Raw genomic sequence first — 57671 nt, forward strand, 5'->3', positions numbered from 1 at the left:
GGTGAGGGACCATTACTTCAGTATCCCAGCAGCCCCTGACACCCACCCAGCCGGACCCTGCTATGTGGATAGGTCCGGGCTCCGGCCCGCACAATTCTGACCGCGCAAGTCCCTTCCGGTGTCGGGGCCGCACCGTAAGATAAGTCCCGTGACTACGGATCAGACAAAGACCTTTGACCTCTCGGCTTCCTTCAAGGCCTACGACGTGCGCGGGATTGTGGGCAGCACGATCACCGCGGAGATCGTCGAAGCCGTCGGTGCGGCCTTCGTCGACGTGATGGAACTGGCCGGACAGACCGTCCTGGTTGGCGGCGACATGCGCCCCTCCTCGCCGGAGTTCGCCAAGGCCTTCGCCAACGGCGCCGCAACCCGGGGCGCCAATGTCCAGCTGCTGGATCTGATCTCCACCGACGAGCTGTACTACGCATCTGGCGCCCTGGACGCGGCCGGCGCGGTGTTCACCGCCAGCCACAACCCGGCCGAATACAACGGCATCAAGATGGCCAAGGCCGGCGCCGTCCCAATCTCCTCAGAGACCGGGCTCCTGGACATCCAGGCCCGTGCCGAGGAGTACTTGAATACCGGGTCCATCCCCGCCGCCGGAACCCGTGGCCTCATCGGCGTGCAGGACGTCCTCAAGGGCTACGCAAAGTATCTGCGCAGCCTCGTGGATCTCCGTGGTTCGCGGCCGCTGAAAGTAGTTGTTGATGCCGGCAACGGCATGTCCGGCCTCACTACGCCCGCGGTGCTCGGCGATGCCATACTCCCCAAGTTGCCGCTCGACATTGTTCCGCTGTACTTCGAGCTTGACGGCTCCTTCCCGAACCACCCGGCCAACCCGCTGGAGCCGGAGAACCTGCGCGACCTGCAGGCCGCCGTCGTCGAACACGGGGCGGACATCGGCCTGGCGTTTGACGGCGACGCGGACCGTTGCTTCGTCATCGACGAACACGGCGATCCGGTCTCCCCATCGGCCATCACCGCCATGGTGGCGCGGCGCGAAATCACCCGCGCCCGGGCCCTCGGCGAGGAAACCCCCACGATCATCCACAACCTGCTGACTTCACGGGCCGTCCCCGAACTGATCGAGCGTGACGGCGGCCGTGCCGTCCGCACCCGGGTGGGCCACTCGTTCATCAAGGCCCAGATGGCAGAAGAGGGGGCCGTCTTCGGCGGCGAGCACTCCGCCCACTTCTACTTCCGTGACTTCTGGAACGCGGATACCGGCATGCTGGCCGCCATGCATGTCCTGGCCGCGCTCGGCGAGCAGGACGGTCCGCTGTCCGAGTTGGGCCGCGAGTACGAGCCCTACCGGTCTTCCGGCGAGATCAACTCCGAAATCGAAGACAAGGCCGCTGCCGTGGACCGGGTCCGGGCCGACTTCGACGGTGAGGACGTGCACGTGGACCATCTCGACGGCAGCACCTTCACCGCAGCGGACGGAAGCTACTGGTTCAACTTGCGCCCCTCCAACACGGAGCCGTTCCTCCGCCTCAACGTGGAGGCCACCGACGCCACCACGATGGAGCGCGTCCGCGACCGTGTCCTCGCGCTGGTCCGGGGCTAGCGCCGTGGAGGACACCGCCGAACAGCAGGACTCGTGGCGCGCATCCGTGCCGGACGCGAGTGCTACTGATCTGGAGAACCTGCTCGGCACCGGCGTCGGAGCCGCGCAGGAGCAACTGGAACGCAACGGCGGGTTTCTGCCGTTCGCGCTGGTTGTAGAAAACGACGGCGAAGTCCGGCTGGTTGCCGTGACGCCCGCCGATGCGGCAGACGGCACGGAAGGTGACTTCGATGCCGACGCCATGATCAGCGACCTCAACGAGCTGCTCCGGCAGCACCGGGACGAGTTCCGGGCCGCCGCCGTCGTGTGCGACATCACGCTGTTGGAAGAGGACTCGGACGCCATTCATGTGGCCGCCGAGCACCAGGACGGGACACTCTTTGCCGCCGTCCTTCCGTATGCACCCAGTACCGCCACGCGGGTGCTGGAATTCGGCCAGCTCGCCGCCGATACCAACGAGGCCACTGTCTGGGTGGACTAGACCGGCTTAAGCTGAAGTTATGAAGATCAATGCCTTCGCGGACGTCAGCCTGCGCGCCATGATGGTGCTCGCGGCGGCGCCCGCTGGCGGACTTCTGACCACCAGTGCCATCGCCGACGCGATTCGCACGCCGTACAACCACGTCAGCAAGGCCATGGCCAAACTGCGTGAGCTGGGCATGATCGACGTCGAGCGCGGCCGCAACGGCGGTGCCAGGCTGAGCAATGCCGGCAGGTCTGCCACCGTCGGCCAACTCCTGCGGCAACTGGATCCGCGGCAGGATCTGGCCGACTGCGTCGCCGCCGACGGCCCCTGCCCGCTCATCAATGAATGCCAACTGCGGGCCGCACTGTCCCGGGCCCGCGAAGCCTTCTACCGCGAGCTGGATGGCATCGTCGTCGCCTCGCTGCCCACCACCGGGCAAATGACCCCTGTCTTTGCGGCAATCGGGCTGCGCCCCGGGCTTTGATCCCGCCCGGTCCCCGCCTGGATGCCACCATCCGGCGCGCCCGGGAATCCCCCCGATTTGTGGCTGCTTTCTACGCCCTGTAGAACTGAAGTATAAATACTTGCATTTCATATACATGTATTTTCGCCACGGCCCGGCTGAAGACGCCGGACCACTACTTCAGGAGTCAGCATGCTCTCGGACAAGTCCTTCCCCGTCATCGAGGCCACCCTCCCGCTGGTCGGTTCCCGGATTGGTGAGATCACCCCCAAGTTCTACGCCCGGCTCTTCGACGCCCACCCGGAACTGATGGATGGACTGTTCAGCCGCTCGAACCAGCGCTCCGGCAACCAGCAACAGGCCTTGGCAGGAAGCATCGCCGCCTTCGCCAGCCACCTGGTGAGCAACCCCGGCACCCTGCCGGAGACCGTATTGTCCCGCATCGCACACCGACACGCCTCCCTGGGCATCACCGAACCGCAGTACAAGGTGGTCTACGAACACCTCTTCGCTGCGATCGCCGACGACTTGGCAGGCGTCATCACCCCGGAAATCGCCGAGGCCTGGACCGAGGTCTACTGGCTCATGGCGGACGCCCTGATCAAGCTCGAGAAAGGGCTGTATGCCGCGCAGGCAAACGGCAGGATGTGGGCTCCGTGGAGGATCGCCGCCGCGGCCCCAGCGGGTACCGGCTCCATGACCTTTACCCTGGAACCGGCGGATGACACTCCCGTCACGCCCGCCCTCCCCGGCCAGTACGTCAGCGTCAAAGTCCAGGTCCCGGACGGCCTGCACCAGGTCCGGCAGTACTCACTGTCCGGCACCGCGGGCATCCAACGCAGCTTCACAACCAAGCTCGACGACGGCGGCGAAGTCTCCCCGGTACTGCACAACAGCGTTGAGGTCGGCGACGTCATCGAAATTTCGAACCCCTACGGCGAGATCACGCTCAAGGACGGTGACGGACCTGTCGTCCTGGCCTCGGCAGGCATTGGCTGCACCCCCACGGCGTCCATCCTTCGCTCCCTCGCCGAGGCCGGCTCGGACCGCCAGGTCCTGGTTCTGCACGCCGAAGGCAGCCTGGACAGCTGGGCGCTGCGCGGGCAGATGACGGACGACGTCGAACGCCTTCCGGGTGCCGGTCTCCAGCTCTGGCTTGAGCAGCCGGAGGCCGGCGCGAAGGAAGGCTTCATGTCCCTGCGCGAGGTTGACCTGCCGGCGAATGCCTCCCTGTACCTCTGCGGTCCGTTGCCGTTTATGAAGAACATCCGCAACGAAGCCATCAACGCCGGCATCCCGGCCACGAAGATCCACTACGAGGTCTTCGGCCCGGACATCTGGCTCGCCAGCTAGTCTCCCCACCCCGGCAACGGGCAGATCAGGGCGGGTGCGCGGTCTCTATTCGCCCTGATCTGCCCGCTGGGCGCCCCACCCGGGCGACAGCGCATACGACGGCGGCCCCGCACCTTGAGATAAGGTGCGGGGCCGCCGTCGTACTAAAGGGGCCTCCGCCGCAGGGAGTTCCCTGGCTGAGCGGACCGAAGCGAGGGAGGCCGTGAGACCTAGCCGAGGCGCGCCTTCAGGCCTTCGAGCTCGGAGCGCAGGGCATCCGGCAGCGAATCGCCAAAGCGGGCGTACCATTCCTCGATGGAAGCGAGTTCCGTAGCCCACTCGGCGGGGTCGACATGGACAGCTGCCTCCACATCGGCCGGGGTCAGGTCCAGGCCGCTCAGATCCATCGAATCGCCGGTCGGCACGTAGCCGATCGGGGTATCGATGGCGGCGGCCTTGCCTTCGAGGCGCTCGATGGCCCATTTGAGGACGCGTGCATTGTCGCCGAAGCCGGGCCAGGCGAAGCCGCCGTCTGCCGTGCGGCGGAACCAGTTGACCAGGAAGATCTTGGGCAGGCGCGCCGGGTTGGCCTTGGCGGACAGGTTTACCCAGTGGTTCAGGTAGTCACCGGCGTCGTAGCCGATGAACGGCAGCATCGCCATGGGGTCGCGCCGGACCACACCCACCTGGCCTGCAGCCGCCGCCGTCGTTTCGGAGGACAGCGTGGAGCCCATGAAGATGCCGTTGGACCAGCTGCGGGACTCGGTCACCAGCGGGATGGTCGTCTTGCGGCGGCCGCCGAACAGGATCGCGGAGACCTCGACACCGTCGGGGTTGAAGTATTCCTCGGCGAGCATATCGATCTGGGAGATCGGGGTGCAGAAGCGGGAGTTCGGGTGCGCGGCCGGCTTATCCGATTCAGGGGTCCAGGAGTTTCCCTGCCAGTCGGTCAGGTGCGCGGGAATCTCATCGGTCATGCCTTCCCACCACACACCGCCGTCGTCGGTCAGTGCCACGTTAGTGAAGATGCTGTGGCCCTTTTCGATGGCGCGCATCGCGTTGGGGTTGGTGCTCCAGCCGGTCCCGGGAGCGACGCCGAACAGGCCCGCCTCGGGGTTGGTGGCACGGATTTCGCCCTCCTTGCCGATCCGCATCCAGGTGATGTCATCGCCGAGGGTTTCGACTTTCCACCCCTCGATGGTCGGGTCGAGCAGAGCGAGGTTGGTCTTGCCGCAGGCCGAGGGGAAGGCTGCGGCGATGTAGTAGTTCTTCTGTTCCGGGGAGGTCAGCTTGAGGATGAGCATGTGCTCGGCGAGCCAGCCCTCGTCGCGGGCCATCACGGAGGCGATCCGCAGCGCGTAGCACTTCTTGCCCAGGAGGGCGTTGCCGCCATAACCGGAGCCGAAGGACCAAATGGAGCGCTCTTCGGGGAAGTGCACAATCCATTTGTCCGGGTTGCACGGCCAGGCGACGTCGGCCTGGCCGGGGGTCAGCGGGGCACCCAGGGAGTGCAGGGCCGGGACATAGAAGGCGTCCGTGGCGGTAATGCGGTCCAGCACTTCGGTACCGATCGTGGCCATGATGCGCATCGACGCGACAACGTAGGCGCTGTCGGTGATCTCGACGCCGAACTTGGGATCCTCGGCGTCGAGGTGGCCCATCACGAACGGGATGACGTACATGGTGCGGCCGCGCATCGAGCCGGCAAAGAGACCGCGCAGCTTTTCTTTCATGGCCGCCGGGTCCATCCAGTTGTTCGTGAAGCCCGCGTCGCGTTCCTTCTCGGAGCATATAAAGGTTTGCTCCTCGACCCGGGCCACATCCGCGGGATCCGAGAACGCCGCGAATGATCCGGGGAAGGTGTCCTCGTTGAGCCGGGTCAGCGTTCCCGCCTCTACGAGCTCGTCCGTAAGCCTGGTGTTCTCTTCTTGGGAGCCGTCCACCCAGTAGATCCGGTCCGGCTGGGTCAGTTCGGCGACCTCTGTAACCCAGGCCAGCAGACCGGTATGGGTGGTGGGTGCAGTCTCAAGCAGCGGCGGTCGTGTCAGATCTCCCATTACGCTTCCCTTCGTCGGGTTAGGTGGTGTGAGCTAAATGCTAGGTGTCGCAGATGAGCCGGTTTCGGGCCCGGACGTGGGTCTATTCGGTTTCCGAGCGACAAAAACCCCGTCTTTACAAGGAATCGGGCGCCCCGCATAAAGCACATCTGTGACTAAGGTCACGTAGACCGGTCTAGTCACCTACATTACACCTGTTTCGATTTGTAACTCAGGCGGTCCTCGCGTAAAGTAATTCGAGGTTCGGGGAACGAGAAGTTCCCCTAGAGCCGAGAATGCGCCCATAGCTCAGCTGGATAGAGCGTCTGTCTACGGAACAGAAGGTCAGGGGTTCGAATCCCTTTGGGCGCACAGAAAAGAAATCCGCACCGGATGCCCGGTGCGGATTTTTTGTTTTAAGCGAACCTCCCCTCCGCACACTCTGTCCCAGAATCCGGAATTGCCGCTGGACCCCGGGAGTACTGTAAATGCCATGACGGAAACACTTGAACGCGAATTTGATGTCATTGTGATCGGTGCAGGCGCCGTCGGCGAGAACGTGGCGGACCGCGCAGTCCAGGGCGGGCTGACGGCAGTACTGATTGAGGCGGAACTAGTCGGCGGCGAATGCTCCTACTGGGCCTGCATGCCGTCCAAGGCGCTGCTGCGGCCGGGCACCGCCCTGCACGGCGCCCAATCCGTGCCGGGGGCCGAACAAGCCGTCACCCGCACCCTGGATGTCGCGGCCGTCCTGAAGCGCCGGGACTCCTTCACCTCGAACTGGCAGGACGACGGCCAGGTCAAGTGGGTGGAGAACACCGGGATCGAGCTGATTCGCGGCCACGGCTGGATCACGGCCCCGCGCCAGGTGGAGGTTGCCGGTCTCGACGGCAACAGTTACCGGCTGTCCGCGCGGCACGCCGTCGTCATCGCCACCGGGTCCAGCCCCACTATCCCGCCGATCGACGGGCTCGCGGACGTGGACTATTGGACCACCCGGGAAGCAACATCCACCCAGGAGATCCCGGCCCGGCTTGCCGTGCTCGGCGCCGGCGTCGCCGGCGTCGAACTCGCGCAGGCGCATGCTCGGCTCGGTGCCAACGTCACCCTCGTGGCCCGCGGCGGCATCCTGGGGGCCTTCCCAACGGAGGCATCTGACCTCGTGGCGGCCGGACTGCGCGCCGACGGCGTCGAACTGCTCCTGCACACGGCCACCAAGAGCGTGCACCAGAACGACGACGGGTCCATCACCCTGACGATGGACGGCGGCACCTCCGTCACGGCAGACAAGCTCCTGGTGTCCACGGGCCGGCATCCGGCCCTGGAAGGGCTCGGTCTGGAGAGCGTGGGGATTACCGCGGACGACGGCGGGCGGCTCAAGCTCACCACGGATTCCACCGGCCTCGTCAGGGGTGCGGACGGCAACGACGCAGCCGGGGCCACGGCGGACGGCAACGGCGGCGCGGACGGCACCAGCGCAGCCGGGGCCACCGCGGACGGCGGCGCATGGCTGTACGCCACCGGCGACGCGGCCGGACGCGCCATGCTGACCCACCAGGGCAAGTACCAGGCCCGGATCACCGGCGATGTCATTGCCGCCCGGGCCAAGGGTGAAGCCAACGGCACTGCGGCGCCGTGGAGCCGGTTTGCCCAGACGGCCGATGAACACGCTGTTCCCAGCGTCGTGTTCAGCGATCCGGAGCTGACCAGCGTCGGCCGGACCGTGGCAAGGGCCAAGGAGGACGGCTACACCGTTTCCTCGGTCGAGCTGCCCATCCAGGTCGCCGGGTCCGCCCTGCATGCCGACAACTACGAAGGCTGGGCCCAGCTGGTCATCGACGAAGACCGGAAGGTCATCCTCGGCGCCACCTTCGCCGGTCCGGATGTTGCCGAGCTGCTGCACGCGGCCACCATTGCCATTGTTGGGGAGGTCCCGCTGGACCGGCTCTGGCACGCGGTACCCTCCTACCCGACCATCAGCGAGGTGTGGCTGCGGCTCCTGGAGAAGTACGGACTGTAATTTCCGCGGGTTCATGGGCCCCGGACCGGCAGGCTGCCGGTCCGGGGCCCGTCCGTTTACTCACACTCCCTCCACTTTATTTGAACTGACCGGTCAGTCTAGTTAGCATGGATGCAGACATTGTTTCTGTGAAAGGCGCATCGTGCTCTCCGTGCAACAGCTCTCCGTCAAAGGCCGGCGGGAAGCCCTGCTTCCGCCCACGTCCCTCACCGTCTCCCGCGGCGAGCTGCTGCTCGTTACCGGCTCACGCCAGGACCAGCGAACCACCATGGCCCTGGCCTTGAGTGGACGGATGCAGGCCTCCGCCGGCACCATATCGTGGGACGCCAAGGCGGGAATCAAACGGCTGCGCAAAGCCAGTGCGATCGTCGACGCCCCGGGCATTAACGACCCCGAACAGCACCTGAGCGTCCGCGACGCCGTTACGGAAGACCTCGCCCTGGTCCCCCGCCGCTACCGCGGCGCACTACTGAGCGGCCCGTGGCTCAAGGTCAACCGCTTCGAAGACATAGCCGGTCTCTGGATGGAGCAACTGCAGCCCGACCGGCGGCTGGAGCTGCTCACGGCCCTCGCGCTCGCGCATCCTGGCACGGACCTTCTGGTGGTCGACTCACCCGACCGGCACAGCGGCGATTGGGCGGACTGGCTGCCCATGCTCGACGCCCTGGCGCACGACGCCGGCCGGCCACTGGCCGTTGTCGCCACCGTGACCAGCCTCCCGCCGGGCTGGACGGGCCCGGCCGCCGTCATCGGAAACGCCACTACCAAAGCCGACGCCGACGCGGCCGCCGAAACCGACGCCGGGCTGCCGGCCGTCAGCGGGGCCGTCCAGTGAGCGCGTTGCGCCTGGCCGGGTCCGAACTCAAACGCATGACCGGCGGGCTGATGCCCAAACTCACCATCCTCGCCCTGGCCATGGTTCCGCTGCTGTACGGGGCCGTCTACCTCTACGCGAACTGGGATCCGTACGGCAACCTGGACCAGATCGACGCGGCCCTCGTGGTGGAGGACACCGGCGCCGTGTCCGCGGACGGCACCAGGCTGGACGCGGGGCACAAAGTTGCCAACAACCTCGTGGACAGCCACTCGTTCAACTGGAAATACGTCGCCGGCACCGCCGAGGCGGACCAGGGCGTCAGCAACGGCACTTACGCCTTCGCCCTGAAGATTCCCAGCGATTTCTCCGCCAATCTGGTCTCGCCCGGCAGTTTCGACGCCGCCAACCAGGCCATGCTGAACGTCACCACCAATGACGCCAATAACTACCTCCTCGGCACCATCGTCGACCGGCTCACGACCGCCGTGCACGCCACCGTGGCCAAGGAAGTAGGCGCCGAAACGGCCAACGCACTGCTGACCGGTTTTGGCACTATTCACTCACAAATTGTTAAAGCCTCGGACGGCGCGGGCAAGCTCGCCGACGGCGTCGCTGGTCTCCACGACGGCGCAGTGACGCTGCACCACGGAACCGGCGAACTCCGCAACGGCACCGCCGAAATCTACAGCGGCCAGGTAAAACTCCGCGACGGCGCGACTTCGCTCGAGGCCGGCGCAGGCCAGCTCACGGACGGCCTCAGCCGGCTCCACGAGAAGACGGCCACCCTCCCGGCGGACAGCCAGCGGCTGGCCGAGGGCGCCACGGAAGTGGCCGCAGGGACTGCAGCCCTGAATTCGGCGGTGCAGGGCATCCCGGGACAGCTTGCCGCCGCGGCCCACGGCCAGCGGACCAGGCTTGTGGCCTCCAACACCCGGCTCGTGCAGGACGGTGTCATCAGCCAGGCGCAGGCGGACGAGGTCCTGGCAGGCTTCGACGCGGTTCCCGCACCGCAGGGCGCCGCAGACGCCGCCGCACGGTTTGAAGCCGACGCGGACCGGGTCCAGCACCTGGCCGCCGGCGCTGCGGCCGTCAGCGGCGGGGCCACCAAACTGGCGGCGGCGGCACCCGCACTCACCGACGCCGTCGCGCAGGCTTCGACCGGCGCGGCCCAGCTCAAGGCCGGCGCCGCCGCGATTGCCGCCGGCGAGCAGGAAGCCGTCGCCGGTGCCGGAAGACTGTCGGAGGGCGCGCAGAAACTCGACGACGGCGCGGCCCGGCTGCAGGACGGATCAGCGACGGCGGCCGAGGGTGCCGGCACCCTGGCCGGCGAACTCAACACCGGCGCGGGCGAGATCCCCAACCCGGACGATACCCAGAAGGACAGCCTGTCCCGGGTGATGGCCGATCCGGTGGCGGTCAACAACGTCTCCCAGGCCAAAGCCGGTTCCTACGGCGCCGGCCTGGCACCGTTCTTCCTCACCCTGGCCCTGTGGATCGGCATTTTTATGCTCGTCCAGGCGATGCGTCCGTTCACCCTCCGGGCCCTGGCGTCCAACGCCCCGGCGTGGAAGATCGCCGTCGGAGGCTGGCTCCCGTTCCTTGCTGTCGCGGCCGTCCAGGCAAGCCTGCTCACCCTCGTTGTGAACATCGGGCTGGGGCTGGATCCCGTCCACCCCATATTGATGTGGATCCTGATGCTGGCCGCGGCTATGGCTTTCAGCGCGCTCATCCAGGGCGTGGTGGCACTGTTGGGCTCCCCCGGCAAACTCGTGGTGCTCATCCTTCTAGTGCTGCAGCTGGTCTCCTCCGGCGGAACGTTCCCGTGGCAGACCACCCCCGAGCCCCTGCATGTGGTCCACCAGCTCCTGCCCATGGGGCATGTGGTGAGCGGGATGCGGCACCTGATTTACGGTGCCGAACTGTCCACGATCGCCCCCATCCTGACGGGCCTTGTTGGTTACACTGTGCTGGGGCTGGCCATGGCCACCGTTGCCGCCCACAGGAGCAAGTCCTGGACCCCCAAGTCGCTGAAACCGGAGATCGCCATATGACCACCAGCAACAGCGCAAACCTTCCCGCCGCAGCCGATGCCGACGGAACTCCCGGCAAGAAGCTCCGTCCTGGACGCACCAATGCCACGCGGCAGAAGCTCTTTGACGCGTCCATGGAGCTGATCGGCGAACGCGGTGCAGCGGGCGTGACCGTGGACGAGATTGCCGCCGCGGCCGGAGTGTCAAAAGGCACCGTGTACTACAACTTCGGCAGCAAGTCGGATCTGATCGCACAACTGCTGCGCCACGGCGTGGACATTCTCGAGGCACGGCTGCTGAGCGCCCGGAATGATGACCAGGACCCGCTTACCACCATGGAAGAGATGATCGGCCGGGCCATGGACTTCATGGACGAATACCCGTCCTTCGCGCGGCTGTGGGTCAGCGAAAACTGGCGCACGCCAAGCGAATGGCAAGAGACTTTCACCGAACTCCGCGGCCGGCTGCTCGCGGTGGTCGGTGCCACCATCGACGCCGTGGCCGTGGTGTACCCGGTGGACCCTGCCGTTTCCCGCGGCAGCCTCGAAACCGCCATTTTCGGAGCCTGCTTCGTGGTCGGGCTGGACCGCCAGACCTACAACCCGGAACGGACCCGGGAGCAAAGTGTCGCCGCAATCATGACGTCCATGCGCGGCTACGTGGTGAACCAGCACCCGTCTCGGGCATGATAGTTCACATGCGGCACATGGGTAACAGCGGCAAGACTGCCATCGGAGCAATTCTGGCTGCCTTGGCATTGCTGGTGCTGACCGGTATCACCCTGAACGGGACCGTGTTGCTCTGGTTCATCGCCGCCTCCGCCGTCGCGTACGTCACGTGCGTCGCGGTGATCGTGCATCGCGGCCGGAACCGGACGCTGGCCGCCAGCGGGGTTGGCAGCATCCTCTTCATCGCCTTCGGGATAGCGTTCCTGCGGCAGTGGGGCCTCGCCTTCACGTCCGACCCCGAGGCCCTGTCCACTCCCGTGGACTCCGCACACCCGGACTTGTACTTCTATCTCGCGGCCGTCTCCGGCGCGCTCACGCTGCTCCTGCTGTTCGCCGGGGCCGTCCTGCCGGGCAGGACCCGGGGATCCCGCTCCCCCGGTACCGCCCCGCGCCGCCGTCCGGCCACTGCCGCAAGGGGTGCCGCCCGGGGACTGGCGCGCGGTTCGTCGGCGCGGGCCGCGGGAAGACCAGCCGCTCCGCGATCATCTTCGCGCACCTCCGCGGGGCTTGGCGCCGCCAATGCCCCGTCCGCCCGCAGCGCCGGGTCAAGGTCGATTTCCGCGACGCCGGCGAAGCGCCCGGCCACCGCCAAAGGCACCTCTGCGGCGAAACCAGCGGCCAAACCGGCGACCCGCCAGCCAGCCAGGACCGCCCCCCGCCGCTGACGCCGCGGTTTATACCGGTTTGGGCTGCCGGTCGTGCGTGCCGGCTTTCGCCCGCGCGTATGCCCGCGCGGCGTGGAAAGGTATCGCTCAGAGATTCCGGGGCCGGTCCTCTTCGGTTCGGGGGCCGCTCAAATTACCCGGATCGGACGGGACGCCGGCAGCATGCCCGCGCCCAGCGTCCGTCTGGCGCCGCGGCTCCTCTCCGGAACCGGCCGCGGACTCCCGCTCCTGCGTCTGCTGGGCAACGGCGTCGTCCCGTTCCCCGGCGACAAAATCCGGATCGACCTCATCGGCTTTCCGCAGCTGTTCCTGCGCGCCGGCACGGACGCTGTCGGCTTCCTCCTGGCGTCCCCGGGCTTCCCGGCGCAGCCGCTCCGCCTCCACCTCCGCCTGCTGTGCATCTGCCTCCGCCCGTGCGGCTTTGGCCTCGCGCTCACGGGCGGAGAATTCGTCCGCCTCCGCTTTTTCCCGCATTTCTGCTGCCTTGGTCCGGTCGGCGGCGACCCTGCGTTTCCGGCTGAGGAGGACTGCTACTGCGGCAATCGCCAGTACGACGACGACGCCGACGATTAAACCAATGACCTGGGCTGCATCCACGATGAACCACCTCTGATGAGAGTCGAATACCTGAAGGGCCGGAACGATCCGGGGCAAATCCCGCACGTCAACGGCACCAGTAAACCGCAGAAACCACGGCAGAAACAGAGTGCGCAGCGACTAGTATTTCGACGGCGGCCGCAGGGCCTGGCAAAGGTCTACTAGCTGGCTCTGGGGACCTTGAACTTCGTCAGCCGGGCATCCTGACCGTCCAGCTCCGCCCACGGCTTCTCCGTCTCCAGGATGGTTAGGGCACTGGTGGGGTATCTGGTGGCCGCGTCCATGTAGGCATCGTGGTTGGAATCGCGGGAAGCCAGGTGCATGGCGAGATCCTGGACTCCCGGCATGTGTGAAATCAGCATAAGAGTAGTGACGGTGTCCGGGACCTGGTTGACCACGGACAGCATCCGCAATCCCGAGGCGCCATAGAGCCCGCCCTCAAGCTTCGGCGTCGGGGCCTTGTCCCCCAGCTCGTAGCAGACCCAGGTGCAGGTCTGCCTGGTGCGCAACGCGCTGGAGCAAAGAATGAAATCCGGGGCCAGACCGTGCTTGAGCAGCCAGCGGCCGGCAAACGGTGCGTCACGGTGGCCGCGCTCTTCAAGTGGCCGGTCATGGTCTGCGACCCCGCCGGGCCAGTCGGCCTTGGCGTGCCGCATGATCACCAGGCGTTTGATGTGATGCGCACTCATGGATCCATCCTAGTGCGGTGCCGCCGGCCGGGGCGGCAAACGCGAAAGCGTCCGCCCCGAGACGGGGCCGGACGCTTTCGGGCGCGCCGTGCGTCACGGCAGGCGGCTCAGGTTAGATCGAGTATTCCGGAGCGGCCCAAACGACGACCTCGGGGTGCTCGTAGAAGCGGTAGCCCTGGCCGCGGACGGTGCGGACTGTGTTGGCGAGGCGGCCGAGCTTGGAGCGCAGGCGGCGGATGTGCACGTCGATGGTGCGCTCGTTGGGGACCTCTTCGGCGTTGCGCCACAGGCCTTCGAGCAGTTCGTCGCGGCCAACGGTGCGCGTGCCGTTCTCGACGAGGTAGTTCAGTAGTTCGAACTCCTTAAACGTCAGGTTCAGCGATTCGCCGTCGAGGTGGACTTCGCGGCGGGCAAGGTCGATCAGCACGCCCGAGGGGCGCGGTTCCTGCGGCTGCTGGAGTCGGGCGGTTTCTGCCCGCTGCCGGGCCGCGGCGGTCGGATCGCCGAAAGTGGACCGGACGACGTCGAGAGCGGATCCGGGGGCGTCGGCCGGCGCGACGGCAACAGCCGCATAGCTCTCCGCACCGGCGACCAGGGACTGGGCGTAGGCCCGGATTTCCTGGGCCAGTTTCGCAATGGAGGTACCCGCGGCTGCAGCGGTTTCCTCGTCAATGCCCATGTACAGGACGAAGCCGCGGGCGACGTTGTCGGCCGCCACCGGACGGACAGGCCCGCCGGTGCCCGGAGTTACCACGGGGGTGGGCGCAGTGAAGGGCGCAGGCGGTACGGCGCGCAGCTGGCCGTAGGAGTCCGGATTGTAGCCCTGAGCCGCGGCACCCGGGGCGGGGAACCCGGCCGGTGCGAAGGCCGAGCCGTTGCCGAATCCCTGGCGGATCGCGGAAGACTGACCGGTCTTACCGGCGTTACGGACGGAGATGTGGACGTATCCGGATGCAACTGACATGGATTGCTTACCTCAATGTGAATGGCCGTCATCGCGGCTCGAATGCTTAATTTCCCCGCAATGAATTGGGGTGGGCGCCCGACGCTGGGCTGGGGCTAATGCCTGGGAACTCTTTGGGTGTAAGAGTCAGGCGTACATTCGACAACAGCGCATTCCGGAAGCAGCGGGTGCGCTGGACCGGTAAGCTGCGGCTGCAGAAGCTGTTGAGTTCTTGTTCACAATTGAAGTGTGCAACGTAACAATGCGAACTAGCAAGTAACAAAGGCCCCACTGTTCCAGATAGTGAGACGGTCGTCCGAAATATAGCCCGGGTCACGCTTCGGCCATTCCGGGAAGCCCGTGGAAATATTTCACAACCTGCGACCTTTTACCGCCTTGACGGAATATTATTCGCTCGATCCAGTGAATCTTGGGGAATAATTCTCGGGAACTTTCTTGCAAAATTATCGTTCCCACGGTCTCGCCACGGACGGCCGTCCCACCTGGTGGTCACCCGGCAGCCATACCTATCCAGCCGACTCGACGGGAACTCACAGCATGCCCCCAGCACGGGCCAAGATTCAGCTGGGATCCGCCTTGGACGGCAACGGGGCCACATCCGGATCCAGGCAGTTCAGGCCCGGTTCCCTGCCCGCCAGGTCCGGCTGCGCCTTGCCCGTCAGGTGACGATCCCGGGTGACCCATTCCTCAGTTGGCTTGACCGGCTGTCGCCATGGGCGCCGTGACAGACACTGCCGTATAGTCCGCACCATCGGCCACCGCCACTATGCGCACTGTGCTCCCGGCCTCGATGTCCGCAATGCTCAACTGGCTGTCGGCAGTGCTCCCGGCCTGCTGGCGGGTCATTTGCTGGCTGCCCACCACCACGTCGGTGCCCAGCGTGTAGCTTCGGGTGAAACCGTCGCTGCTCTCAACGGTCACCGCCGTCGAGCTGATGTCCGTGACGGTACCCAGCTGCTCGTACTGGGTGCGGTAGGTGCCACCTTCCAAGATCACGTACTCGGCGTGCACCGCGGCAAGAAGCCCGCTTGTCCCACCGGGCGAGAATCCGTCCGTGCCGCCCCGTCCCTGCACGCCGCCCCCGGAGGCGCCGCCCGGACCAACACCCTGGCCGCCTGGGCCCGCGAGCCCGTCCGCCACGGTGGTCCCATCGGCAGCTGCCGGGTTTGATGTGAGCGCAAGGGCACCCGCACCGGCGCCAACGGCCAGCACCACAGCGCCAACAGCAATGGCCAGACCACGCTTGCGGTTCCTGGATCCCGCCGCGGGCGTCGTGGCGGCGGAAGTTCCCGACGCACCCCAGCCCGGGGTCCTGGCATCCTGCTGCTGTCCCCAGCCGGATGCCGTCGGGGCCACTTCGCCGCCGAACACCGATCCCGCCGACGCCGGACCGGCACCGGACGGGGTGGCGGCAGACGGGGTGGCGGCAGACGGGGTGGCGGCAGACGGGGTGGCGGCAGACTGAGATGCGGTCTCGGGGCGGGTTTCATCGTTGGCGGGTTCCTGGCCGTAGCCGGGCTGCTGGTCATTCATTCAAACTCTCCTTGATCGCTACGGAAGCTATGTCCGTCCCAGAGTGACGACCGATCCTGTGCCGGGGCTGTGCCGCTCACTACCTCCGGCTGTGACCCGTTCGTCCTACACGAGCACCCCGCCGGAATCGGGGACCACTGACTCTCAGGCACAGGGACGCACATTTCCGTCCGGTCGCTAGGCTGGGATTCACAGGTTCCGCACAGGATCCCCAAAGCCGCTCCAAACCGGCGGTACGGAAAGTTGTCACATGGCCACCTCGCATTCCATGACAAACAACCTGCCCCAACTGACGCATCCGGATGGCTCACCCATCCGCGCACTGGTGGTTGACGACGAACCGAGCCTCTCAGAGCTCATGAGCATGGGCCTGCGGATGGCCGGCTGGTCCGTTGCGGTAGCCGCCGACGGGCCCGCAGCCGTCAAGCTGGCCAAGGACTTTCGTCCCGATGTACTGGTGCTGGACGTGATGTTGCCGGGGTTCGACGGCGTCGAACTCCTGGGCCGGATCCGCGCCTTCGCGCCGGAGGTGCCCGCCCTGTTCCTGACAGCCAAGGACAACGTCCAGGACCGGATCACCGGACTCGCAGCCGGCGGCGACGACTATGTCACGAAGCCCTTCAGTATGGAGGAAGTGCTGCTGCGGCTGCACCGGCTGGTTCAACGTTCCGGCGTGGCCGCCATGGATACGGCGGAACTCGTCGTCGGTGATCTGGTGCTGAACGTCGATACGCGCGACGTCACCCGCGCCGGAGAGGAAGTCAACCTCACGGCCACGCAGTTCGAACTGTTGCGCTATCTGATGGAAAACCCGAAGCGTGTGATCAGCAAGGCCCAGATCCTCGACCGGGTCTGGGACTACGACTTCGGCGGTCAGGCCAACATCGTGGAACTCTATATTTCCTACCTCCGCAAGAAAATCGATCTCACCCACCCGCCGATGATTCATACTGTGCGCGGCGCCGGCTATGTCATCAAACCGGCGGAGTAGTCGGTGTCCACGCTTTCCGGACAGCTCCGCAGCACGGGTCACGACTGGCGCAACCCGTCCACTTGGCACCTGCGTACCCGCCTGGTCCTTGTTGCCATGGCACTGCTCGTGGCCATTTGCGGCGCCATAGGACTTTTCAGCTACGCGTCCATGGATTCTTTCCTGACCCGCCAGCTGGATGAACGCCTCGCCCAGGCGTCCCGGATATCCAGTGCCGCCGGCCGCCCCCAAAGCGGCAACCCGGCGGGCCGGCCTGATCCGCTGGAAGGCCGCGGCCAGGGCATCGGCACACTCATCGCACGGGTCAGCGACGGAGCCGTCAGCAGCGCAGGATTCCTCGACGACGACGCCTCGCGGGGGTCGCTGTCGTCCGCGGACGATCAGATCCTGCTGGATCTCGTGCCCAACTCAGCCCCGGTTGACCGCACCTTGTCCACAGGTACCTACCGGCTCATCGCGGTCACGGCACCCTACGGGGACACCATTGTCACCGGCCTCCCGCTGGCCGCCAAGCAGAACACACTCGCCTCGCTGGTCTGGACCATGGTGGTGGTGTCCACCGGCGGGCTGGTCGTCATCGGCCTCGCCGGGACAGCAATGATCCGCCGGACTATGAAGCCGCTGGAGCAACTCTCTGAGGTCGCCACGAAGGTTTCGCGGCTCCCGCTCGACGCCGGCGAAGTGGCCCTGGCGGTGCGCGTTCCGCCGTCGGCAGCCCACCCCGGCACCGAAGTCGGCAGCGTGGGCTACGCCCTGAATAAGATGCTGGACAACGTCTCCAATGCGCTCGAGGCCAGGCAGGAGAGCGAGATGAAGGTACGCCAGTTTGTGGCCGACGCTTCGCACGAACTGCGGACGCCCCTCACCGCGATCCGCGGCTACACGGAGCTGATGCGGATGACTGAGCATTTCACGCCGGACGGCGCGAAATCGCTGGCCCGCGTCCAAAGCCAGTCCGAACGCATGACCACACTCGTGGAGGACCTCCTGATGCTGGCCCGATTGGACGAGGGCCAGCCCGTCAAAGTCAGCGACGTCGACCTCACCCAACTCATCATCGAAACGGTCAGCGATGCCAAAGTGATGGCCCCCGACCATATCTGGCAGCTTGAGTTACCGAAGGAACCGGTGGTGGTCCGGGGCGATGCCACGCAACTTCACCAGGTGCTGGCCAATCTGTTGTCAAACGCCCGGAAACATACGCCGCCGGGGACAACGGTGGCCACCGGAATGATGAGATCAGCCGACGGCAGCGCCGTGTTGACCGTTACGGACGACGGCGGCGGCATCGCACCCGACTTCATTGACCGGGTTTTTGCCCGCTTCGCGCGTGCGGATGCCTCCCGAAAGAACCCCGTGACCATTCCCGCCGCTGCCCCGACAGCGCCGACCGCCGAAGGGACCAGCGGGCTGGGATTGTCTATTGTGCAGTCGATCGTGGCGGCCCACGGCGGGTCCGTCAGCGTGACGTCCCGGCCGGGCCGGACGGAATTCGCCGTTCGCCTGCCTGCGGCGCCCTAAGCCTGGCCGTAGCACGGGCTGTAGCAATGGCTCCCGGGCGCCGTTTCGATGGTTCCCTGCCCACACGACGAATCGCCCCTGTGTGTCAGGCTGTTGTGTGACAGGTTCTCTGTCGGCTCGGCCTGATCACGGGGGCGGGGAAAGGTCCGTCATGGATTTTGTTGTCCCTGTCCGTCGCTCCGGGAGGAGCCACTTCACTCTCGAGCAAAAGCACGCGATTCTGGATGAGTACGAGAAGTGCCTGGAGCGTGGGTCCCGGATCGCGTTCTGCCGGGCTGTGGGTATCGGCGATAACACCGTCCGGCTCTGGGTCCAGCAACGCGAGGCCGGGGAGCTGAGGTCCAGCATCAAGCAAGGGAACGAGGACCAGCGGTTGAACGCAGGCGACAAACAGCAGCTTAAGCGGGTGTTGAAGGAGAACGAGATCCTCAAGGCCAAGCTGGCCCGGGCCGAGGCGGCGGTGGACATTCTGGGAAAAGCTTCCGCGCTCTTGGACGCCATGGCCAAGAGCGCGGCGGCGACCGATCCGGTGCTGGAAGAACCGGAGCCGGGCCGGCCGGAGTGGTTGGTGCCAAAGTCTGGAAAGACATCGCCCTGACCTTCGCCGGCAATCTGATCACGGCGGGCTGGTCAGCGGTGAAGACCTGCGCCCTGCTGGGCCTCCACCGCACCACCTGGTACCGGCATCTGAGTCCTCCTGTCCCGGCAGGGGTCACCGTGCCGCGCCGTGACCGGGCTTACCCGAACCGGATCACCACGGCCGAGGCTGAGGAGTTCATGGAGCTGCTCAACTCCGAGGACTACGGGAATCTCTCGGTCACCCAGGCCTATTATCGGATGCTCGACGCCGGGTACTGCTCCTTCTCGATTGCGGCAGCCCACCGGATCGTCGCCGCGCACGGGCAGAACGGGGACCGCCGCGCACTACGCGGCGGCACGGGCCCGGGACGGGTCAAGCCGGTCCTGGTCGCGACGGCCCCGAACCAGCTCTGGAGCTGGGACATCACCATGCTCCACGGCTCCGGCAAACACACGTACAAGCTCTACACAATCATCGACGTCTACTCCCGCAAGGTCGTTGGGCACCGGGTCGAACACGGAGAAACAGCGGCCCTGGCGGCCGCTCTCATCAGGGACGCGGTCGCGGGAAACCGGCAGCGCCCCGCGGTGCTGCATGCCGATAACGGGGGCCCGATGCGCGCCGGCACGACCTTGGACCTCGCCCGGTCTCTGGGCATCGAACTCTCCTACTCCCGCCCGCGGGTTTCCAACGACAACCCCTACTCGGAATCCCTGTTCAAGACGGTCAAATATGACCTCGACTTCCCCCCACGGTTCCAGGATCTCCAGCACGCCCGGGCCCACATGGCCGCGTTCCTGGCGGACTACAACGCCAACCACCGCCACAGCGGCCTGAACTACTACACGCCGGACACCGTCCACCACGGGCTCGTCGAACAGGCCCGCAGGCAACGGCAGGCAACACTGGACGCCTGCCACGCACGCAACCCCCACAGGTACCGCCGCAAACCGACAGCGCCCGGCGCCCCCGGCCACGCCGGCATCAACTACAAAGAAACCAACCAGCTGTCACAAACAGCTTGATAGATACCGTCGCGACGTCGAGCGTGAACTGAACCGTCGAAGTGGACGCCGACGGACCAGCCGGCGGGCAAGGCGACGCACCGCCGTCGTGCGCTTCGTTATCAAAATGTGACTTAATCCCGAGTGTGCTGTACCGTTTTTAGGGTGCGGCCGCCCCCCTGGAGCCGCATATCCGGATGGACGCCAAGCTCTGCCGCTTCCCGGATTCCGCTGGACCAGGCAGAGGCGGGGAACCCAAAGTTCCCGGGCACAGCGCACCCACGCCCTGGGGTGAAGCCGACACGTGAGTTTCCGTGCGGCCGGATGACCTCATCCGAACCCGACAGCTAACTCCGCCGGTGTTGAGAGGCCAAAATGACGAGATCCACGGCAAAACCGCGCCCCGAAAGCGACCCGACAGAAACCCTTTCCGAGGCCCCGCGGCACCGTACCGACCAGGCCACTCCGGCTTCGGCGCGGTCGCGGTTGGCAGCTGGACTAGGAACGGCCGGCCGACGCGCGGCCGTCGCCGCAGCAGCCTGCGCAGTACTGGTTGGTGTCGGCGCTGCAGGACAGGCAACCGGCACAGGCGGCATGCCAACCGTCAGCGACACGAGCCTGCAGGCATCCGCCCTGAGCGCCAATCCGCTGCCGAAGCTGGACTTCGAGACAGTGCAGGACACTGAGCCCGTCGACGCCGGCCCGGAAGAAATTCCGGCAACGGACACCCCCGGCGGCGCAGACGCCAGCCCGGCCGCGACTGAGGAGTCCGAGACGCCGCCGACGGAGGCAGATGAGGTGGCAGCCGCTCCAGCCCCAGCACCAGCACCCGCTTCAGCACCGGCACCCGCCCCCGCCCCGGCACCCATGGCCGTGGCCGTCGATGACCCTGCCGGGGCACAGGCCTACGCCGCCGCCAATCTGGGCGGCTACGGCTGGGACGCCGGCCAAATGCCCTGCCTGCAGAAGCTTTGGACCAAGGAATCCGACTGGAGGACAACGGCCAAGAACCCGAGCAGCGGCGCCTACGGCATAGTCCAGTCCCTGCCCGCCGAGAAGATGGCGAGCGCAGGCACGGACTACCTGACCAATTACCGGACCCAAATCAACTGGGGCCTGAACTACATCAAGCAGCGCTACGGTTCCCCGTGCGGTGCGTTGAACTTCCACTACGCCAACAACTGGTACTGAGCCGGCACCACGAAGCCCGCCCGGAAGGCCCCGAACCGTCCGGTTCGGGGTCTTCCCTTCTTGCACAGCGGGCACACAGGTTGGCCCTAAGACGGTTATAGGTCCCGGCAGCACTGTTGGGGTATGACATTCACGGACCAGGCCACAGGAACACTGCCCCAGCCCGCAGCGACGCCCGCCGGGCCGGCTTCGGAATTCGCCGCAACAGCTACCGCTTTTGATACGGTCCCCGGCAACCGCCGCTCCCCCATTGACACCCGCACGACGGTGCCGGTCCTCGACGTGACAATTCCTGTCTACAACGAAGAGCGGGACCTGGAGGCCTGCCTGCGCCGGCTGCACGCTTACCTGCGGAGCACCTTCCCCCACTCTTTCCGGATTACGGTGGCCGATAACGCCAGCACGGACGGCACCCTCGAGGCCGCTGAACGCGTGGCCCGGGAACTTCGGGAGGTCGCCGTAGTCCATCTGGCCGAAAAAGGCCGCGGAAACGCGTTGCGCAAGGTATGGCTCGTCTCACCCTCTCCCGTCCTGGCCTACATGGACGTGGATCTCTCCACCGATCTTGCAGCCTTGTGCCCCTTGCTGGCCCCCCTCATTTCCGGACACTCGGACCTCGCCATTGGAACCCGCCTCACCCGCAACTCCCGGGTAGTCCGGGGCCCCAAGCGGGAGTTCATTTCCCGCAGCTACAATTTCCTGCTCCAGTCCCTCATGGGGGCGCACTTCAGCGACGCCCAGTGCGGCTTCAAAGCCATCCGGGCAGACGTCGCCCGCCAACTGCTCCCGCACACGCTGGACAACGCCTGGTTCTTCGATACCGAACTGCTGGTCCTGGCCGAAAAATGCGGGCTGCGCGTCCACGAGGTTCCGGTGGACTGGACCGATGATCCCGATTCCAGCGTCGACATCGTCCAGACGGCCGTGGCCGACCTGCGCGGTATGGCCAGGCTGAGCCGGGACCTTGTCTCCGGACGTATCCCTGTCGACGAACTCCGTGCCGCCCTCGCCCGAGGTCCGCTCCCGGCGGCCTCCCGACCACAGGAACAAAGCCCCGGCGGCAGCCTGTTCGGGCAATTGATCCGCTTTGGCAGCATCGGAATCGCCTCCACGGTGGCGTACCTCGGAATTTTTCTCATCTGCCGTGGCCTCATGGACCCGCAACTGGCCAACTTCCTGGCCCTGCTCATCACCGCTGTCGCCAATACCGCTGCCAACCGGCGCTTCACTTTCGGCATCGAGGGCCGCTCGGAAGCGGCACGCCACCACTTCGAAGGCTTGCTCGTGTTCGGCATCGGGCTGGCTCTGACCTCCGGAGCCCTCGCCGTGCTGCATGGGTTCCCTGCGGCGCCGGCCCCCTGGGTGGAGATCGCCACCGTCACCGCGGCCAATCTGGCCGCTACCGCCATCAAATTCCTGCTGTTCCGGCACGTGGTCTTCGTCCGCCGGGGCCGCCTCCCCGCCACAGTCGCCGCCCCGGCCCCAGCCACCGCTGGCCTGACCCCAGGCGCCGTTGACACTTCCAACCTTCAGACAGAAACGGCCAAGTAAATGACCGCGACCATCAACCCCACTGCCGGCAGCCCGTCCGGGGCCCCGGCCACCGCCCCGGAGCCGCGCTCCACCGCACGTCACGCCGTACCGGCAAGCCGCCGGGACCGTCTGCTTTTCGGACACCAGCCGCGCTGGGTCCGGCCCTCGGCTGCCCTGATGCTGGCCCTCACCGCGGTTCTTTACCTGTGGAATTTGGAAGCCACCGGCTACGGCAACTCGTTCTACGCGGCAGCCGTCCAGGCCGGAACCAAGGACTGGACCGCGTTGCTCTTCGGTTCCCTGGATCCGGGCAACGCCATTACCGTGGACAAGCCGCCTGCCTCGCTGTGGATTCCCGCCCTCGCCGGCCGGATCTTCGGCTTTTCGCCCTTGAGCCTGCTCATTCCGCAGGCGCTGATGGGAGTCGCCGCCGTCGGTTTGCTGTACCTGACGGTCAAGCGGGTTTCCGGCCCGGCTGCGGGACTGCTGGCCGGAGGCGCGCTCGCACTGACTCCCGTGGCTGCGCTGATGTTCCGGTTCAACAACCCGGACGCCATGCTGACACTGTGCCTGGTTCTGGCGGCGTACCTGACGACCCGAGCCATCGAGAAGGCGGGCTGGAAGTGGCTGGCCGCAGCCGGCGCCGTCATCGGCCTGGCTTTCCTGACCAAAATGCTCCAGGGCTTCCTGATTGTGCCGGCACTGGGCCTGGCCTACCTGTGGGCAGCACCCACCACTCTGGGCCGCCGTCTGCTGCATCTGCTGGGTGCCGCCGCGGGCATCGTTGTGGTGGCTGGCAGCTACATCGCACTCTTTCAGCTGACCCCGGTCTCGGACCGGCCCTACATGGCCGGCTCCGAGACCAACAGCTTTCTCGAACTGACGTTGGGCTACAACGGTCTTGGCCGGATCACCGGCTCGAGTGGCGGCGGCGGTGGCGGCGGTCCGGCCGACGGCGGCAGGGGCGGCACGGGCGGCAACGTCGCCTTTGGCGGCGCCACCGGGATCACCCGGATGTTCGGAACCAGTTTCGGCGGCGAAGTGTCCTGGCTGCTTCCGGCGGCCCTCCTTCTGCTCGGCGCCGGTCTGTGGTTCACCCGGCGCGAGGCACGGACCTCGACGACGCGGGCTGCTCTTATGCTGTGGGGCGGGTGGCTGGTCATTACGGGCGGCATCCTGAGCTTCATGGGCGGCACCGTGCACCCGTACTATGCGGTGGCCCTGGCTCCGGCGATCGCGGCCATTGTTGGCATCGGAGCGGTGGAACTGTGGCGCGGCAGAGCGTACATGCCGGCACGGATTCTGCTCGCCGTGACGGTCCTGACCAGCTCGGTCTGGTCGGCTGTGCTGCTGGGCCGGGACCCGGCCTGGCTGCCCGGGCTGCGGGTGATCGCTGTGGCGCTGGGTGTCCTGGCCGCCACCGCACTGATTCTGCGGGTTGACAGCCTGCCGGGCCTGTCCTGGCGCCTCCGCACGGCCGCGGCGACCGGCGTCGTGATCCTGTCCCTGCTGGCCGGAGGTCTGGGCACTGCATCCTGGACCCTGGCGACGGCGGCGCAGCCGCATTCCGGTTCCATCCCGACGTCGGGCCCGACCGCCTCGGCGATCGGCACCGGCGGCCCCGGTGCGGAAAGTGCTTCCACCGAGCTGACCGCGCTCCTGCAGGCCACCAGCACTAAGTGGGCCGGGATCGTGTCCGGCGCCAGCGAGGCCGCCAGCCTGGAACTCGCCTCTGACACCAGCGTGATCGCCCTCGGCGGCTGGAACGGCGGCGACCCCTATCCGACCCTCGACGAGTTCAAGGCCATGGTGGACAACGGCGACATCGGCTATTTCATCTCCAGCGGCTCAGCACAGGGCCAGGGTGGCGGCGGGGGCGGACGCGGCGGCAACTCCGAGGTGGCCGCCTGGGTTGCGGCCAACTACGAGGCCCAGACCGTCGGGACCTCCACGGTCTACAACCTGGGCGCCTGATCAGTCATGGCTGACGGCACCCGCCCCGCATTTGCCCGACGGACTCCTCTCACCCTGGCCACCGGCCGGGGCGAGGGGACCGGCCACGGCGCTGGCGACCGGCCAGTTTCACTCCGGCAGACGCGGGTGACGCAGCTGACGCGGCCGCGCCTGGAGCTGACCCTGCTGCTGTTGGCCACCGGCGCCCTGTACCTGTGGAACCTGGGCGCCTCCGGCTGGGCCAACGCGTTCTACTCCGCCGCGGCGCAGGCCGGGTCCCAGGACTGGACCGCGTCGTTCTTCGGCTCGTCGGACGCCGCCAACGCCATTACGGTGGACAAGCCTCCCGCCTCGCTCTGGGTGATGGGCCTGTCCGTCCGGCTCTTCGGACTCAGCTCCTGGAGCATTCTCGTGCCGCAGGCGCTGATGGGGGTAGCGACCGTCTGGCTGGTCTACCTGGCCGTCCGCCGGGCCGCCGCCCCCGCCACCGCCGACGCCGGACTGGCCCACCGCGCAGGTCTGCTGGCCGGCACGGTCATGGCCCTGACACCAGCGGCCGTGCTGATGTTCCGCTTCAACAACCCCGACGCTTTGCTGGTACTGCTCATGACGGCCGCCGCCTACGCCGTGATCCGCTCGATCCAGGATGCACGCCCGGGCTGGCTCCTGCTGGCCGGTGTGTTCCTGGGCTTCGGGTTCCTGACCAAGCAGCTGCAGGTCCTGCTGGTGGTCCCCGGGTTCGCCGTGGCTTATCTGCTCACCGCACCCGCCAGGGCCGGCAAACGCCTGCTCCACCTGCTCGGCGCCGGCGCGGCAATGGCCGTTTCGGCGGGCTGGTGGCTGGCCGCGGTCGAGCTCATTCCCGCCGACGCCCGCCCCTACATCGGAGGTTCGCAAAACAACTCCATCATCGAACTCACCCTCGGTTATAACGGCCTGGGCCGGCTGAACGGCGAAGAGACCGGCAGCGTGGGCGGCAGCAACGGCTGGGGCACCCCGGGGCTGTTCCGTGTCTTCAACAGCGAATTCGGCGGCCAGATCGCATGGCTGATTCCTTCGGCGCTGCTGCTGGGCGCCGGCCTGCTCTGGCTGGGTCGCCGAGCCCCGCGCACGGACGCCGTCCGGGCCTCCGTGATTATCTGGGGCGCCTGGGTGGCCGTCACCGGCCTGACGTTCAGCTTCATGGCGGGCATCCTCCACGCCTACTACATGGTGGCGTTGGCGCCGGGAATTGCCGGACTCGCGGGGCTGGGCGGCGTCCTGCTCTGGCAGCGCCGGACCCGGCCCGCAGCCGCTGCCGTCCTCACGACGGCGGTCCTCGCCGCCGGGTTCATGGCGTTCGAGCTGCTGGGCCGCACCCCGACGTTCCTGCCCTGGCTGCGCTGGGCGGTACTCCTCGGAGCCGTCGTGACTGCGATTCCAATCCTCGCCGCCGCCGTTCCGCGGCTCGCGTCGCGCGGAACCCTCAGCCGTACGACGGCGGCAATTGCCGTCGTCGCGGCACTCGCCGGTCCGCTGGCGTACTCACAGGTCACCGCCGCAACGGCGCACACCGGTGCGATCGTCAGCGCCGGCCCGGAGGTCTCGAGCCGGGCCGGGACGCCGCCCGCGTTCGGAGGGCAGTCGAACGCCAATGCCGGACCCAACGCCAGGGCCAACCGCGGCGGCGGAACCGCCGGTGGCGGTGCGGGCGGCGGCGGTGCGGGCGGCGGCGGTGCGGGCGGCGGCGGTGCGGGCGGCGGCGGGATGGGCGGTCTCCTAAACGCCGCCACGCCCTCCGCCGAACTGGTGACCGCGCTGAGAACAGATGCAGAACGCTTCACCTGGGCGGCCGCCGTCGTCGGATCCAACAACGCGGCCGGCTACCAGCTCGCAACCGAGCTGCCGGTCATGGCGGTCGGCGGGTTCAATGGCACGGACCCTGCCCCGACGCTGGCGCAATTCCAGCAGCTCGTGGCGGACGGAACGATCCACTATTTCATCGACGGACTCGCCGTAGAGGGCGAAACCGGATCGGACGATGCGGCCCGGATCACGGCGTGGGTGCAGTCGACTTTCACCGCACAGACGGTGGGCGGAACCACGGTCTACCTGCTGGCGCCCTAACCGGGGAGCCCTAGAGCCGGAAGGAAATTGTCCTGCGGCCCTCGCCGTCGGTACCGAGCTCGCAGGAGATCGCGGAATAGTCGCGGATGTGCAGGACACCGTCGGGCAGTTCGCCGGTGTTGGGTCCCACGGCCACCGTGCGGATGCCGGCGGCGACACCGGCGGCGATTCCTGCCGGGGCGTCCTCGAAGACCACGGCGTCCGCCGGGTCGACGCCGAGCAGTTCGGCCGCGCGCAGGTACCCTTCGGGGTGCGGCTTGCCGCGGGTGACAAGCTCGGCGGTGATGGCGGTAGCGGGCATGGCCAGGCCGGCGGCGCCCATCCGTGCCTCAGCCAGGATCCGGTCCGCCGAAGTCACCAGCGCGACGGCCTCCGCGGGCAGCATACCCAGTAGCCACGCGGCACCGGGCAGCGCCACGATACCGTCGGTCCGGGTCCGTTCCATCGCACCGATTTCCGCAGTCAAGGCCACCACGTCGGCGCCGGCAGGCGCGAAGCGCCGCACGATATCCCCGGCCTGGACGCCATGGGAGGTGCGCAGAATTTCGGCAATATCAAGGCCGTTGCGGGCGGCGAACTCGCCCCACACTTGTTCCACCACCGCGATGGAATTGACCAGCGTGCCGTCCATGTCGAAGAGGACGGCGCGGACGGTGAGGGTGCGCGACGGGGCGGACCGGGTATCAGTAGTCATCCTTCCATCCTGCCGTACCGGCCAGACTTGCCCTACCCGCCGGGGTTCAAGAGGACGTTTCCCGCGGCGGGAGTTGCTGGACCGCCCATTTATTACCGTCGGGATCTGAGAAGTACACGAACTGCCCCCAATCCTGGATTTCGACGTCGCTGACGTCCACGCCCTTGTCCTTGAGCTGGCTGTGCGCGGCCTGGATGTCACTGACGACGAGCATCAGTTCCGCTGCGGTGCCGGGCGGAGCTTCGGTGAGTCCTTCCCCGATAGCGATGGAGCAGCCGGAACCCGGTGGGGTCAGCTGGACGAAGCGGATCCCCTCCATGGGCCGCTCGTCATAGTCAGCATTGAACCCGGCTTGGTCAACGTAGAAAGTCTTCGCGCGGTCCACATCGGACACGGGGACAGTCACGACTTCAAGTTTCCAGTCCATGGGCCACAGGCTAATCGCAGGCGTGACAAACCGGAAGGGCCAGGCGGAAAACCGCCCGGCCCGGAACTCCATCCGGCGCAGGGACTCCTGCGCCGTACGCGGAGTCCCGTGGCGCAGCTACCCGGCGATGCCGTAGAGACGGTCTCCGGCGTCGCCCAGGCCCGGCACGATGTAGGACTTTTCGTTGAGCTTCTCGTCGATGGATGCCAGGACGATCGTGACGTTGGCGTCGGCGAGTTCTTCTTCGAGCTTGGCCAGTCCCTCGGGGGCGGCCAACAGACAGATGCAGGTGACGTCCGAGGCGCCGCGCTTGAAGAGGAACTTGATAGCCTCGCGCAGCGTGCCGCCGGTGGCCAGCATCGGATCCAGGACAAAGATCTGTCGGTCCGTAAGGTTTTCCGGCAGACGTTCGGCGTAGGTGATGATGTCCAGGGTCTCTTCGTCACGGGCCATGCCCAGGAATCCGACCTCGGCGGTGGGGACCAGCTTGGTCATACCCTCGAGCATGCCGAGCCCGGCTCGGAGGATCGGGACCACGAGCGGGGTGGGCTTGGTGAAGGCGGTGCCGATGGTTGTGCTGACGGGCGTCTCGATGGTCACCGGCTCGGTGCGGACGTCGCGGGTCGCCTCGTAGGCGAGGAGCGTCACGAGCTCCTCGGTGAGCTGGCGGAAGACCGGCGACGGGGTGTTCTTGTCCCGCAGAACGGTGAGCTTATGGGCGACCAGCGGGTGGTCCACAACGAGAGTGCGCATGGGTCAAAACTATCACCCGGACGATGAGGTGCCCTCCGGGGGACGGGTCCCGGACGCCGCACGGGATGCAGGCTCCCGACCGGTGAGCGGGTTGTCGAAGGTGGGGGCCGGGCCGGCGTGTTTGCGGTGCCGCAGCGTGTGGAAGAGCTGGTGCGCAAGGATCACCACTCCGACCCAGGCCAAGCCGAGCAGCCAGGCGGCAGTGACATCTGTCATCCAGTGATGTCCCAAATACACCCGGCTCAGTCCCATTCCGACAATGAAGATCACACCCGCCGTGATCAGGCCGACGCGTACGATCGTCCGCTGAACGTGCAGGCACGCCAGGTACACCACCACTCCGATGACCACGGCCGTATTGAGCGTGTGGCCGCTCGGGAACGCCGGAGATGTTTCGAACGGCGGAACCGCGTCGGCGTGGTCCGGACGGGCGCGGCCGACTACGCGCTTGCTGAAAGCAGTGGCCGAGGTAGAGACGGCAGCGGCGCCGCCGACCAGGATCAATGGCCGCCAGCTGCGGCTGAGGAAAATCAACCACGCAGTCAGCAGCGAGCCGAGGATGGGCATGCCGATCCCACCGCCAATGTTGGTGAAGCCGGTCACGAAGGCATTCAGCTCCGGCGTCCGCAACTGCTGGGCGAAGGCGAGGGCAGGTTTGTCCAGGTTGGCCAGCCCGGCGTCGTCCACCACGTTGTCATACACTTCGGAGCCCAGCAGCGCCAGTGTCACGACCACTACACCGCCGACGAGCATCGTGAGCCACAGTGCGGCATAGGGCACCACCCAACGTCCCCAGCCGTCAGTTACGTGGTCCGTCCAAGTCTTCATTTCTGTCTCCTGACTCGTCGGCACACCCCGGGTGCCTTGCTCGAAACTATCATTGACCCATGACTGCCCCGGAGCCCCGCCATGCCAAGTGGATGGGGCTTGCCATCGCCGAGGCCCGCCGGGCCCTGGCCACGGAGGACGTCCCGATCGGCGCCGTTGTGCTCGGCCCGGACGGACAGCTGCTCGGCTCCGGACGCAATGAACGCGAAGCGCTCGGCGACCCGACGGCCCATGCCGAGATCGTGGCAATCCGCGAGGCTGCGGCGCGGCTGCGAGATTTGCGGTTCGTCGACGGCGATCCCGGAGACGGCTGGCGGCTGGAGGACTGCACCCTGGTGGTCACCCTTGAACCCTGCGCCATGTGCGCCGGCGCCATTGTGCTGGCCCGGATTCCCCGGGTGGTGTTCGGCGCCTGGGATGAGAAGGCCGGAGCCGCAGGTTCCGTTTTCGACATCCTCCGCGAGCGCCGGCTGAACCACTGGGTGGAGGTCTACGCCGGAGTCCGGGAGCAGGAATGCGCAGCGCTGTTGCGGGACTTCTTCGCCCAGCACCGTACCGGCTGAAACGTTCATTTCCGTTTCCCGCATTTTTCCTGTCCCCGTGCTCCCGGTCTCCGCATTTCCTGTACCTGCGCTATCCCGTTGCGGCGGATTCTGCCACGGCGGCCGCGGCGAGCCTGTCGATGCGGGGCTGCCGGCCGGCCGGTGAATCGAGGCTGAAAGCGCGGAAGTCACCGAGGTCGTCCCTGATCCAGGCCTGAATCTCGTCGATCCGCCGGGTCACTGCCTGGGTCGCGCCGTCGAACAGCCAGGACACGATCCGCTCCTGGCCGGGGTCGTACTGCCACAGCCCAATGATCCGCCCCCGGTCCAGGATGGGGTGGTCCGGGAGATCTGCCTGCAACGCCTGTGGGGCCAGCACGTCCCTGTCCCGGTCATCCTCTGCCAGCAGGTCTGCGGCGTTCCGCCGGAGCAGCATCAGCGAGTCGGACCCGGCCAGGAGTTGGATTTGTTCCCCGGCCGGTTCCTCGAAGGCGGCGAGTCGCCCGACGTCGTCGGGCAGCATCCAGAGTGTTCCGCCCCCGGCGGTAGCCACTGCTGTGTGGATCTCCACAGCGTCGACGGCGGCCAGTGCCGCCTTACCCTGCGCGACTGAAAACCCGGTAAACCACTGGGACTGTTTGAACGTCGCGCCACCGGTCCAGCCGAGGTAGCTGCGAACCAGTTCAGCGCGGGCGGCATCGTCGTCGAGTGGGCTGGGTCCCAGATTCCAGAGTTCGTAGGCGTAGCGCTGCTGGTCGAGGCGGCCGTTGGCCGGGACGCGGCGGATCCGCCCGTGGGCCTGCAGGATGCCCAGCGCGGTGGGAAGCGTGGTGGAAGCCCCTTTTTTCTTGCCGTCCTCGCCCAGGTTCCGGACGGAATCCCCCAATTGCTCTTTGAGTTGCCGGGGATCCATTGGCCCGGACGCTTCGGCCAGGGCGCGCACCACCTGCTCCTCCAGGAGCGCGATCTCGCCGCGGTCCACGCCAAGCCTGCCCAGGACTTTGAAGGTGGTTTCGGCCGCATCGCGGCCCAATTTCAGGGCCCAGTCGAAGTCCTGCCGGCCCAGGACGTAGGTACAGCCTCGGGCCGTTGGCAATTCCAGGATCCGGTGCGTCTGGATGTCGGCGTCGACCTGCTCCCGTCGGATCCCGGCCCGGGCGAAGAGCGTGAGGTAGGGGTTCGCGCCACCGATAGACCGTGCCCAGCCGGCACGTGCGAACACCTGTTCCGCCGTACATCCGGCCAGCGAACCGTCCAGGCCCTGCCGGTGCCACGCCCAGGCCCGGAGCCGCTCCGCGGTCAGGGACCTCGCTGCGGGAATCGGAACGGACTGCGCTGTCGGAGTCATGGGGCCATTCTGCAACAGCTTCCCCTGCAGGGGAATGACTGCGCCGGGACGGCCGGGGGCTCAATCGGCGTCGAAGTCGAGCGAATAGCCGCCCCAGGCATCGGGGTGCTCCCGCAGCGTCACGTCAAGACCCGCCAGCCCGCGGCCGTCAACGCCGTCGCGGATCTACGCCGCCACGGCCTCGGCAATATAGCGGGCCAGCGCTTCCCTGGTGCTGAGTTTCCCGGCGAAATCCGGGTGCTCGCCCAGGTTTTTGTCGTTCAGCCCGTCCAGGACGGAACCGGGCACCGTGCCGGCTTCGCCGATGTCCAGGACGATTACGTCGGCGTTGAGCTCGCGGCGGCGGAAGCTCACCTCGGCCACGAAGGTGGCACCGTGCATCCTCAGGGCCGGGCCGAACGCTTCCCGGGGAAGGCTGTGAGCGATCATAAAGTGGCGGCGGACGGTGAGACTGAACACGTGTTGCCTCGTGACTTCGGTGCGGAGATGAGAGCGGGCGGGGCCGCCGGCGCGATGGACGACGAGCTCGGCGCCCTTGCTGATGCCCGAATCGAGGGTCCGGACCAGCGCTTCGCCGGGCCCGGGGGCGGGCAGCTTTTCGCAGCGGAGCTCGCCACGTTCCGGCGGCAACGGGGCCGTTTTGTTGTTGGGCGCCCTGCTCCGGTACCCTAGTCAGGTTGGTGACGTGTCCGAGCGGCCGAAGGTGCAACACTCGAAATGTTGTTTGGTGTCAAAGCCAACGTGGGTTCAAATCCCACCGTCACCGCCACATGAGAAGGCGTCTACATCGTTGATAACACAGCGAAGTAGGCGCCTTCGCTTTTTGTAATTCAGTCCCGTGAGCGCACTTTGAGCGCAACCTGTTGTGATGCAGCGGCATCGAGCGCGACAGCAACCGCGTCCAGGTCATCCGGGAACAGATCCGCGTAGGTGTCCAGCGTCATCGTGGCTGAGGCGTGCCCAAGCATCGCCTGGACGCTTTTCACGTTCGCCCCGGCTGAGATCGCGAGCGATGCAGCGGTGTGGCGGAGATCGTGAACAGTCATTCGTTCAAGACCGGCGCGGCGTAGTGCGTTCACGAACCAACCCCTGCTGGTCTGGCTGGTACCACCGCGCTTCATGTACTTGCCGTCCTCCCCGGGGAACAACAGATCATCAGGGTGCTTCCCGGCCATCTGCACTGCGAGCGGGTCAGCGAGAAATGCCGGGAACGGCACGGTGCGCTTCTTGTGCGTCTTGGGAGTGCCGACCTCAATCTTGCTGCCGACCTCGACGGCATTCAGAACCACATTGAGACGACGGCGCATGGGATTTACATCCTTGACCCGGAGCGCAGTCACCTCACCCCAGCGGAGGCCGGTGTACGCGAGGACGAGAACGAGCGAGCCGTGTTTAGCCTCGGCGGCGAGATCGTGCACCTGCTGATGGCTCAGGTAGACGTGCTCCTTCTTGACCTTGCGGGGCATCTTCACTCCCCTAGCGACATTCGAGGAGAGACGCCTATCCTTCACGGCGATATCCAGAATTTTTGCGAGGATTCCATAGCAGCGGATGACAAGCGTGGCCGACTTCTGGGCGCTCAGCTTGGCTACCCACGCCTGCACGTCGGAGTGGCGGATGTCAGCGATATGCGTCTTGCCCCACCGGGGTTCAACGTGAACCCGCCACGCGCTCTCCGTTGGCCGGAGCGTCGAAGGCTTTATGTGTGTGAGGTTCTGCAGCCATTCTCCGCCAAGGTCTGACACGGTGACCTTGCCTGCGGAGACATTAATGAATTCTCCTCGGGCCTGCTTCACGGTGTTGTCAGCAAGCCAGAGCTCGGCATCACGCTTGGTCTTGAAACCGCGCTTCATTGATGTAGTGCGGTCAGGCTTCCGATACCGGACCGTGTACGTGCCTCGTGCTTCGTCTTTCGAGATCGTCGCCATGTCATGTCACCGGCTCTGCTGCGAATCGCACACGCACGCGTGGGTGATCATGCCCGCCCAACAATGCAATCGTCCGTCGGATGCACTGACGGAATCTGTACCGGTCACTGCTAGTCATCGCGCAACGCCTCCCGAATCGCGACTGTGAAATCTTCCTTGGACAAAACAAGACGAACTTCGGCAGCGGGCCGGTCGTCCGTTCTACGCGACCGGAAGCCGGCCCAAGGCTCGTCCGAGTCGAGTTGAAGTCGGCCTTCTGCCCACGCCCAAAGGTGCTCAGCATCGCGGCCGACCACGCCAGTCACGTTGACCGTTCCCGCTGATGCTTGCGGTAGCAGCAGATCATTCGGGGCCACGTCCAGAACGACGGCGATAGCCATTAGGTCATCTACATCCACGCGCCTGCTGCCATCTTCGATTCGCCGCAGACCCAGGGCTGCGATTGGTCGGCCCGCTCGCTCTAGAAACCGGGACATTTGCGCCCAGGACATGTCCCGAGATTCCCGGATGCGCTTGATGTTCTCTCTAACAACCAGACCGGTTGCGCCTTCAGTAATCTCTTTGCCCGCCATCAGCTCTCCATGTTTGCCACAATTTATTTTCAATGTTTGAATATACCTGTATTTCAAACTATGCAAGTACAACGTATCAAAGATGGAGCAGTCGTGTCAGACAAGACTTTCTTAACAGCCCCTGCGGTTGCCGAACGGTGGGGCATTGCAGCGCAAAACCTGGCCACGATGCGATACCAGGGAACTGGGCCTGTGTTCACGAAAATTGGAGGCCGTGTCCGCTATGAACTTCAGGACATCGAAGCTTACGAAGTGTCCCGGCGGTTTCAGCGGACTGATATCCGCCTCGGAGCTAAGTCCCACTAACTTGCCGAAAAACCGGGCACCCCACCTGAAACGACAAGATGCCCGGCCCATCAGCGAACCTCCCGAAAGGAAAGTGTGACCGTTGAAAGCGTCACCAAATAACCGTAGGACAACAGGCGCGTCAGGTCGTCTGAAGCTAGACCCTCTGGGATTCATCACCCGGAACAAGATTCCCACAGTGCCGTCATGGCGGACGACGGACCTCACACCGGCAAGCAAGATCAAACTTCGTCCCGGCGAAGGATTCGGAATCGACTGCGAACATAACGGCATCGTTGTCATCGACCCCGATACACCAGAGGCCCTGAAGGCGTTCGCCGATCTGTGGGAGAACCACGAAGGGACGCGACGTCTCAGCTCGTACGCGGTGACGACCCCGCGTGGCCATCACTTCTACTTCTATGCAATCGATGGGGTTGTCATCAGGAACAGCGCCAGCAAGCTTGCACCCAATCTGGATGTCCGCGGTGTGGGCGGCTTCGTCAACGCACCACCCACTCCCGGCTACAAGGTGCTGCTCAAAGTGCCGCCTCTCGAACTGCCCGAATGGCTCGCTGACATGCTCGTGGCGACAGAGCCAAGGCGTGCCCGTACAGACGGTGTAACCGGCACTCAGGCACATTCCATCGGCGGGCTCACCATGACGCTTGCCAACGCTCAGCAGGGCACACGCAACGATGTTCTCCACTGGTCTCTGTGTCGTGCCGCCGAGATGCCCGCAGCCAAGCAGCGCAGCGCCCTCCGTGCCATCCGCAACGAGGCTCGTATGATCGGCCTCGGCGACTTTGAAATCGAAAAGACCATCGCATCTGTGTTCGGTGGCCAACGTGGCTGAGACCCTTCGCCCATCGTGGACCGCAGAACCTCTGGGCGACATCCTAAACGGGACACGCAAGCCCACGATCCCTAAGTTCATGCGGCGGTCCGACGGCATTCATCTCCTCTACCCTGGCAAGGTCCACTCTTTCCATGGCGAATCAGAGTCTGCTAAGTCCCTGATAGCTCAGGCTGAATCATTGCGGACCATAAACGCCGGAGGAACAGTCCTCTACTTGGACTTCGAATCCGATGCGGTCTCCGTCGTCGGTCGCTTCCTGAGCATGGGTGTGGACCCCAGGACGCTGCTAAAGAAACTTCGGTACGTCCGCCCGGAAGTTGATCCTGACACTGTCGGGGAAGCTGAAAAGGAGGCCTTCAGTCGCCACCTGTCCCGGCCCTACGACCTGATTGTGATTGACGGAGTCACAGCCGCATTTGACGTGTATGGGCTCAACTCAATGGACAACGGCGACACTATGAAATGGGGTCGCAAGCTGCCGCTGAAACTCGCGTCTGAGACGGGCGCCGCAGTACTCCTAATCGACCACGTAACCAAGAGTTCCGATGGGCGGGGCCGGTTTGCCATCGGCGCTCAGATGAAGATGTCGTTTCTGACCGGTGCAGCGTTCACGGTCAAGATGTCCCATCCGCTTGGTGTAGGCGTCATCGGGAAAGTCGACATACGGATTGGCAAGGACCGCGAGGGCCTCGTTCGAAGCCACTCGACTGATTTCCGGTCCTCTGACCAGACTGCCGCAATCGCTGTTGCCGTCTTCGACTCGACCGAACCCGGCAGGCTTCACTACAGACTTGAATGCCCGTCGGGAGGCTCCGAAATCGTGAACCCGTCCGATGATATGCCCAAGACCATGAGGTCGGTGCTTGACGCCTTGACGGGCGCCAATGGATGGCTTGGACTCAAGGCCATCTGCCAGTCGCCCGTAGACAAAGGGGGTAAACCCTTAGCGCCGTCGACCACTACCCGTCACTTGGTGAAGCTGGTCGATTCCGGCCACGTCACTGAAGCAAAGGCCCATACACCAGAAAACCGCACCAAAGCATCCCGCTATCGGATCACCGAAGCCGGGCGTGCACTTACCGCCTGATCACCCCACGCCACCCATCTACCCAAAAAGCAATCTGTCCCCGAAAGGAACCAATCATGAATGAGCAACCGATCCCCTACGAGCACCCAGGGCGACGCTCACGCGTCACCGTCGTAAAGGGCGCAGAAGTCGCGCCTGTGACTCTGACGCCGCTCATCAAAGGCCTCGTGACAGGCACGTTGGGTAACGTCCCGCTGTCGTCTGGCGTGTACGGCCAGATCGACATAGAACCTCGAGTCGATGAATCCATTGCCTGGGTGAGGTTTAACGACTCCCACGAGGTCCTCGGCCTCAAGGACGGACATGTCGTCCGCTGCCGGTACAACCTCCGCCCCCGCGTTCTCGCCCAGCTGATCCTTACGGACGGTGCGCGATGACCCTCGTAGACGTTGATTTCACCCGCCCGAAGAACAGATACGAACTGCGACTGCCGGTACCGGGGCCTGCATGGCGTGAGGCTCCGGTCGAAACTTACGACGTGCCCGGGGAACGCGAATTGGGCTTGTTGATCGGAAACCTCTACTTCACCGCCGACATGTTTCACATTCTCCCCGAGCACACAGACTGGCGATCTGTGAAGCGTGGCGACATCGCAATCCTGGGCCGGGTCGACCTCGACTGGCACATGCTCGATCTCGTGCTGATGGACGACGACGGATACCTCAGGTCAGCCTCTATCAGCTTCTTGTCCATCTGGCTCAAGCCCTTGGCCATGCGCTCGTTCCTCTTCCGCTGCTGGAACTTGGCACCCCTAATTCTGACCAACGAATCACCCTACAAAAGGAGCAGTAAATGAACGTCCAAGAAGCAATGGCCGCCTACCGCGACGGCACGTTCGAGAAGAAGGCCAGCGCCGAGCGCCGCCAGCCAGCTAGGCAACAAAAGTCTGATGGTGGCGTCCAAAAGGGACGCGACCTCTACGAATCCATGTACCCCAAGAAGAAGGAACAGTAATCATGACCATCACCACCAAAGCCTTCGCCCACATCCCCGGCTTCGATGACCACACCAAGGCCGAGAAGCGTATCAACGAAGAGATCACGAGGAACCGACGCATCAAGCCCGACGCCCCGATCTCTACGACGGACTTCGTCGAAGCCGCACTCGCCGGGCAGGACTTCCCCCAGGAGCCGCATTTCCGCAACGAAGAAATCAGGTCCGAAAGACTGAACGCAGGAACCCGCGCACAGATGCTCAAGGATGCGCTGAAAGCCGTCCAGGAGCGGAAGCGCGATCTGATCCGGGACAACTCCGATACCGCGCTCGGCTACCTCCGCGCCGAGCTCGCCACACTGATAGACGACGTGCGGGCCATCAATGAAATCCTCGGCAACTTCCGAACGGCTGAACAGGTCCTGACAGCCGATGATCCGAACGTTCTAGCCGCGTGGAGGACCCGGGACGAACTGCTCTCCCGCTACAAAGAAATCCGAACTGTCCAGCACAGTCTCACCGTCCCCGGCCTGGGCGCCGGGGATAGCTTCAAGATTCTTGCCGTCGGTCATGTCCAGAACTCGCTGGAGCGGATGGACTTCTGGCTGAGCAAACGCGACCGGTCAACGTCCCACCGTGCAGCCCATGACCAGCTCGAAGGCGTCAGGAACTTCGACGTTTGGCTTGGTGACGGTGGAACTGCGCCGTTCAAGCACAGTAACGCCGCCATCCCGAGCGTGGACAGCAACGGGAACCCCGCCAACCCGTGGGACTACCTCGTGTGGCTTGCGACAGAAGCTGAACCATGGGTGCCGACCCCCGCCCAGGTCATCGCTGCCTACAAGGCGGCGAACCTCGCTGTTGTCGAGACTGACTACAAAAAATATGCAGCACAGGAGGCCGGACGAGATGATTTCTTCGCGGTGACCGGAGCCCGACCGATCGTCCCGTACACGAACTCTGCAACAGGTCAGCCGGATGTCCGCCGCGCAAAGCCGTCCACCTGGGCGAGTTCGGCAGCGGATGCCATGCGACAGTAGCCGTCTATAAACCGCGATACCCCGTGCCGCTCACCCGGCACGGGGTTTCGTGGTGGATAGCCGCCTTCACATCTATGCAATCGATCATCACGAACGGGAACGCTCCGACAGCGCCTGTAGCTGATCCAGTAGACGCCAGCGTATGCTCTCGCCTGTTGTTGATCATCGAACGATTCGTGGACGCTTAGGGAGGCGCCTGGGCGTTTAGGTCCCCAAGATGCCGCATCTCTCGCTCATCTCCTATCGTCGCTGCATGAAATCGATTGCATGTGATGGGCGCTTCGGGAATGGCTCATCATGAGGTGCCAGTTCTGCGGCGACGTCCTCAACCTCAGCCAGTCCGTGACCTGCTCGCGGGAGACATGCCGCAGGGCGGCAAAGCGCGTGCGCCAACGACAGCGGCGAGGTGTCAGCGTGGTTCCGGTCCTTCAAGAAGCCGAGGACGAAGGGAGTTGGGAGTTCCCGCCTGAGCTTGAGTATCTGAACCAAGACCCGGGCTTCACAGTTGGGGAAATGGCGAGCGCTCGAAATGATCCAGCCATGCGTCGGATGATTCTCGCTCGGAGAGCAGCCAGACGGACCAGACTGCGGGAGCGGCTGCGGGCTATCGGCGCGCTGTCTGCAAACGCCGGAACGCGCGGATAAGATCGCCGAACATTCAAAACGGGTTCTTGGGGGACGAATATGGATTTTCAGCAGGAGAAGAAACAGACCGTAAGCATGAAAGGCATTTTCATCGCTCTGATAGTCCTCGGCGCTGTCGCCTACCTCGGCACCGCTAACAAGAAGGATGGAACATCTGCTCCGTCTGAAACGCAGGCAACGGAAGCATCCGCCTCGTCAGGTTCGCCGGCAGTCCCGCTAGGCACCCCGGCCGCGTCTGAACGGTTCGAGTACACGATCACGGACTTCACCTGTGGAATCCCGACAATCGGCAGGGGCGAGATTCTGCGCGAAAACGCCAAGGGCCACTTCTGCCGGGTGTCCGTTTCCGTCAAGAACATTTCCAAGAAGGAAGAGCGCCTGGACTTCGACGACATGACCCTGATCATGGGGGACATCGAATACAGCACCGATTCCTGGGTCAATATCAAAGCCATCGAGGGCGACGATACGACCGGATTTCTGGACTACATCAATCCTGGCTTGTCCGCCTCCGGCAATATCTTCTTCGACGTACCGAAGGACGTGACTCCCACAACCGCGAGCGTAGACGAGTCTGCGTGGGACAAGAGGCTCACTTTCAGCTTGGCCCACTAGCAACAGCAAGCGGTTGCTGTCCGTCCTCCATGGTTGAATCAGTTGTACTTGCAACTTAGATGGGGAACTGATGCACCGCACGCGTAACGAGATCGTTGAATCGCTGAAGACTTTTGTGGCCAGTTGGTCCGGCTATTCGGGAACAGAACGTGCCGGAGCACAGACATTCGTGAATCAACTGGTGCAGGCCTACACCGGAGTTGAAGACCCGAGAACCCTTGACGCCAGCCACGAATCTCACCTTCCTCTTGACGAAGGCCAGCGCCACGGCTTTATCGACTTCTACTGGCCTGAGGTCGTTCTCGTTGAAATGAAGGGCCCGAAGGAATCTGTACGTCTCGCAGAGCACCGCCCTCAGATGCTCCGGTATTGGAAGTACTGCGCGACCGATGAGGTAGCCGCTCCCCCGTTCACGGTGCTGTGTTCCTTCGACCGTTTCGAGGTGTGGGAGCCGGGCAGGTTCCCCAACGCGCCCAGAGACGTGTTCACGCTGGAGCAGCTGCCAGACTTCGTCGACTCACTAGCCTTCCTGATGGGTCGCGGACGAGTTCCCACGTACGGTGGACCAGGCCAGAAGATCACTGTCGGTGCCAGCGCGGACATGATCGGACTATTCAACCGCTTGTACGAGCGCTTCCACGACCGCGAGGAATACGGGCTAAAGGACGACGATCTCCGTCGGTTCATCATCCAATCAACGTGGACGCTATTTGCCGAGGATTTGGGCCTTATTCCGGCCAATCGTTTCGCCAACCTGTTGAGGGATCTCTCGCTGGATGCACGCGGAGCGAAGCAGCGAATCCCTGGGCGCGAGGTCCAGTCGTTCCTCGCCGCAATGAACTCCCGTAATGCAATCGATCGCAGTGAGGGGTTCCTCGAAGGGCTCCCCTACGTCAACGGCGGTCTACTTGAATCGGTCCCTTATGTGCCCCTGAACAGCTTCGATCTCGACTTGCTCGTACAGGCCGCAAAATACGACTGGCGCTACGTCAACCCCACGATCTTCGGATCACTCTTTGAGGAATGCCTGGGCGATCGCCGCCGTCAGTTCGGGGCTCACTACACCCACGAGCAAGACATCATGCAGATCGTCGAACCGACGATCTTGAAGCCTTGGCGCGAGAAGATTGACGGCACCGAGGACTACAAGAAGCTCGAAGCACTACTCAAGGAGCTATGCCAATTCAAGGTCCTTGACCCGGCCTGTGGCTCAGGAAACTTCCTCTACGTTGCCTACCGGGAGATACGCCGCCTCGAGCACTATCTCAAGGACCGCATTGACGACCTAAAGCATGCCAAGGGCAAGCCCGTCTCGATGCATCTTGAGTTCTACCCGATCGAGAATTTGTACGGGATCGAGATTGAACCGTTCGCAGTGCAAATCGCCCGACTCACCATCTGGATGGGCCACGCGCAGATGGCTCGCGAGATGAATGTTCAGGGCGACGATCCGCTGCCGCTGCATAATCTCGACACCATCATCGAAGCAGACGCTCTTAAAGCGGAATGGCCGGAGGTCGACGCCATAATCGGCAATCCGCCCTTCATCGGCTATTCAAGGATCAGGGAGTACAACGGCGCCGACTACTTGAAATTCCTTGAAAGTACCTTCAAAGCAGGCATCGCTGATCTCTGCGTTTACTGGTTCAGAAAAGCAAACGACCACCTGAAAAATGGGCAGAGGGCCGGACTCGTCGCCACGAACTCCATCACTCAAAACATCTCTCGCCATGCCGGGCTTGATTACATCTTCGCTAACGGCGCAGTCATAACGGACGCAGTCAGGTCTCAGGACTGGTCTGGTGAGGCGGCCGTCGATGTGTCGCTGGTGAACTGGGTGAAGAATCCGCTCGCCCAACCCACAAGCTACGTGCTCGACCGCCGCGAAGTGGCTGGCATCAACAACTTTCTGCAAGCGGGAGTCGGATCCAGACGTGCCTTACCACTCCCAGGCAATCGGGGCGTAGCGTTCGAGGGATGCAAGCCCGCAGGGGATGGCTTTGTTCTTGATAATGCCGAAGCTCACACGCTGCTGCTACGAACAGATGCTGACTATGGACGAGTGGTGCGTCAGTATTTAGTGGGCCGCGACATAGCCAACAGTCCGAATCAAGAGCCAAGTCGATGGATCATCGACTTCGGCATGCTTGAACTTGAAGACGCAATGGCCTATCCAGCCGCCCTGTCGATTGTGCGAGAGCGAGTCAAGCCTGTGCGTGACCAAAACAACCGAGAGAGTCGACGAGAACGCTGGTGGCGTTTTGGAGAGGCCGTACCCGCCATGCGCGACGCGATGGAGGGATCGGAGAGGTACATCGCAGTGGGCATCACCGGCAAGCGCCTTCTTCTCTCTTGGGCAGATACATCTTGGTGCCCAAGCAACCTTGTCGTTGCAATTGCGCGGGAAGATGACTGGACTATGGGGATCTTATCCTCATCCATTCATGAAACGTGGGCCAGGGAACAAAGTTCGACGCTTGAAGACAGGTTGCGCTACACGTCAAAGACGGCACTTATTACCTTCCCGTTGCCCGACCTCGCTAGCGCGCAGCGAGACAAGATCGAGCAGGCGGCTCGTGACATCGGCACTGAGCGGACGAAGGCTTGCGACAAGCTGGTCGCGCAGGGGAAAAAGCAAGCGGGCCTGACAGCCGTCTACAACGCTATGGACGAGGGAGCTTTCACCGATCTTCGGGCGGCTCATAAGCGCCTCGACGAATCTGTGTGTCGTTCTTACGACTGGCCCACCTCGGTCCTCGACGATCGAGCAGAAGTCGTCGACCGGCTTTACGAACTCAACGCGAAGATTGCTGCCGACCTCAGTGGCTACACCCCCTTCGCTCAGGGGGAGAGCGACTAATGCCACGCTTCTCAGTTCGCAACGGCATCGTTGCGCCCCGCACGGTCCTCCAGGTCGATGATCTGGATGCCGAAACACGCATCCACATCTGGAACGTCGTCTACGCACTCAAGATGGACTCCTATGACCACTACGCATATCTTGAAAAGCGCGACGCGTTCGTCTCGGCCCTTTGGGTCGAATGGAGTAGATCTTTCGATGATCTCCACAGCACATCAGCCAAAGAGTTCATGCACGAGGTCAAAGCATCGATCGTTGAGGGGACAATGGCCCAGGCCTTCGATGTCATAGAGTTATGCCTGGAACACGACGGGACAGACTTGTCCGATCTGCTCAACTTAGTCTTCGAGAAGTACCTCGTGGGCTACCGGGTAGTAAACGGTGAGATTATTCAGGTTACCGAGGGGGCTGAGGTCGAGGCAATCGAGACCGCTCTGGAGCTGCTTGAGCCACACGGCGGCGCACGCAAACACTTGCTCAATGCGCTTTCCTTGCTTTCGAATCGGCAAGATCCCCATCACTTGAATGTGGTCAAGGAGTCGATCAGCGCGGTCGAAGCCGTCGCTCGCCACCTCACGGGAGCCAAGACACTTGGAGAGGCACTGAAAAAGTTGGAGGCCAACGGCGTTCCGAGTCATCACGCCTTGGTGGATGGCTGGCTGAAGATTTACGGGTACGTCAACGACGAAGGCGGCATACGCCACGGGAGTATCAAGCACGGTGAAGTGGACGAAGCACTGGCAACCTATTTCCTCGTCACTTGCTCTTCGATGGCCGGGTACCTGATCAAGAAGGCAGGCACACACGCATAGTCGTCCTTGGGACTGTGGACGAAAGTCTCTTAATGTCATCTCGTCGATCCGCCAGGAACGACGAAACGACAAACTAAGGATTGATCAACATGACCGCACGTCGCACCCCCGCTAACCGCAAGCCGGCTACTCCCGCCATCAAGCTGTCCGGCGACATGGTCGGAGTGCCGTCCGAGGCAATCGCCAACGAAGCCGCCGCCGCTGAACCGATTGCACAGGATTCGCAGGCCCCTGCCGACGAAGTTGCCGACGCCATCGCCGAACTCGAAGCAGAGGCCAACGGGACCCGTAAGGCACCGGTCAAGAAGCCCGCGAAAGCAGCGCCTGCCAAGAAGGGCCCCGGCACCAACCGCCCACACGGACTGCACTCACGCCAAGTCAGGCGCTGAAGGCAAGAAGGCACGCGCCGCCTGCCGCCGCCAAAAGGCCACCGAAGCTGCAAAGGCATGACCCGCGACCAATTGATCGCCGCCGACGACTTCGTCCATTCGACATTTGGCCCTGATGCTGACCTCGACATCGACGACGATGGCTCCGCGTTCATCACCACGCCGCACGCCACCCTTGAAGGCTTCTTCGCCTTTGACCACGAAAGCGTCGCCCGCCTGACGCTCGTCCCGTAACTTCAACCCACACCCCGGCAACGGGGCTTAGTGGTGGATGCTCACTTCATGATTCAGAGCTACGGACGAGAATCGCTATGATGACGTGTCTCGTCGTTCTAAATGGGGGAAAAATGAATACTTCTCGCGCAATCGCCGGAGCCCTTTTTCTGGGCCTTGCTCTCAGTTCCTGCTCATCTCCGGCTCCACAAGCGGCACCAACTGTTTCAGTCCCGCCAGCGGCCACGCAGGGCCCTACCCCCACGCCCACCCCGACACCAAGCCGTAATGAAAATGCGCGGGGCCAAATCGTGAAAGAAATTGGCCAAACAGCATCGCAGTTGACTGATCCAAACTCCGATGTGCCCACTATGACCTTCAAGGTCACCTCGATTCAGCCCATTACCTGCGACGCGACTTACGCGACTCAGCCGACGGGAACCATCATCGGGATCAACCTTGAAATCTCCACAACCAGCAATTTTTCCGGTCCTCTGATCGTGGATGGGCAAGAAGGCATGATTAGCTTCAGTCCTTACCACTGGAAGGGCTATGCGGCGAATGGCACCCGCATGAACAAGGTCGACTCGCCCGCCGTTCAAGGTTGCCTGTCTGACGAAAGCAAGCTTCTCCCCAGTTACATGGGCAAAGGTGAACAGCTCAACGGGTTGGTTCTCCTCGACGTGACGTCGCCAACGGGCGAAGTTTCCTACGACCCCTCAGGTGGCGGCGGGTGGGTGTGGAAATACCCGTCGGCTTGATCACAACGCTCGATACGTTCTGTTGCTGAGGCGTCCGTAAAGCGCTCCCTGACGATCCAACGATCGCGTTGTTCATGAATGTGTCACTTCGCTAGTCGACTCGCTTACACGCTCACTGACGACCGATTGCATGGGACAAGGACGTGGCGATTCAAATACTTGCTAGCTGGGCACTCTATGATCGCTTCAATCACTAATTTCTGGGGGTAACGGGTGGCTCGTCAAAAAGTCTTTACAGGTTGTCGCGACTGCGTAAAGTGCATGGGGTCTGGCCTCGGCATGGGTGCGAGGAACGTTGGGCGTGGGTCTGCTGCCCTCATGACTATGGGTTTTTCAGAAGTTGGCCTCGCCTTTATGCCCAAGTGCCGGGCATGCGGCCATCAACGTTCACTCCACCGTGCTGAATCAGCTGGCCCGGCCCCCACAGTGCAGCAGGCTCCCGCAACGCAAACGCCCGCGCAGCCTGTAGGACCACCTCCCGGCTTCTATAAGGACCCGCAGAACCCCTCCGCGTCCCGCTGGTGGGACGGTCATCAATGGACCGACATATACCAATAGTCCAGCCGATGCAGCGTTTAGGCCCTGCGAAGACGCTCGTGCCTGTGATGCCGTAACTTGTGTCGATGACGCGAACGTCTCTGCCTCACCGACCGTGTCGCGTCGACTGTTGCGCTCTGACGCCGTCGTCATTGCGTCGATGCATGATCACGCATGCGACGACCGCTGCCATCTGACGTTGTGCCCTGAACGTCTGCCGGGTGCATGCTGAACGATGACCGACGCAACGACATGGGGTCGACACCCCCTCCCCTGGGCAGCTAAATCCACCCGGTGCGTTCGGGCGCTCACATTGTGTACGAGTCTGGGGAAATCAAAAATAGTACGTAAAGAGCCCTCCGTGGTGCTTTTTGGAGCCGCCGAATACGTCCCGTACATAGGGGTCTCCCGTCCGACTTCAACCGCAAGAATTCATCGCAGGAGTGAGCCACTGAACCTTTCCGACTGGGCCGCGCATATACTTGCCAAGTTCGAGCAAAGTGGGGGTGGACGCAATCAAGGAATTCTGGCGCTCAAAGGGTGCGATGCTGGTGTATCTAATCGCGCTGGGAGCTGCGATCTTCACCTTCATGGCCGCAGGTAGAACGCCGGAGGAGCAAGCGGTGCTCGCTTTCCAGACGGGTGCCGCAGTCGTAGCCGCTTGGCTTTTCACACTCGCTTATCCGTTTCTCGCGGACGCCATCATCGCCATCCGTGGTCACCGCAAACTCAGCACGGACATGGTTATCGTCACCCAAGAACGTGACCAGCTAAAGGATCAGCTCGACGAGCTTTTGAATGTGGTTCACCCTGCGGCAGTCAAAGCCTCGTATGAGAAGGGCCGGGACTCGATCCTGGGGAGTCTTTTAGCAGAAGCGTCGCGCGCACAACTGGCAGTTGGAGCCGTCAGCGTCCAAGATAGTGGGTTGCTTATTTACGCCACACTTACGGATGGCGCCGAACCGCCCCCCTCATCAAGATTCCGAGCAAAGACGAAACTCGTTCAGAAAGCCCTTGGCGAGCTTGAAGTTGTCGAGAAGCAACCCGTCGGTGAGATGTTGATTTTGCGTGTTATCGAGTCGTTGGATGACGACTATTGGGGGGCAGTGTACGAACGCGCCAAAACTTTAGAGACCCCACCTGAGGACCTAGTGCTCTACCGCGAGAACTTTAATGAACAGATGGCGAGGAGAAACATATGAAGCGAGTCAATGCAAGAATCGCCACGGTCTTGGGTGACCAGCGTGTAGCGATCAACATCGGGGCGGACATCGGCGTCAGCGTAGACGACCAAGTCATTATCTTTGATGTGATTGAGATTCCCGATCCTGATAACCCAGGTGAGGTGCTGGGAGAGACGGAACTGCCTGTGCTAACTATGAAGATAGAATCTGTGTCCGACCGGTTTTCAGTGGCACGTGTGCCGTTCAAGATGCCGAACATCGGCCAGATAGTCTCGGGCATTAGGGCTGAGCCTGAGGTTCTCATCACCAAAGACGCCAGCATGAAGGAGCGATCCGGATGGGTCGTTGTCGAACCCGGAGAGACTGTGCAGGTTCAGTTGACCGGTCAAGACTAAGTACGGATTCGCCGCCCCCAACGAAATCACTATCGGGAACTCCTGCCTGAGCTGGTGCTCCACTATGCAATCGGTCCCTATTTTTTTCTCGTCACTATTCATCCTGCTCACCACTCATCACACCTTCGGTGTTCGGGTGGTGTGGTGAGGTTTTGGGGCGCTAGTTGGTGAGTAGTGGTGAGCAGGTGGTGAGTGGTGAGTAAAGCCCTGCCAGTCGTACTCTCAGGGATTATTCCCTCACCAACTTCTCACCATTTCCGTCCCCGGATTGGTTGATATTGGCGTCGCCTGCTCACCAAACGATTTGGTGAGCACTCAGACGATCGAATCCAAGGGAATCGGCACTGCTTGATGTGAGCACGATTTGAGCGCAATGCATTGTGATCAGCAGATATTTTTAGTGCTTAGGGAGTATCGAAATTCGCGTCAGATCAACGTTTTTGCTCTGCCGCCTGTGCTTCTGCGAAAGTTCAAATCCCACCGTCACCGCCAAGTAGAATGGCCCTTGATTTCCTTTGTTTTCAAAGGAAATCAAGGGCCTTTTTCTGTGCCCGGTCACTTGCTCACGCCACCTACGGGAGCCGCCCCGGCCGCAGGACCACCGGGACTCCGGCGCGGTCCGGTTCCAGCGGGACCGGGCTGAGGAGAACCGCCGGCCCGCGGTGGAGAACCCCGTCGGAGAGCGGCCGGCACCGCAGGCCGCCGCGGCCGCGCATGGCCGCGTGCGCCCCGGGAGCAAGAACCCTATCCATCCACACACAGGGGTGGGCGGGGCCGTCCGCCCCGAAACCATGCCAGTGCTCCTCGCTGCTCCAGCGCGAACTCCTCCCCCAGCAGCGGGGCCAACTGCGCGCCGCGGAGGACCACATTGCGCCGCGGCAGGAGCGGATCAAAGGGTCCGGCGCCCAGCTCCGCGGCCATGGCCTCCAGCGCCTCGATGGCGAGCAGGGTCACGGCGGCGTCCATGTGCGCCGCTTTGCCGAAGAAACGGTCCCCGACGACGCCCTTGCCGGCGACGAGCTCGATGCGGTCGGCGTCGAGCGTGGGAACGTCCGCGGCACCGTCCCTGGCCCGCCCGAAATAGGCGTGCGCGGGCGATACGAGCAAGTGCAGGACCTCCACGTCATACCGGTACGTTGCTGTCATCCTCCAACGCTACCGGTGGCCGCGGCCCTAATGTGCGAGGAGAAGCTTTCCCGCGACGACGACGCCAGCAGCCGCTGCCAGGCCGATCCCGCCCCAAAAGGCTCCCGCGCTTGCCGGTTTGCCACTGAGCCGTTCGATGACGAGGCCACTGAAGAGCAGGCGACCCAGGACCAGCGCGGCAGCCACGGCCAGGCTGATGCGGCCATCCAGGTGAATCAGGGCACCGATGCCAACGACGGCAGCCGGCAGGTAGCCCGACGTCAGAATGGGGACGGCGTCGCGCAGTTCCTCGCGGACTTCCTGCCGGGCCGCCTTCCCGTGGACGGCGGCGGCACTGAAATGGTGGGCGAGGACGTGCGCCAGGAACGTGGTCAATGCCGTGCCGAGGATGTAGACCGCGGCTTCCCCGGAGCTGGCCCCGGAAGGACTGGAGGCGACGATTGCCGCCAGGACAAGCACATTCCCGTACACATACGCGGAGATCCGGCTGACGGCGCTCTCGTCACTCAACGGACCCTTTACGCGGTTCCGAAGACGGCGGGCGAATGTCGGCGGGTTACTCGTCATAGCCGGAGTTTATCCCGATCAATCTGGCACTCTCCGGGCCGATACGTCCACCCGGAGGGACACTGCCTAACCGGCGGCTCCGAGCACTGCCCAGCCGTAACCGTCCAGCCTGACGGCGTTACGGTCCGGGAGTGTCTTGCCCCGGCCTGCCAACAGTGCCGAGGCCGACGACGGCACGGACAGTTCCGCGGTGGCACCCGAGAGGTTCAGTGCGACCGTGAGCGCACCGCCGTCGCCGCGGGTCTCGTAGACGAGGTGCTCGTTGCTGATCGCGAGCACCTCGGTTCGCGCGGTGTGCAGCCACGGGTGCCGGCGGCGGAGGCTGATCAGTTCCTGGTGCAGGTGGTAAATCGGCCAGCCGAGCTGCGCGAGCTCCGACGGCGCCTCCGGGAAGGCCGGCCGGACGGCGTCGTCTCCCCCGGCCCGGTCCTCCTTGATACCGCGGAAGGCCTGCTCGTCGCCGTAGTAGATCGACGGCGTTCCGCCCACCGTGAGGAGAACCGTCAGCGCAAGCGGCAACTGGTCCGGGTTCTCCAGCCGGCTCGCCAGCCGGGTGACGTCGTGGTTGCCCACGAAAGTCAGCGGCGTGAAGGACTCCAGGAAACCGTTGTGCCGGTCCAGCGCGGCGGCGAGTTCGTAGAAGTTTGCGTCGTTAAGCGAGCTCCAGACGGCCTTCCAGAGTTCGTACTGGGTGACGGAGTCCAGGGTGCTTTCCTGCACTTCGTGGGCGTAGTCGCCGTGAATGTACTCCCCCACGAAATACGCCTCCGGATACTCGCTGCGCACCTCCGCCAGGACCGGTTTCCAGAACGAGGGCGGCACGGCATACGCCGCGTCCAGCCGCCACCCGTCCGCGCCACGTCCCAGCCAGTGCTTCATGACGTCTGTGACAAACGCGGCAACCTGGGGTTCATCATGATTCAGCGCGACCAGGTGATGGTGGCCTTCGAAGTCCTCGTAGCCGGGTTCGCTGCCGGGCACCCATTCGGTGTCCGGCCAGTCCAGCCGGAACCAGGATGCAGTGGGCGACTCCGGACCTTCGGCAAGGACCTGCTGGAATGGTTCGAAGCTGCGCCCCGCGTGGTTGAAGACGCCGTCGAGCAGTACTTTCAGGCCACGGGCGTGGGCCTGCGCGACGAGTTCGTCGAAGTCGCCGTCATCGCCCAGCCGCGGGTCGATGCGGTAGTAGTCGGTGGTGTCATACCCGTGCGTTTCCGAGGCGAAGACCGGACCAAGAGCAAGCCCGGAAGCCCCCAGTTCCACCGCGTAATCAAGCCAGGCCTCAAGCCGATCCAAGCGGTGCACCACCGGTTGCGGGGCTGACCCGGCAGCAGCTTCGGCTCCGGTGAAGCCCAAGGGATACACCTGCCACCAGATAACGTGCTGGACCCACTTCGGTTCACTCATCAGGCAGTCCCTCTCATCGTTCCGGGTGGAAATGGTCCCCATTTAGGGTTTGCGACGGGCTCAGGTTGCCCCGTCGTGGGCCGTGTCGGGCTCCACGGCCGGCTCGTGTGGGGTGGGCGCCGTGTCACCGGGGTCCTCACCCGTCCAGACCTTGATGATGGCCCAGACGACGGCGGCCAGCGGCACCGCCAGGACCGCGCCCACGATCCCGGCCAGGATGGTTCCGGCGGTCAGCGCCAGCAGGATGACCAGGCCGTGGACCTTCAGCGCGTTGCCCATCAGGACCGGCTGCAGGAAGTTGCCCTCCAACTGGTTCACGCCCACCACGACGGCGAGCACGATCAACGCCGCCACGGGGCCATTGGAGACCAGGGCCACCAGCACCGCGATCGCGCCGGCAGCCGTGGCGCCAACCAGCGGGATGAACCCGCCGATAAACGTGATGACCGCCAGCGGCAGGGCCAAGGGCACCTGCATCACCAGCAGCGCCGCGCCAATCACCACCGCATCGACTCCTGCGACGGCAGCCGTGCCGCGGACGTAGCCGCCGAGCAGCTGCAGGCCCCGGGCCCCGGCCAGCTCGGCCTTCGCGCGGCGTTCGCCCGTAAAGGCGCGGAGTACAAACGCCCAGATTTTCTCCCCGTCCTTCAGGAAGTAGAACAGGACGACGGCCATGAGCACGAACCCGGTGATGAACGAGGCGGCAGCGCCGATCCCGGTGATGGCACCCGTGGCGAAGGAGCTGCTGCCCAGGAACGCCAAAGCCTTGTCCCGCGCATCCTGGATAACCGTGTCATCGACCGTCAGAGGTCCGTTCTGGACCAGTGAGTACAACTGGTCGAATCCGGCTCCGGCCTGCTCCACCAGCGCGGACCACTCACTCTGGACGGCGAAAACGATGCCAGTGACTGCGGCACCGAAAACCGTGACCATGCCCAGGAAGGAAACACCGGTGGCGACGGCGGCCGGCCAGCCGCGGCGCCTGAGCCACGCCACCAGCGGGGCGATCGCTGCGGCCAGGATGAGGGCGATGATCACCGGGATAACGATGAGCGTCAGCTGGCTAAGGGCGAACACCAGTACGGAGGCCAGGGCCAGGATCAGCAGGGTCTGTGCTGCCCGGGTGGAAGTCCTGCCGAAACTGTCAGACCACGGGCTTTTCGGGGCGGGTGCAGACATTCCAGGTCCTTCGAATGGAGATAGTGGTCGATTCGACGATAGTCGGTTCTGTCCGGCACCGCGGCACGCGGCGCCCGACCCGCAGCGGACGGCACACCGAACGGCCGTGGGACGGCTGGACTTCTGCACAACGCTAGCTAACCGCCCCATTCACTCGTCCATTGAGCCGGTAGGCCTCCGCGCGGTTAGCTGAATCACATCAGCGTTTATCTCCGCGACCCTCAGGAACCATCGTGACTTTGCAACAGAACCGGCCCGCCGGCAGCACCGCCCACTGGGACGACGTCGAGGTCGGCGACGCCGTGCACCTCCGCAGGAACGGCCGTCTCGAACACGCAGGCCGCGTGGACGACCGCACCGCCAACGGCGCCGTCGTGTGGGTCGTATCCGGCCACGGCCACCGGCAGTTGTTCCATGTTGACGACGGCTTCGAACTGGCCGTTGCGGGTCCGGAAGAAGCCGGCCATGCTGCGCACTGACGCACCAGCGGGCGCGGCACAAATCGCCGCGTGGGATGCGAGCACGGACTCGTCCTGCCCGGAGGACTGCCACTACTGTTCGGGGCCGGAAACGGACTAGCGGACGGCACTCACGTGCCGGTAGAGTCACGGGAAACCGCCGTGATCGACGAAGTGCAGGGAGGATTCCGTGCGCACACACCCCGCCCGGACTCCCTTCCATGCCCTCCGCGCCGGCATGGTCGCAACGGTCGCGCTCACACTGGCAGCCTGCGCCCACGTCCTGGCCGGCGGTCAGCTTCCGGGGCCGATGATCCTCCTGGCCCTCCTGGCCCTGACCGGCCTGGCCTGCACCGCGGTGACCCGCCTTAAACTCGGGTTCCCTGCGGTTGCGGGCCTGCTCGGGGCCGGCCAGCTCGTCCTGCACGAAGCTTTTACTGCCCTCGGCGGCACAGTGGCCGGTGCCGCGAGCAACGCTGCCGGGCCGCACCACGGCCCGGCACTCCTCCCAACCAGCCTCCCGGCAAGCCCGCTCGAGCAGGTGCAGGCCCATGGCCTCGATTCGCCGTTGGCGCTGCTGATGCTGGCCGGCCACGCCGCGGCCACGCTGGCCTGCGCCCTGATCCTCGCCAGGGGTGAAGATGCCCTGTGGGGGCTCGCTGCCTGGCTTCGTCCGCTCATCGAGCTCCCCTCACCCGTATCGACCGACGCCGCCGCGGCACCCGCGGTTGCCGTCCCACCGGTCCCTGCAGCCCCGCTCCCGTGGCGGAACCAGCGGCCTGACTGCCGCCGCGGCCCGCCCGCCGCCGTCGTATTTTCCTGACTTTTCCCCTGGTCGCGGACTCCCCAGACCCACCCGGCTGGCCGTGCCGCCGCGACCTCACCACCCTTGGGCTTCCGCGCGTTGAACGCCGGGCCCGCGCCTGAAAGGCACCCTCTCTTGAACAAGTCAATGACCCTGTCCCCCGTCCGCCGCGCCCTGACCGCCACTGCCGTGGCAGGCGGGACCGCCGCCCTGATGCTCGCTGGCGTGTCCGGCGCTTCGGCCCATGTCGGCGCCACCCCGGACAAAACCGCCGCCAACTCATATGCCCTGGTGACCTTCGGGATCCCGCACGGCTGCGACACTTTCGGCACCACCAGAGTGACCATCACACTGCCCGCCGAACTCAACGACGCGCAGCCCACGGTCAACCCCAACTGGACCGTCGAGAGGGTCGAGGAGCAACTGCCCGAACCGAAAACGCTGGCCGACGGTTCGTCCATCACCAAACGGACCAGCCGGATCGTCTACACGGCCAAGGCTCCGCTGGATCCCCATTTCCGCGACGCCCTGGTGCTCTCGGTAAAGCTGCCCGACACCCCGGGGAAGACGCTCTATTTCCCCACCCTGCAGAACTGCGAGCAGGGGCAGACCGACTGGGCAACGATCCCGCAGGAAGGCCAGGACCATGACTCCGTCAAGTCCCCGGCTCCGTCGGTGACCGTCACCGAAGCCGTTGCGGACGGGCATGCCGCATCCGGCGCGCCGGCCGGGACTGCCTCCGCAACGACGCATGACCTGGCTCAGGCCACATCGGTCACGGACGACGGCGCCCAGGCACGCAGTTGGGCCGGCCTGGTTGCCGGCGTGGGCGGTCTGGTGCTTGGCGGGCTCGCGTTCCTGCGCCGCCGCGCACCGCAGCAGTAGCTGACTCAGCAGCAGTAGCCGCCGCTGATTGATGCCCGGAAATTACAATCCGGGCATCAATCAGGACGCGCCGCCGTGGCATCGTTGACTACGGCGGCGGCGGGCCGCAGGGTGTACGCATGAGGTCTCAGCGAATCAAGCATGTCCCGTCCCTGGCGACAGCGACCGTGGCCGCAGCGCTCCTGCTGAGCGGCTGCGGAGGCGGCACGCCGCAGGCCGCCACGGGACCGGTGTCCCCCACCGACAGCGCCTCGGCGTCGGCTTCGGCCACAGAGTCGTCCGCGTCACCGAGCTCCACCTCCTCCCCGTCGTCGCAGGCCTCCACCCAGGCCGGGCCGGCGTTGTGCAAAGCCGACTCCCTGACGGCCCTGACCGATGCCTCCGGCGGCGGCGCCGCCGGCAGCGTCTACATGCAGCTCATCCTGTCGAACTCCGGCACCGAACCCTGCCTGCTCCAGGGCTTCGCCGGGGTCTCCCTGACCGCCGGCGCCGACGGCGAGCCGATCGGCGCCGCTGCCACGCGGGACGAATCCAGCCCGGTGGCGGATGTGCTGCTCGCACCCGGCGAGGCAGGCACGGCGGTGCTGCGCTACACCCAGGCCCGGAACTACGCCGACTGCGAGGTCGTTGCTGCAGCCGGCTACCGGATCTATCCCCCGAACGACACCGCGTCATTGTTCCTCCCACAGCCGACCGATGCCTGCAGCAACCCGGAAATCAGCCTGCTGACCATCGGGGCGTTCGAGCCGAAGTAGGACCCGCCGCCCGGTCCGGCGGGCGGCGGTTGGGCGCCCGCCCAAGAGTGTCGGTGCCGTAAGGCATGATGGAGGAATGACGGGGCAGGAACTCGCTGGCGGCACACTCGCGGCCGACGCCATGGACCGGTTCAGCCGGCCGACCCGGGACTGGTTCCAGGGCGCTTTTTCCGCGCCCACCCCGGCCCAGAACGGCGCTTGGAACGCCATTTCCTCCGGCTCGCACGCCCTCGTGGTCGCTCCCACCGGATCCGGCAAGACCCTCGCCGCCTTCCTTTGGGCCCTGGACCGGCTGCTCGTCTCCGTTCCCGCCGAGCCGGAATCACTGCCTGGCCTGACGCCGGCAACCGGAAAGGGCACCCGACGGAAGGCACCCCAGCGCAAAACCCGGGTGCTGTATATTTCCCCGCTTAAGGCCCTCGGCGTTGACGTCGAACGAAACCTCCGCGCCCCGCTCATCGGCATCACTCAGACCGCCAAACGCCTGAACCTGCCGGCGCCCCTGATCACCGTCGGGGTCCGCTCCGGGGATACGACGACGGCGGACCGGCGTGCGCTGCTCAGCCGTCCGCCCGACATCCTCATCACCACACCCGAGTCACTGTTCCTGATGCTGACTTCCAAGGCCCGGGAAACCCTCAGCGAGATCGACACCATCATCATCGATGAGGTCCACGCTGTCGCCGGAACGAAACGCGGCGCCCACCTCGCCGTCTCGCTGGAACGCCTCGATGCGTTGCTGCCCAAGCCGGCGCAGCGGATCGGGCTGTCCGCGACGGTGGAGCCGCGGGAGCTCGTGGCACAGTTTCTGGCGGGCTCGGCGCCCGTGGAGATTGTTGCGCCGCCATCGCGGAAAAACTGGGACCTGACCGTCTCCGTCCCCGTCGAGGACATGACCGATCTCCAGGGCGCAGCCGGGGCCTTCGACTCCGGCCCGGCCTCGGGCCTGCAGCCGCAGGCCTCCATCTGGCCGCATGTGGAGGAAAAGATCGTGGACCTGGTGCTGGCCAACCAGTCCACCATCGTGTTCGCCAACTCCCGCCGGCTCTCCGAGCGGCTCACGGCCCGGCTCAATGAAATCTATGCCGAACGGCAGCTGATGGCCGCCGCCGCCGCCGGCGGCTGGGATTCGCTGCAGGATGACGGTTTGACCGGCCTGCCGGCTGACGGGGCCGGATCAGCCTTCGGATCCACCGGCGGAAACGGATCAGCCGGCGGATCCGCGCTGGCGCCGGCGTCGACGGCCACCCCGGCACACATGATGGCGCAGGCCGGCAGCACCGCCGGCACCGACCCGGTGCTGGCCCGCGCCCACCACGGATCCGTGTCCAAGGACCAGCGCGCCCTCATCGAGGACGACCTCAAGTCCGGGCGGCTGCGCTGCGTCGTGGCCACGTCGTCGCTGGAGCTCGGCATCGACATGGGCGCCGTGGACCTCGTCGTCCAGGTCGAGTCGCCGCCCTCGGTGGCCAGCGGATTGCAGCGCGTGGGCCGCGCCGGGCACCAGGTCGGCGAGATCTCCCAGGGCGTCCTGTTCCCCAAGCACCGGGCGGACCTTGTGCACACCGCGATCACGGTCGAGCGGATGCTCGGCGGCAAGATCGAACGGCTCAGCGTCCCCGCCAACCCGCTGGATATCCTCGCCCAGCAGACCGTTGCCGCGACCGCCCTCGGCGCGATCGAGGTGGAGGAATGGTTCGCGACCGTCCGGCGGTCCGCCCCCTTCGCTTCACTCCCCCGCTCCGCATTCGAGGCCACCCTGGACCTGCTGGCCGGGCGCTACCCATCCGACGAATTCGCGGAACTGCGTCCGCGGATCATCTGGGACCGTAACGCCGGCACCATCGAGGGCCGGCCGGGCGCGCAGCGGCTCGCCGTCACCTCAGGCGGGACGATTCCGGACCGGGGGCTGTTCGGCGTCTACATCATCGGCACCGAGGTGGAAGGGTCTGGTTCTGCGGGCGGCGACGGACGGGCCGCGAGCCCGGCCGCTGCGGCAGCCAAGGGCGGACGGCGGGTCGGCGAACTCGACGAGGAAATGGTCTACGAGTCCCGGGTCGGGGATGTCTTCGCCCTCGGCGCGACCAGCTGGAAGATCGAGGACATCACCCACGACCGTGTCCTCGTCACCCCCGCCTTCGGCCAGCCCGGCAAGCTTCCCTTCTGGAAGGGTGACTCCCTGGGCCGCCCCGTCGATCTGGGCCGCGCCCTCGGTGCGTTCGTCCGGGAACTCTCCGCGTCCGACGTCGGGCCGGCCACGGAACGCTGTAGGGCCAGCGGCCTCGACGACTTCGCCGCCAACAACCTCATCCAGTACCTCGCCGAGCAGAAGCTCGCCACCGAGGTGGTCCCGAGCGACACGACCCTCGTCGTCGAGCGTTTCCACGATGAGCTCGGCGACTGGCGGGTGGTGCTGCACAGCCCCTTCGGTATGCCCGTCCACGCACCGTGGGCGCTCGCCGTCGGCCAGCGACTGCACCAGCGCTATGGCATGGATGGCTCCGCGATGGCCGCCGATGACGGCATTGTGCTGCGCGTTCCCATGATGGAGGACGAGCCGCCCGGCGCGGAATTGTTCCTCTTCGACCCGGAGGAGCTGGAGCAGATCGTCACAGCCGAGGTCGGCGGCAGCGCCCTCTTCGCCTCGCGGTTCCGCGAGTGCGCGGCCCGGGCCTTGCTGCTGCCCCGGCAGAATCCCGGCAAGAGGCAACCGCTGTGGCAGCAGCGCCAGCGCTCGGCCCAACTGCTGGACGTCGCCCGGAAATACCCGACCTTCCCGATCGTGCTCGAAACCGTGCGCGAATGCCTGCAGGATGTTTACGACCTGCCGGCCCTCAAGGACCTCGCCGCCGCGGTGGAACGGCGTGAACTGCGGATCGTGGAGACCACCACCCAGCAGCCCTCACCGTTCGCCAAGTCCCTGCTGTTCGGCTACGTCGCCCAGTTCCTGTATGAGGGCGATTCGCCGCTCGCTGAGCGCCGCGCCGCCGCGCTGGCCCTGGATTCGACCCTGCTCAACGAACTCCTCGGCCGGGTCGAGTTGCGCGAACTCCTTGATGCCAGCGTCATCGATGGGACCGAACGGGAACTACAGCGGCTCACCCCGGACCGGAAAGTGCGCGGGCTCGAAGGCGTCGCGGACCTGCTGCGCCTCCTGGGTCCGCTGACCCCGGACGAGGTCGCCGCCCGGCTGGAGGCCGTGACCGCGGAGAGTGCCCCGGCACCGGCGGCACCGGCGGCACCGCTCGCCGACGCCGCCGTCGCGCACCTCACCGCGCTGTTGCGGGCCAACCGCGCCATCAAGGTGAACATCGGCGGCGTCGAACGCCACGCCGCGGTCGAGGATGCGGCCCGGCTTCGCGACGCCCTCGGTGTTCCCCTGCCCATGGGCGTGCCGTTGGCGTTCATCGAGCCCGTCGCTGACCCCTTGGGTGATCTTGTGTCCCGGTATGCCCGCACCCACGGTCCGTTCACCGCGGCCGAAGCTGCGGCCCGGCTGGGACTCGGAGTCGCCGTCGTGGGCACCGCGCTGAAGCGGCTCGCAGCCGACGGTCGTGTGGTCGAGGGTGAGTTCCGCCCGCACCCCGCGCCGCCCGAAGAAAAGCTACCGGCGGGGGACGACGGAGTAGGCGATCGGGCGGACGAAGACGGGACCGCCGCCTGGGTGCCCGCCGCCGTGGCTCAGCCTCTCACCGGAGCCAGCGAATGGTGCGACGCCGAGGTGCTGCGCAAGCTCCGCCGCCGCTCACTCGCAGCCCTGCGGGCCGAAGTGGAACCCGTCGACGCGGCCGCTTATGGCCGGTTCCTGCCCGCCTGGCAGAACGTCCGCACACCGGACAGCCGCCGGGGCCAGTCGGTCCTGCGGGGACTGGACGGGATCATCACGGCCGTCGACCAGCTTTCCGGCGTGCCCATCCCGGCGTCCGCCTGGGAACCGCTGATCCTGGCCAGCCGTGTGGCGGACTATCAGCCAGCG

At 65.0% G+C, this 57671-nt stretch carries 54 protein-coding genes, 2 tRNA genes, 2 pseudogenes and 1 riboswitch (2 of these 59 cut by a window edge); of the genes and pseudogenes, 40 read left to right on the top strand and 18 right to left on the bottom strand.

All coding sequences use genetic code 11. The features are described 5' to 3' along the window. Positions 1 to 13: the beginning of an ATP-dependent DNA helicase RecQ gene (locus KY499_RS09535; protein ID WP_219885285.1), read on the bottom strand. It extends 2222 nt beyond the left edge of the window; 13 of the gene's 2235 nt are visible here — the first part of the coding sequence; it begins with the start codon at positions 11 to 13; its stop codon lies off the left edge, out of view. 135 nt (positions 14 to 148) lie between these two features. On the opposite strand from KY499_RS09535, the gene KY499_RS09540 reads away from it, so the two are divergent. The 4 genes from KY499_RS09540 (at position 149) to KY499_RS09555 (ending at position 3849) form a co-directional block, all read left to right on the top strand. Continuing rightward, a complete protein-coding gene (locus KY499_RS09540; RefSeq protein ID WP_219885286.1) occupies positions 149 to 1567 on the top strand; it encodes a phosphomannomutase/phosphoglucomutase in 1419 nt (472 codons plus the stop codon). Further along, positions 1542 to 2048 carry a hypothetical protein gene (locus tag KY499_RS09545; protein WP_258190689.1) on the top strand — a complete coding sequence of 169 codons (507 nt, stop codon included), beginning with the start codon at positions 1542 to 1544 and terminating at the stop codon, positions 2046 to 2048. Before KY499_RS09540 ends, KY499_RS09545 begins: the two co-directional genes overlap by 26 nt. 19 nt (positions 2049 to 2067) lie before the next feature. Next, positions 2068 to 2517: an Rrf2 family transcriptional regulator gene (locus KY499_RS09550; protein WP_123256798.1), complete on the top strand. Its 450-nt coding sequence runs from the start codon at positions 2068 to 2070 to the stop codon at positions 2515 to 2517. Between the two features lie 171 nt (positions 2518 to 2688). Beyond that, positions 2689 to 3849: a globin domain-containing protein gene (locus KY499_RS09555; RefSeq protein ID WP_123256797.1), complete on the top strand. Its 1161-nt coding sequence runs from the start codon at positions 2689 to 2691 to the stop codon at positions 3847 to 3849. A 209-nt stretch (positions 3850 to 4058) separates the two neighbouring features. Here the strand turns inward: KY499_RS09555 and KY499_RS09560 are convergent, their stop codons facing one another. Next, complete coding sequence (locus KY499_RS09560) at positions 4059 to 5885, bottom strand: phosphoenolpyruvate carboxykinase (GTP) (protein WP_219885287.1); 1827 nt, start codon at positions 5883 to 5885, stop codon at positions 4059 to 4061. A 277-nt stretch (positions 5886 to 6162) separates the two neighbouring features. Here KY499_RS09560 and KY499_RS09565 point away from each other — a divergent pair. The 6 genes from KY499_RS09565 to KY499_RS09590 all read left to right on the top strand — a co-directional run bounded on the left by KY499_RS09565 (position 6163) and on the right by KY499_RS09590 (position 12124). Next, positions 6163 to 6236 (top strand) — tRNA-Arg (locus tag KY499_RS09565). 121 nt (positions 6237 to 6357) lie between these two features. Further along, complete coding sequence (locus KY499_RS09570; RefSeq protein WP_123256795.1) at positions 6358 to 7884, top strand: NAD(P)/FAD-dependent oxidoreductase; 1527 nt, start codon at positions 6358 to 6360, stop codon at positions 7882 to 7884. Positions 7885 to 8026: 142 nt separating this feature from the next. Further along, positions 8027 to 8719: an ABC transporter ATP-binding protein gene (locus KY499_RS09575; RefSeq protein WP_258190690.1), complete on the top strand. Its 693-nt coding sequence runs from the start codon at positions 8027 to 8029 to the stop codon at positions 8717 to 8719. Then, positions 8716 to 10752, top strand: coding sequence for a YhgE/Pip family protein (locus KY499_RS09580; protein ID WP_123256794.1), 2037 nt, complete (start codon positions 8716 to 8718; stop codon positions 10750 to 10752). The genes KY499_RS09575 and KY499_RS09580 overlap by 4 nt, the downstream gene beginning before the upstream one ends. Next, positions 10749 to 11420, top strand: a complete 672-nt coding sequence (locus KY499_RS09585) for a TetR/AcrR family transcriptional regulator (protein WP_123256793.1) — start codon at positions 10749 to 10751, stop codon at positions 11418 to 11420. Before KY499_RS09580 ends, KY499_RS09585 begins: the two co-directional genes overlap by 4 nt. A gap of 17 nt (positions 11421 to 11437) precedes the next feature. Then, positions 11438 to 12124: a hypothetical protein gene (locus tag KY499_RS09590; RefSeq protein ID WP_219885288.1), complete on the top strand. Its 687-nt coding sequence runs from the start codon at positions 11438 to 11440 to the stop codon at positions 12122 to 12124. Between the two features lie 87 nt (positions 12125 to 12211). Here the strand turns inward: KY499_RS09590 and KY499_RS09595 are convergent, their stop codons facing one another. The 4 genes from KY499_RS09595 to KY499_RS09610 form a co-directional block, all read right to left on the bottom strand. Further along, a complete protein-coding gene (locus tag KY499_RS09595) occupies positions 12212 to 12721 on the bottom strand; it encodes a hypothetical protein (RefSeq protein ID WP_219885289.1) in 510 nt (169 codons plus the stop codon). A gap of 161 nt (positions 12722 to 12882) precedes the next feature. Continuing rightward, positions 12883 to 13410: a histidine phosphatase family protein gene (locus tag KY499_RS09600; protein ID WP_219885290.1), complete on the bottom strand. Its 528-nt coding sequence runs from the start codon at positions 13408 to 13410 to the stop codon at positions 12883 to 12885. Between the two features lie 112 nt (positions 13411 to 13522). After that, positions 13523 to 14374 carry a winged helix-turn-helix domain-containing protein gene (locus KY499_RS09605; RefSeq protein WP_219885291.1) on the bottom strand — a complete coding sequence of 284 codons (852 nt, stop codon included), beginning with the start codon at positions 14372 to 14374 and terminating at the stop codon, positions 13523 to 13525. 687 nt (positions 14375 to 15061) lie between these two features. Then, on the bottom strand, positions 15062 to 15907 hold the full coding sequence (locus KY499_RS09610; RefSeq protein ID WP_258190691.1) for a hypothetical protein: 846 nt from the start codon (positions 15905 to 15907) through the stop codon (positions 15062 to 15064). 250 nt (positions 15908 to 16157) lie between these two features. Here KY499_RS09610 and KY499_RS09615 point away from each other — a divergent pair, with 250 nt between their 5' ends. The 8 genes from KY499_RS09615 (at position 16158) to KY499_RS09650 (ending at position 26786) form a co-directional block, all read left to right on the top strand. Further along, entirely contained in the window at positions 16158 to 16898 is a 741-nt protein-coding gene (locus KY499_RS09615) for a response regulator transcription factor (protein WP_219885292.1), read from the top strand. 3 nt (positions 16899 to 16901) lie between these two features. Beyond that, positions 16902 to 18419: a HAMP domain-containing sensor histidine kinase gene (locus KY499_RS09620; RefSeq protein WP_258190692.1), complete on the top strand. Its 1518-nt coding sequence runs from the start codon at positions 16902 to 16904 to the stop codon at positions 18417 to 18419. 151 nt (positions 18420 to 18570) lie between these two features. Beyond that, positions 18571 to 19017, top strand: a complete 447-nt coding sequence (locus KY499_RS09625) for a transposase (RefSeq protein ID WP_123253734.1) — start codon at positions 18571 to 18573, stop codon at positions 19015 to 19017. Beyond that, positions 18981 to 20024, top strand: coding sequence for an IS3 family transposase (locus KY499_RS09630; protein WP_123253733.1), 1044 nt, complete (start codon positions 18981 to 18983; stop codon positions 20022 to 20024). The genes KY499_RS09625 and KY499_RS09630 overlap by 37 nt, the downstream gene beginning before the upstream one ends. Positions 20025 to 20212: 188 nt before the next feature. Beyond that, positions 20213 to 20377: riboswitch (cyclic di-AMP (ydaO/yuaA leader) on the top strand. A gap of 220 nt (positions 20378 to 20597) precedes the next feature. Continuing rightward, a complete protein-coding gene (locus KY499_RS09635) occupies positions 20598 to 21194 on the top strand; it encodes a hypothetical protein (RefSeq protein ID WP_308813031.1) in 597 nt (198 codons plus the stop codon). Between the two features lie 123 nt (positions 21195 to 21317). After that, entirely contained in the window at positions 21318 to 22745 is a 1428-nt protein-coding gene (locus KY499_RS09640) for a bifunctional glycosyltransferase family 2/GtrA family protein (RefSeq protein ID WP_219885294.1), read from the top strand. After that, positions 22746 to 24701, top strand: coding sequence for a glycosyltransferase family 39 protein (locus tag KY499_RS09645; protein ID WP_219885295.1), 1956 nt, complete (start codon positions 22746 to 22748; stop codon positions 24699 to 24701). A 6-nt stretch (positions 24702 to 24707) separates the two neighbouring features. Further along, on the top strand, positions 24708 to 26786 hold the full coding sequence (locus KY499_RS09650; protein ID WP_219885296.1) for a glycosyltransferase family 39 protein: 2079 nt from the start codon (positions 24708 to 24710) through the stop codon (positions 26784 to 26786). Positions 26787 to 26796: 10 nt separating this feature from the next. Here the strand turns inward: KY499_RS09650 and KY499_RS09655 are convergent, their stop codons facing one another. From KY499_RS09655 to KY499_RS09670, 4 genes are all read right to left on the bottom strand, one after another. Next, positions 26797 to 27480 (bottom strand): HAD-IA family hydrolase, encoded by a 684-nt coding sequence (locus tag KY499_RS09655; protein WP_123256782.1) that lies wholly within the window; start codon positions 27478 to 27480, stop codon positions 26797 to 26799. 46 nt (positions 27481 to 27526) lie between these two features. Continuing rightward, entirely contained in the window at positions 27527 to 27907 is a 381-nt protein-coding gene (locus KY499_RS09660; protein WP_219885297.1) for a glyoxalase superfamily protein, read from the bottom strand. Between the two features lie 117 nt (positions 27908 to 28024). Continuing rightward, positions 28025 to 28660, bottom strand: a complete 636-nt coding sequence (gene upp / locus KY499_RS09665) for a uracil phosphoribosyltransferase (RefSeq protein WP_055800753.1) — start codon at positions 28658 to 28660, stop codon at positions 28025 to 28027. Between the two features lie 12 nt (positions 28661 to 28672). Further along, positions 28673 to 29488 carry a phosphatase PAP2 family protein gene (locus KY499_RS09670; protein ID WP_219885298.1) on the bottom strand — a complete coding sequence of 272 codons (816 nt, stop codon included), beginning with the start codon at positions 29486 to 29488 and terminating at the stop codon, positions 28673 to 28675. Positions 29489 to 29547: 59 nt separating this feature from the next. Here KY499_RS09670 and tadA point away from each other — a divergent pair, with 59 nt between their 5' ends. After that, complete coding sequence (gene tadA, locus KY499_RS09675) at positions 29548 to 30051, top strand: tRNA adenosine(34) deaminase TadA (protein ID WP_123256780.1); 504 nt, start codon at positions 29548 to 29550, stop codon at positions 30049 to 30051. A 70-nt stretch (positions 30052 to 30121) separates the two neighbouring features. On the opposite strand, the gene KY499_RS09680 is transcribed toward tadA, so the two are convergent. Both KY499_RS09680 and KY499_RS09685 read right to left on the bottom strand, forming a co-directional pair. Continuing rightward, the gene (locus tag KY499_RS09680) at positions 30122 to 31378 is read right to left on the bottom strand and encodes a DNA glycosylase AlkZ-like family protein (protein ID WP_219885299.1); all 1257 of its coding nucleotides are present in this window, start codon (positions 31376 to 31378) and stop codon (positions 30122 to 30124) included. Between the two features lie 60 nt (positions 31379 to 31438). Continuing rightward, positions 31439 to 31837 (bottom strand): annotated as a pseudogene (locus tag KY499_RS09685) (6-pyruvoyl tetrahydropterin synthase family protein). 220 nt (positions 31838 to 32057) lie between these two features. Here KY499_RS09685 and KY499_RS09695 point away from each other — a divergent pair. Beyond that, positions 32058 to 32147: transfer RNA gene (locus KY499_RS09695), tRNA-Ser, on the top strand. 61 nt (positions 32148 to 32208) lie between these two features. On the opposite strand, the gene KY499_RS09700 is transcribed toward KY499_RS09695, so the two are convergent. Together KY499_RS09700 and KY499_RS09705 are read right to left on the bottom strand one after the other, a co-directional pair. Beyond that, a complete protein-coding gene (locus KY499_RS09700; RefSeq protein WP_258190693.1) occupies positions 32209 to 33231 on the bottom strand; it encodes a site-specific integrase in 1023 nt (340 codons plus the stop codon). A gap of 185 nt (positions 33232 to 33416) precedes the next feature. Then, on the bottom strand, positions 33417 to 33878 hold the full coding sequence (locus KY499_RS09705; RefSeq protein WP_219885301.1) for a helix-turn-helix domain-containing protein: 462 nt from the start codon (positions 33876 to 33878) through the stop codon (positions 33417 to 33419). A 484-nt stretch (positions 33879 to 34362) separates the two neighbouring features. Between KY499_RS09705 and KY499_RS09710 the strand changes: the two genes are divergently transcribed. The 15 genes from KY499_RS09710 to KY499_RS09780 all read left to right on the top strand — a co-directional run bounded on the left by KY499_RS09710 (position 34363) and on the right by KY499_RS09780 (position 46493). After that, positions 34363 to 35019 (top strand): bifunctional DNA primase/polymerase, encoded by a 657-nt coding sequence (locus tag KY499_RS09710; protein WP_219885302.1) that lies wholly within the window; start codon positions 34363 to 34365, stop codon positions 35017 to 35019. Beyond that, the gene (locus KY499_RS09715) at positions 35012 to 36109 is read left to right on the top strand and encodes an AAA family ATPase (RefSeq protein ID WP_219885303.1); all 1098 of its coding nucleotides are present in this window, start codon (positions 35012 to 35014) and stop codon (positions 36107 to 36109) included. Before KY499_RS09710 ends, KY499_RS09715 begins: the two co-directional genes overlap by 8 nt. Before the next feature lie 56 nt (positions 36110 to 36165). Next, a complete protein-coding gene (locus KY499_RS09720) occupies positions 36166 to 36486 on the top strand; it encodes a hypothetical protein (protein ID WP_219885304.1) in 321 nt (106 codons plus the stop codon). Beyond that, positions 36483 to 36905, top strand: a complete 423-nt coding sequence (locus KY499_RS09725; RefSeq protein ID WP_219885305.1) for a hypothetical protein — start codon at positions 36483 to 36485, stop codon at positions 36903 to 36905. Before KY499_RS09720 ends, KY499_RS09725 begins: the two co-directional genes overlap by 4 nt. Further along, positions 36902 to 37063, top strand: coding sequence for a hypothetical protein (locus KY499_RS09730; protein WP_219885306.1), 162 nt, complete (start codon positions 36902 to 36904; stop codon positions 37061 to 37063). Before KY499_RS09725 ends, KY499_RS09730 begins: the two co-directional genes overlap by 4 nt. Before the next feature lie 2 nt (positions 37064 to 37065). Further along, positions 37066 to 38082 (top strand): hypothetical protein, encoded by a 1017-nt coding sequence (locus tag KY499_RS09735; RefSeq protein WP_219885307.1) that lies wholly within the window; start codon positions 37066 to 37068, stop codon positions 38080 to 38082. Positions 38083 to 38802: 720 nt separating this feature from the next. Further along, positions 38803 to 39342, top strand: a complete 540-nt coding sequence (locus KY499_RS09740; RefSeq protein WP_219885308.1) for a DUF4352 domain-containing protein — start codon at positions 38803 to 38805, stop codon at positions 39340 to 39342. Between the two features lie 70 nt (positions 39343 to 39412). Then, positions 39413 to 42202, top strand: a complete 2790-nt coding sequence (locus tag KY499_RS09745) for a DNA methyltransferase (RefSeq protein ID WP_219885309.1) — start codon at positions 39413 to 39415, stop codon at positions 42200 to 42202. Further along, a complete protein-coding gene (locus tag KY499_RS09750) occupies positions 42202 to 43014 on the top strand; it encodes an AbiJ-NTD4 domain-containing protein (protein ID WP_219885310.1) in 813 nt (270 codons plus the stop codon). The genes KY499_RS09745 and KY499_RS09750 overlap by 1 nt, the downstream gene beginning before the upstream one ends. An 89-nt stretch (positions 43015 to 43103) precedes the next feature. Beyond that, positions 43104 to 43403 carry a hypothetical protein gene (locus tag KY499_RS09755; protein WP_219885311.1) on the top strand — a complete coding sequence of 100 codons (300 nt, stop codon included), beginning with the start codon at positions 43104 to 43106 and terminating at the stop codon, positions 43401 to 43403. A 57-nt stretch (positions 43404 to 43460) separates the two neighbouring features. After that, on the top strand, positions 43461 to 43637 hold the full coding sequence (locus KY499_RS09760) for a hypothetical protein (protein ID WP_219885312.1): 177 nt from the start codon (positions 43461 to 43463) through the stop codon (positions 43635 to 43637). A 290-nt stretch (positions 43638 to 43927) separates the two neighbouring features. Then, positions 43928 to 44377, top strand: coding sequence for a hypothetical protein (locus KY499_RS09765; protein ID WP_219885313.1), 450 nt, complete (start codon positions 43928 to 43930; stop codon positions 44375 to 44377). A 354-nt stretch (positions 44378 to 44731) separates the two neighbouring features. Further along, positions 44732 to 44935 (top strand): DUF2510 domain-containing protein, encoded by a 204-nt coding sequence (locus KY499_RS18775; RefSeq protein ID WP_375141144.1) that lies wholly within the window; start codon positions 44732 to 44734, stop codon positions 44933 to 44935. A 485-nt stretch (positions 44936 to 45420) separates the two neighbouring features. Then, positions 45421 to 46116: a hypothetical protein gene (locus KY499_RS09775; protein ID WP_219885315.1), complete on the top strand. Its 696-nt coding sequence runs from the start codon at positions 45421 to 45423 to the stop codon at positions 46114 to 46116. After that, positions 46113 to 46493, top strand: coding sequence for a hypothetical protein (locus KY499_RS09780; RefSeq protein WP_219885316.1), 381 nt, complete (start codon positions 46113 to 46115; stop codon positions 46491 to 46493). The genes KY499_RS09775 and KY499_RS09780 overlap by 4 nt, the downstream gene beginning before the upstream one ends. A 572-nt stretch (positions 46494 to 47065) precedes the next feature. On the opposite strand, the pseudogene KY499_RS09785 reads toward KY499_RS09780, so the two are convergent. The 4 genes and pseudogenes from KY499_RS09785 to KY499_RS09800 all read right to left on the bottom strand — a co-directional run bounded on the left by KY499_RS09785 (position 47066) and on the right by KY499_RS09800 (position 50792). Further along, positions 47066 to 47639, bottom strand: a pseudogene (locus KY499_RS09785) (MOSC domain-containing protein). A 27-nt stretch (positions 47640 to 47666) separates the two neighbouring features. Continuing rightward, positions 47667 to 48206 (bottom strand): hypothetical protein, encoded by a 540-nt coding sequence (locus KY499_RS09790; protein WP_148045254.1) that lies wholly within the window; start codon positions 48204 to 48206, stop codon positions 47667 to 47669. A gap of 66 nt (positions 48207 to 48272) precedes the next feature. Then, entirely contained in the window at positions 48273 to 49613 is a 1341-nt protein-coding gene (locus tag KY499_RS09795) for an alpha-amylase family glycosyl hydrolase (protein ID WP_219885317.1), read from the bottom strand. Positions 49614 to 49673: 60 nt separating this feature from the next. Continuing rightward, a complete protein-coding gene (locus KY499_RS09800; RefSeq protein WP_219885318.1) occupies positions 49674 to 50792 on the bottom strand; it encodes an AI-2E family transporter in 1119 nt (372 codons plus the stop codon). A 233-nt stretch (positions 50793 to 51025) separates the two neighbouring features. Here KY499_RS09800 and KY499_RS09805 point away from each other — a divergent pair, with 233 nt between their 5' ends. The 5 genes from KY499_RS09805 to KY499_RS09825 form a co-directional block, all read left to right on the top strand. Then, entirely contained in the window at positions 51026 to 51271 is a 246-nt protein-coding gene (locus KY499_RS09805) for a hypothetical protein (RefSeq protein WP_219885319.1), read from the top strand. Positions 51272 to 51440: 169 nt separating this feature from the next. After that, positions 51441 to 52073: a hypothetical protein gene (locus KY499_RS09810; protein WP_123256772.1), complete on the top strand. Its 633-nt coding sequence runs from the start codon at positions 51441 to 51443 to the stop codon at positions 52071 to 52073. A gap of 129 nt (positions 52074 to 52202) precedes the next feature. Beyond that, complete coding sequence (locus tag KY499_RS09815) at positions 52203 to 52940, top strand: YcnI family protein (protein WP_219886977.1); 738 nt, start codon at positions 52203 to 52205, stop codon at positions 52938 to 52940. Between the two features lie 119 nt (positions 52941 to 53059). Then, positions 53060 to 53695: a DUF4232 domain-containing protein gene (locus KY499_RS09820; protein ID WP_219885320.1), complete on the top strand. Its 636-nt coding sequence runs from the start codon at positions 53060 to 53062 to the stop codon at positions 53693 to 53695. A gap of 76 nt (positions 53696 to 53771) precedes the next feature. Further along, a protein-coding gene (locus KY499_RS09825; RefSeq protein WP_219885321.1) for a DNA glycosylase AlkZ-like family protein crosses the window boundary here: on the top strand, positions 53772 to 57671 show its 5' portion. The gene runs 1167 nt beyond the window's last position; 3900 of the gene's 5067 nt are visible here — the first part of the coding sequence; the start codon lies at positions 53772 to 53774; its stop codon lies off the right edge, out of view.

This window comes from Arthrobacter sp. PAMC25284 (assembly GCF_019443425.1).
GTDB lineage: Bacteria > Actinomycetota > Actinomycetes > Actinomycetales > Micrococcaceae > Arthrobacter > Arthrobacter oryzae_A.

Coding starts and splice junctions, on each gene's coding strand:
- KY499_RS09550 (WP_123256798.1), top strand. CDS start 2,068: ATGAAGATCAATGCCTTCGCGGACGTCAGCCTGCGCGCCATGATGGTG.
- KY499_RS09555 (WP_123256797.1), top strand. CDS start 2,689: ATGCTCTCGGACAAGTCCTTCCCCGTCATCGAGGCCACCCTCCCGCTG.
- KY499_RS09560 (WP_219885287.1), bottom strand. CDS start 5,885: ATGGGAGATCTGACACGACCGCCGCTGCTTGAGACTGCACCCACCACC.
- KY499_RS09570 (WP_123256795.1), top strand. CDS start 6,358: ATGACGGAAACACTTGAACGCGAATTTGATGTCATTGTGATCGGTGCA.
- KY499_RS09585 (WP_123256793.1), top strand. CDS start 10,749: ATGACCACCAGCAACAGCGCAAACCTTCCCGCCGCAGCCGATGCCGAC.
- KY499_RS09590 (WP_219885288.1), top strand. CDS start 11,438: ATGGGTAACAGCGGCAAGACTGCCATCGGAGCAATTCTGGCTGCCTTG.
- KY499_RS09600 (WP_219885290.1), bottom strand. CDS start 13,410: ATGAGTGCGCATCACATCAAACGCCTGGTGATCATGCGGCACGCCAAG.
- KY499_RS09605 (WP_219885291.1), bottom strand. CDS start 14,374: ATGTCAGTTGCATCCGGATACGTCCACATCTCCGTCCGTAACGCCGGT.
- KY499_RS09610 (WP_258190691.1), bottom strand. CDS start 15,907: ATGAATGACCAGCAGCCCGGCTACGGCCAGGAACCCGCCAACGATGAA.
- KY499_RS09615 (WP_219885292.1), top strand. CDS start 16,158: ATGGCCACCTCGCATTCCATGACAAACAACCTGCCCCAACTGACGCAT.
- KY499_RS09625 (WP_123253734.1), top strand. CDS start 18,571: ATGGATTTTGTTGTCCCTGTCCGTCGCTCCGGGAGGAGCCACTTCACT.
- KY499_RS09635 (WP_308813031.1), top strand. CDS start 20,598: ATGCCAACCGTCAGCGACACGAGCCTGCAGGCATCCGCCCTGAGCGCC.
- KY499_RS09640 (WP_219885294.1), top strand. CDS start 21,318: ATGACATTCACGGACCAGGCCACAGGAACACTGCCCCAGCCCGCAGCG.
- KY499_RS09645 (WP_219885295.1), top strand. CDS start 22,746: ATGACCGCGACCATCAACCCCACTGCCGGCAGCCCGTCCGGGGCCCCG.
- KY499_RS09650 (WP_219885296.1), top strand. CDS start 24,708: ATGGCTGACGGCACCCGCCCCGCATTTGCCCGACGGACTCCTCTCACC.
- KY499_RS09655 (WP_123256782.1), bottom strand. CDS start 27,480: ATGACTACTGATACCCGGTCCGCCCCGTCGCGCACCCTCACCGTCCGC.
- KY499_RS09660 (WP_219885297.1), bottom strand. CDS start 27,907: ATGGACTGGAAACTTGAAGTCGTGACTGTCCCCGTGTCCGATGTGGAC.
- upp (WP_055800753.1), bottom strand. CDS start 28,660: ATGCGCACTCTCGTTGTGGACCACCCGCTGGTCGCCCATAAGCTCACC.
- KY499_RS09670 (WP_219885298.1), bottom strand. CDS start 29,488: ATGAAGACTTGGACGGACCACGTAACTGACGGCTGGGGACGTTGGGTG.
- tadA (WP_123256780.1), top strand. CDS start 29,548: ATGACTGCCCCGGAGCCCCGCCATGCCAAGTGGATGGGGCTTGCCATC.
- KY499_RS09680 (WP_219885299.1), bottom strand. CDS start 31,378: ATGACTCCGACAGCGCAGTCCGTTCCGATTCCCGCAGCGAGGTCCCTG.
- KY499_RS09700 (WP_258190693.1), bottom strand. CDS start 33,231: ATGAAGCGCGGTTTCAAGACCAAGCGTGATGCCGAGCTCTGGCTTGCT.
- KY499_RS09705 (WP_219885301.1), bottom strand. CDS start 33,878: ATGGCGGGCAAAGAGATTACTGAAGGCGCAACCGGTCTGGTTGTTAGA.
- KY499_RS09720 (WP_219885304.1), top strand. CDS start 36,166: ATGAATGAGCAACCGATCCCCTACGAGCACCCAGGGCGACGCTCACGC.
- KY499_RS09725 (WP_219885305.1), top strand. CDS start 36,483: ATGACCCTCGTAGACGTTGATTTCACCCGCCCGAAGAACAGATACGAA.
- KY499_RS09730 (WP_219885306.1), top strand. CDS start 36,902: ATGAACGTCCAAGAAGCAATGGCCGCCTACCGCGACGGCACGTTCGAG.
- KY499_RS09735 (WP_219885307.1), top strand. CDS start 37,066: ATGACCATCACCACCAAAGCCTTCGCCCACATCCCCGGCTTCGATGAC.
- KY499_RS09740 (WP_219885308.1), top strand. CDS start 38,803: ATGAAAGGCATTTTCATCGCTCTGATAGTCCTCGGCGCTGTCGCCTAC.
- KY499_RS09745 (WP_219885309.1), top strand. CDS start 39,413: ATGCACCGCACGCGTAACGAGATCGTTGAATCGCTGAAGACTTTTGTG.
- KY499_RS09750 (WP_219885310.1), top strand. CDS start 42,202: ATGCCACGCTTCTCAGTTCGCAACGGCATCGTTGCGCCCCGCACGGTC.
- KY499_RS09755 (WP_219885311.1), top strand. CDS start 43,104: ATGACCGCACGTCGCACCCCCGCTAACCGCAAGCCGGCTACTCCCGCC.
- KY499_RS09760 (WP_219885312.1), top strand. CDS start 43,461: ATGACCCGCGACCAATTGATCGCCGCCGACGACTTCGTCCATTCGACA.
- KY499_RS18775 (WP_375141144.1), top strand. CDS start 44,732: ATGCCCAAGTGCCGGGCATGCGGCCATCAACGTTCACTCCACCGTGCT.
- KY499_RS09780 (WP_219885316.1), top strand. CDS start 46,113: ATGAAGCGAGTCAATGCAAGAATCGCCACGGTCTTGGGTGACCAGCGT.
- KY499_RS09790 (WP_148045254.1), bottom strand. CDS start 48,206: ATGACGAGTAACCCGCCGACATTCGCCCGCCGTCTTCGGAACCGCGTA.
- KY499_RS09795 (WP_219885317.1), bottom strand. CDS start 49,613: ATGAGTGAACCGAAGTGGGTCCAGCACGTTATCTGGTGGCAGGTGTAT.
- KY499_RS09800 (WP_219885318.1), bottom strand. CDS start 50,792: ATGTCTGCACCCGCCCCGAAAAGCCCGTGGTCTGACAGTTTCGGCAGG.
- KY499_RS09815 (WP_219886977.1), top strand. CDS start 52,203: ATGACCCTGTCCCCCGTCCGCCGCGCCCTGACCGCCACTGCCGTGGCA.
- KY499_RS09820 (WP_219885320.1), top strand. CDS start 53,060: ATGAGGTCTCAGCGAATCAAGCATGTCCCGTCCCTGGCGACAGCGACC.